Raw genomic sequence first — 57671 nt, 5'->3', positions numbered from 1 at the left:
ATATCTTCATGCAGATCGCGGTCTTTTACGTGTGCGTAATATGCAGCCGGAGTAGCATGGGTAATGCTGGTGAGACAAACCAGACCGGTCTTATAGCCTTTATCCTGAAGCTGTTCAAGAATGGTAGGGATAGACAAAGAATCTTTATCAAGCCCAATAGCCCTTTTATACGTCTTTTGCCCAGTCGACAAAGCGGTTGCACCTGCCGCAGAATCTGTTACTCTATCGCTTGTACAGGAAGTCTCCGAAAGACCCACATATTTAAAGTTTTGGAAATTTGGTTTTCCTTCCCCGAAGTAGAATGCGGAAGTCACCTGCGAAACACCCATCCCGTCTCCGATCATAAAAATGATATTAACAGGCTTTTGGGTTTGTGCATACATAAAAGATTCCATAAGAAGCATTAGCAGAACAGCAACCCCTCTTACATTAAGGCTTTTACAAATAAAATTCATAATGATTATTATTTTAATAATTGAGTATTTAAAAAAGAATGGGCAAAATTACATCAAAAACAAATTGAAAAAATTAGAGTTAAAAACACAAAATGCAATATTAACAGCAGATCCGTTCATTAGAAGTTGTTTAGCCTATTCTGCTTAACATAAAGTTTACTGAAATTTAATTTTCCGCAATAAAATTTACATTTTGTTAAATTTAAAAACCTGTTACTTAACGGTAAATTAACGGAAGCAGAGGATAACTGCAACTAATTTTGCACAAAAATATTTAAGGAATGAAGCGTATTTACCTCGTGCCAACTGTTTTAATGGGCTGTGTCAGCTTAACGTTTGCACAAAAAAAAGAATCCGACACCATTAAGAGTGACAGCAAGCTCAAAGATATTGAAGAAATCGTAATGGTTGGTTATGGATCGCAAAAGAAATCTGACGTTACAGGATCTGTAGGAACTATAAAGAGTGAAGATTTCAATAAAGGCCTTGTGGCAAACGTTGGTCAGCTCTTACAGGGAAAAATAGCCGGGGTAAACGTAGCCAATGTAAGTGGTGAACCGGGAGCCAATCAGAATATCATCATCAGAGGGGTGGGAAGTTTACGTTCGGGAACGACTCCGCTATATGTAATCGATGGTTTCGTTATTGATAACAGCAATGTAGGAGTAGCCAACAATCCTATGAACTTCATCAACCCTCAGGATATTGAGTCTATTAACGTTCTTAAAGACGCTTCCGCAGCAGCCATCTACGGAGCCAGAGGAGCCAATGGGGTTATTGTAATTACCACTAAAAAAGGTAAAAAAGGAAGAACACAGATGAATCTTTCTTCCAATCTTACCATTTCCAAGCTGGCTAATAAAATGAACGTATTCAGTGCAGATGAGTTCAGAAGACAGGTTACTGCAATGGGTGCCAAGCTTGACGATATGGGTGGAAATACCGACTGGCAGGACGAGCTTACCAGAACTGCCATTTCCAATACCGTTAATTTCTCTGCATCAGGAGCGACGGATACTTCCAATTATTATGCTGCTTTAGGCTATGAAAATCAGGAAGGTATTCTGTACAACAGTAATCTGAAAAGATATTCAGGGCGTATCAATATTTCGCAGAAAGCATTTGACGGAAGAGTAAACATCGACTTCAACCTAAACGGAAGCAGAACCGAAAACAACAGACCGAGCGTTACCAGCATGGTTTCTACAATGCTTACTTTAAATCCTACGTATCCTGCTTATACGAATGGTGAGCCAACGACGGTTTTCAGCAACGGGGCTTTCAACCCATTGATCCGTCAGGAAATATATAAGGATTTTACGGCCAACAACAGAATCTTAGCCAATATTTCGCCATCGGTTGAGATCATTAAAGGTTTAACCTATAAGCTGAATCTGGGGATAGATTACTCTAATGCTGACAGGGTAATTCAGAATACACCACACGCGGTACCATTGGAGATTGGAACTTTAAATTTAAATTATTACTCCAACAACAATACGCTTGTAGAAAATACTTTAACCTATAAATTTAAAATCAGCAATCATGATTTTAATGTAATGGCGGGACAGTCTTATCAAAGGCTTTATCTGGTGGCAAGAAGCTGGGATTATTCAGGATTTCCGAATAACGGCATAGAGCCTCAGTATCAAATCGGGGCTGCTAATAAGAATAATACAACATCTTCATCTATTGCAAATAAAAACGAACTGCAGTCATGGTTTGGAAGAATTAATTATGATTTTAATGATAAATATCTCTTCACCGCAACGTTAAGGGCAGACGGTTCATCAAAATTCGGAGAAAATAACCGTTATGGTTTTTTTCCATCATTTGCAGCTGGCTGGAATATCAGCAAAGAAAATTTTCTTAACGGTGTAAATGAAATCAACAACTTAAAGCTGAGAGTAAGCTGGGGGAAAACCGGAAATCAGGAGATCCCTAGCAAAATGACCAAAAGAAGCTATAAATCTGCTTCTGACGGTAGCGGACAGGCAACATATCCTTTGAATGACAGTTCGAATTATCCTGTAGGGGTGTACCTGGTAAGAGCAGACAATCCTGATCTTCAATGGGAAGTTACCACACAAACCAACGTAGGATTGGATTTTGGAATCTTCAATAACAGATTGACAGGTACTGTAGATTTCTTTAAAAAAGTATCCGACAATATCCTTTTGGAGATCAATCCTGTAGACCCGATCGAGCCAGCCCCTACCATGTGGAAGAATATCCCGAATATGAAGATCAACAACACCGGATGGGAACTTTCCCTGAACTATAACAGTGAGCCTACGAAAGCATTTACCTACAGCATCGGCGCAAATGCAGCATTCATTAAAAACGAAGTAAAAGATTCTCCATACAGAGTGATTTCTACGGGTGAAGCGCAGGGGCCTGGAACCACAAATGCAGTTATCAACGGATATATCAACGGACAGCCGATCGGAACATTTTATGTAAAAGAATTTTTAGGTTTGAATGATAACGGAACTAATATTTTCAGAGATGTAGACGGCGACGGAATCATTACAGATAATGACAGAATAGCCGCAGGTAGTGCTCTTCCGGATTTTACGTACAACTTTTATGTGAAAGCTGCCTACAAAAACTTCGATCTTGGATTGAATTTCAACGGGGTTGCGGGAAATATGATTTATAACAATACCGCTTCTACTTTATTTACAAGAGGTAGATTGGGACTTTCTCAGAATACAACCGATGCTGCTACACAGTTCCCTAACGAAAGCACGAACAATACCAATGTAATCTCAACGAGATACCTTGAAAAAGGAGATTTCTTAAGGCTAAACAATGCTACTCTTGGCTACAGTCTTAATCCGAAGGTTTTAGGTATTGGTGAGCATATCAGAAATATAAGATTATCTCTTACCGCACAGAACCTGTTTGTGATTACCAAATATTCAGGTTTCGATCCGGAAATCAACACTGGGCTTTCTCAGGGAGGTATTCAGTCTTTCGGGATTGATTACAGTACCTATCCAAAAGCAAGAAGCTTTGTATTTGGTGTAAACGTCGCATTTTAATTAACCCTTTAAAAAAGAAAACAATGAAAAATAAAATTTTAATCTCTATACTAAGTCTAAGTGTATTGGTCGCAGTAGGATGTACAAACCTTGATGAACAGGTGATTGATGAATCTCTGGATGCACAGTCGGATAACATCGTAGCGTCTTTTATTGCCCCCGCTTACGGTCCTCTTCCTGATGCCTTTACCCATACCAAAAATTACGGACTTCAACTTATCAGTACCGATGAGGCAATTCTTCCTCCAAGAGGAAGTGGTAACGACTGGTATGATGGCGGAAAATACATAGAACTTCATCAGCATACGATGACCACTACCAATGTTGTGGTTCAACAGACCTGGGATGCTTTCAGACTTATGCTTTCCAGAACCGTGACGGCTATTGAAAAACTAGAGCCTTTAGCAGCCACCAATAGTGATGCAGCTAAAGCTGTTGCCGAAATGAGAGCGTTGAGAGCTTATTATAATATGCTGTTTCTTGATTATTGGGGAATAGCATTTAAAAAAGATTCTTCAGGTCAGGATTCCCAGATTTTAAGAAAGCAGGAAGCCATCAGCTATATCGAAAGTGAGTTTTTAGCGGTTGTTAACAATTTAGATAACACTGCTCGCCCCGGCAGAATTTCGCAGGCTGCCGTAAACGGATTCCTTGCGCAATTGTACCTCAACGCTGCTGTGTACAGAGATCCTTACGGTACCCCTTCATTTGCAGCAGCAGATATGGATAAAGTCATTGAGTACACCAATAAAGTTATCAATTCAGGATTATTCACTTTATCCGCAGAATACTTTGCTATTTTTGATGATAACAATCACACCAACAAAGAATTGATCTTTGCCATCGATCAGCGTCAGGATCTTACCACATCCCATAACAGGTTAGGTTACTGGTCATTGTCCGGAAGCCAGTATCCTTTGGCAGCTTTTCCAAAAGCGAACGGAACCGACGGACCTGCCATTACTCCTGATTTCTACCAGACCTGGGTACAGGCTTACGGAAGTACAGATCCTGCACAGGCAGATGCCAGATTTTATAAAGAAAACTTTACGGTTCCGCAAAACCTAAAAGATCTTACCGGCGTGACCCCTGCAAATGATGCCAATCATTATTTCCTGGTAGATGGAGCTACGTATGAGATCAACAGAGGAATCCAGAGAGGAATTCAGTGGGGGCTGAGAAATTCTGCAAACGGGCAGCCTTTCAAGATGGAGAACGGACAATACAAAATCTACCCGATGATCGAGCAGAGAAACGGATACACCAATTACGTAAATCACGTACTGGAAGTAGATCTTGAAGATCCTACCCATAAAGATTACGCAGATGGTTACAGAGTGTCGAAATACCAGTTCAGCAGAACATCCGATAATGGGAGAAACAGAGGAAATGCCGATATCGTTCTTTTACGTTTAGCCGATATTTATTTAATGAGAGCCGAGGCTCAACTAAGAAAAGGAAATGCTGCCGCTGCATTATCAGACGTAAATTTTGTAAGAGCTTCAAGAACCGCAAGACCATCCGTTACTCCTCCGGCATTAACCAGTATTAATTTAAACACGCTTTATAGAGAAAGAGGTTTTGAATTCTATTGGGAATATTCAAGAAGAACAGATATGATCCGTTTCGGGCATTATGAGGATACCTACACTTCAAAAACCAATACCGATGTAAAGAAAAGGCTCTTCCCTATTCCACAGTCTGCTATTGACGGGGCATCGAGCGCACCAGGATATCTGGTACAAAACCCGGGTTACTAATTTTTTTACTTTTATAATTGATGAAAGCTGCCAAAAAGATATGGCAGCTTTCGCTTTTGTTACTGATCTATTTTCACCACCAATACAACCATCCGTAGGGTATTCGCCAGTCCGAGAAATTTAACTCAATATAGCAGCGGGGCTTTATTTAAAGAGCCAAGAACGGCTATTCATGATAAAATACTGACGGTAGCATAGGCTTTAGATCTCTATTTTCCGAGAGGTGCTTTCGTCGCCCGATACAAGGGTCTCTCATCGGTCGAGATAAGAAGGTTATCTCGAGCGTGATAAGATGTTCTCATCGGTCGATGAGAACACCTCTCGGAAACCGACAACCTTCGACTTCGCTCAGCCGCCTTTGTAGGTCTGAGAGTTTTAGGGTTTGAGAGCGTGAGTGTTTTAGTGTGTGAGCGTGAGTGGCGAATAGTTTAAAGCGTCATAAAAATCCCCCTCAGTGGAGGGGTGGCGAAAATTCTAAAGAATTTTTAAAGGGGTGGTTGAAAAAGGGTTTGAGGGTTTAAGAGTTTTAGTGTGAGATTGTGAGAGTTTTGATGTAATGATTAGGAAATTTCTATAAAACAAGAAAAAGTTAGAAAGTGACGGAGGCTACTCAAAGACCGGCGTTACACTGAAAGTCTTGGTGACTGAGCGGAGTCGAAGCCACCAGTTCTTTTTAATATCACAGTAATACAAAGAAATATTACTATCTTTAAATCAAAAATAATACAAGGAATCGTATTATAAAAGCTGACGTGATAATAGGGAAAATGTCATAACATATCAACATTTATTTTGAATGATACAAAATCCTGACAGTCTTTTACAGAATTATTTCGGCTCATTATCTCATGAAGAAGTGTCGGTTATACTATCTTATTTCAGGGAAGAAAAGCTCGAAAGAAATGATTTTTTTACAGAGTCGGGAAAGATATGCAATAAGCTTAGCATTGTAAAAAGTGGCATTTTAAGAATTTTCGCCTTATCCGATGATGGCAGAGAAGTAACCCAGTGGCTCGCTCAGGAGAATTTCCTGTTAACTGAGATTTCAGGATTTTTCTTTGACCATCCCAACCGTTGGAATATACAGGCGCTGACCGAAACAGAGCTTCTCACGATTTCTAAAGATGATTACAAAGCTCTTTGCCACGATTTCCCCCAATGGTCTGACATTGAAAAAAAGCTCATCATGAAATGCTTTTCTATGATGGAAGACCGCATTTTCACACACCTTTCGCTGACTGCCGAACAGCGCTACGATCTATACTTTGAGCAGAATAAAAGTTTATTCAATAAAGTTCCGTTACAATTCATTGCCTCTGTTCTGGGGATGTCCCCGGAAACGTTCAGCAGAATCAGAAAACGTAAAATATAAAGTTCTTGACTTTTATCAAGAGGAAATCTTCAGAAATAAAGGAACTTTGTTGTAGTAAATCAATATTATCATCATGAACGGCAAAATGAATCTTCTTCTGAAACTTGAACAGGCAGGGCAGTTTCTCCTTTCTATCCTTTTGTTTAGCCAACTAAATTTTGCATGGTGGGTATTTCCACTTTGTATATTACTTCCGGATGTATCGATGATCGGATATCTATTTGGCAATAAAACAGGAGCTTATATTTACAATTTTTTCCATCATAAATTGTTAGCTGTTATCATCTTTGCACTAGGATTATGGTTAGATAATTCAATACTTTCACTGGCGGGAGTTATCCTGTTTGGCCATTCGGCGATGGATCGGTTTTTCGGGTACGGCCTTAAATTCACTGACGGTTTTAAGCACACCCATCTTGGAGGGATCGGAAGCAAAAATGAATAGATTTAGCAATAAAAACCTTACGGAAAAATGTACCGAGCTAATACCATCATCATTATGAATGCTTAAATCTATTTCATCATACTACCCTACTCTCTTTTTTTGCCTATTTTTACCTGATAATAAATAAACTATATGAAAAAAATAATATTTGCAGGAATAATGGCTTTAGGAGGATTTGCAACGGCAAATGCACAGTGTAAACCAGTCTCTGCCCTGACGGAAAACTTTGACACCTGGAAAGAAATCGGCTCCTGCTGGACTTCTCAGCAAGGAAAGGCAATGCTTTACGCCAGCGATAAAAAGATCATATTTTATTCCATGACCAACCCCGGCGAAAATATGTATCTGGTAACCCCGAAAATAAAGGCTGGAACCTATACCTTAACACTTGATATTTCAGATAACGGTGGCGACACCACGCTGGAACTTTTCTCTATTAATAATACCTCCGACCCTAAATCTTACGTCTCCATCGCTAAACCTTCAAAAATAACCGGAGCAAAAAAAACGTTTACCATTTCGCTGAAGAAAGACGCACACCTTGGACTAAAAGTATTGCTGAACAGCATTCATCAGGCAGTGTATGTAGACAACCTTTCTTTAAAGCCTAAAAAATAAATGAATTAGAACCTTTATAATAAACCTCCAAAGTATTTCGGCTTTGGAGGTTTGTCTTTGCCCGGAGTTTATTATATTTGTGAGTGACTAATAAACATTTAAGATAAATATCTTATTTAATTGAAACAAAAATTTAAATTATGGAGAACAGCAAATTACCTGTATTTATGATGACAATCGTTGCCATCATTGTTGGCGTAGCATTATACAAACAGTTTGATTTCAGCACACAGACTTTCGCAAACCCTGCTTTATCGGTAGTGTACGGCATCACTTTTTTATTTGCCGTTTTTTTGCTGGTAAGAAATTACAGAAAGACCGCAAGAAAATAAATCAGCGCAAAAGTTGTTTGGTAATTATTCTCTAAACATTCTTTCTTCTCTAGCGCAAGCCTCTTCTGACAACTTTAAATCTCAAAGCTCAATCCATTGAGATAGAATTGTTATGGCATATTATAATCTTTAACCGGGATTGGCAATAAACTTGTATATAAACATTCCGATCAATGTCTTTAAACGCCTTCTTGTTTCATACAGCTTGACCGTTTAACTAAAAAGACAGTTTCTATAGTAACACTAAAATATTCAATATGAAAGTATTATTCGTACTTACCTCCCACGATGAGCTGGGAAACACAGGAAAAAAAACAGGTTTTTGGGTAGAGGAATTTGCAGCACCTTATTATTCATTTAAAGATGCAGGATTCGACATCGTAGTAGCTACTCCGAAAGGCGGACAGGCACCTATTGATCCTAAAAGCGAAGATCCGGATGCGCAGACTCCTGCTACAGAGCGCTATTACAAAGATGAAGAAGTTCAAAATATCATTGCTAATACCCATAGGTTAAATGATCAGAAAGCCGCAGATTTCGATGCTGTTTTCTATCCGGGAGGTCACGGACCGCTTTGGGATCTGGCTTACGACAAAGATTCTCAGCAATTGATTCTTGATTTTTACAATACTCAGAAGCCGGTCGGAGCCGTTTGCCATGCACCGGGTGTTTTTAAAGATATAAAACTTGAAAATGGCGATCCTTTTGTTAAAGGTAAAAATGTAACCGGTTTTTCCAATACCGAAGAAGAAGCGGTACAACTGACCGATGTGGTTCCTTTCCTTGTGGAAGATGAATTGCAGAAAGCAGGCGGTCATTATACCAAAACAGAAGACTGGGGTGTACATGTTGTAGAGGACGGACTTCTTATCACAGGGCAAAACCCGGCTTCATCGGAAGCTGCAGCAGAAAAACTGATCGCAATCCTGAAAAAGTAAATTTGAACGCATTAAATAATAAAAACCATCTTTAACCGGATGGTTTTGGCTTTTATTCATTCACTAAAAGATTGATTTATATCTGATATTATTATTACTACACTCCTATTTTAATTTTTAAACAATGAATACATTTACGAAAGATATTATAAAAGGAATTGCCGTCGGATTATTCGCTTCTTTCATTAAATCCCTGGCAGAACCACCATTACAAAAACTAGGTGAAAGGTTATTTCCGCCAAAACCGGATGAACTCGACTTACGAGGTGCAGATGTTACGTATCAGCCGGAAAATATGCCGCCCGCAGTATTAGCTAAAGAAATTTACTATCACGCAACTCATAAAGAACTGTCTTACAATGATACTCTAAAATCAATGAAAGTAATTCATTATACTTTAGGTGCTATGATTGGCATTCCATACGTGGTTCTGGCAAATAATAATAAATACTTTAAAGCAGGTGAAGGTTCGGTTGCAGGAACTGCCGTATGGACATTTACTCATGGTTCTTCTGTTCCTGCCTTAGGATTACAGGGAAAAGTTTCTGAAATGCCTACATCATGGTGGGTTTGGGAGTTCGGCTCACACATCATTTTCGGATTGGCTATGGAACAGAGCAGAAAGGTTTTAAATCAATTATTTTAAACAGTTTATTACCTTCAGAGTATCAAAGTATCGTGAAAATTAGATTGAAGTATTCGCTTATCCTGATTCTTTAACATAAATTTATCATCTGAGAAAAAGCTGTTTTTGATCTTGTTTTTGTATTTTTAAGCAAAATTTTAAAAGTGAAAAAAGTAATCGTTGCATTGTGCATATCAGCATCAGTATTAAGTTTTGCTCAGGATTATTCTGTACCGGCGGTGAGTCCGCGCCAGAAAGTTGAGCAGCAGTTTTCCATGTCAAAAATTACTGTTGATTACGGAAGACCGGGCGTAAAAGGAAGAAAAATATTCGGAGAGCTGGTGCCTTACGGGCAAGTCTGGAGAGCCGGAGCCAACTCTTCTACAAAAATTACTTTCGGCCAGTCTGTGAATTTCGGAGGAAAGATCGTTCAGGCAGGAACGTACGGATTGTTTATCATCCCTACCGAAAAAGAATGGAAAGTAATCTTAAACAAAGATTTTCAGCAATGGGGAGCTTATACTTATGATCCTAAGCAGGATGTTGTAGACGTTACCGTTCCTGTAAACAAACTTGCCGATAAGCAGGAATGGTTTGAAATTACCCTGAATCCTACAGACGAAAACTCTGCCAATCTCGTGCTGAAATGGGACTATGCACAGGCAGAAGTTCCTGTAAAGCCATCTAAACCCGATGCGGTAAATAAAATTGCCGACAAACTAAAGGAGATAAAGAAAATCGAAGCTGAAGCTGCGAAAACAAAAAGCTAAGTATTTACTATCTTTAAAATATTATCCGATGAATTTTTCTATTCAGACTCTGCTAGAAAATCAGGACTATCAATTAATCCCCTTACAGCAAGGGGATTTTGAGTCTTTATACGAAGTGGCTTCCGACCCTGAAGTCTGGAAACAACATCCTAATAAAGACCGTTACCAAAAGGAAGTTTTTGAAACCTTTTTTAAAGGAGCCATGGAAAGTCGAGGAGCTTTTAAGATTATTGAAAAGTCTACCGGAAAAGTCTTGGGAAGCACTCGCTTTTATGATTATAACAATGAAGAAAGCAGTATTTTCATAGGCTACACATTCTACGGAACAGAATCCTGGGGAAAAGGGATCAATCCACAAATCAAAAAACTGATGATGGATTATATTTTTCAATTTGTTGAAACGGTTTATTTCCATGTCGGCAAAGACAATATCCGTTCCCGAACTACCATGGAAAAACTAAGAGCAGAGAATAAAGGTGAGCATGAAATCGCCTATTTTGGAGAACCTTCAAGAATAAATATCCTATACCAAATCAAAAAAGAAAACTGGTTATGAAAAAATTTAAAATCCAACAATCTCCTTTTGTTGTTCCAACAACAGATGGAAAACTGATAGAAGAACACTGGGGAAATTCCACCGGAAACTCAAATATTTCCATCGCACACATGGTAGCGCCTCCGGATTGGGGCGAGTCTCACCAGACTCCTGAATTTGATGAATTTACTATAATCATTTCAGGAAAAAAACAATTTGAAATCGATGGAGAAACCGTAGTTTTAGAAAAGGGACAAAGTATTTTTATCGAAAAGGGAGCAAGAATCCGTTACAGCAATCCGTTCCCTGAAGAGTGCGAATACCTCTCCATCTGTGTTCCTGCATTTTCAATAGAATCTGTACATCGGGAAGATGAAGGAGTAGATTGAAAATTTAACAATCCGGCAATGTATTACTCCTTGAATATTGACAGATTATTCGTAAGTTCGCGCAAATTTTTAAATAGGAAATAGAAAACTAACTATGAAAAACAAACTGTCAATAGCTCTTTTAGCTGGCATTGCCTTTTCTGCAACTTCTTGCGCAACCATCCTTACAGGAACAAAAGACAAAATAACATTCAATTCAATACCGGAAGGCGCTAAGGTGTTTCATAAAGGAATTGAAAAATGTACGACTCCGTGTACTGCTGAAATCCCGAGATCTTTAAGCAAACAAACGGTGACTTTACAGAAAGAAGGGTTTAGTGATAAAGAAGTTAAACTTACGAAAAATTTTAATCCGGTAACTCTGGTCAATATCCTTTTGGGAGGTGCTATCGGTGTCGGAATCGATGCTGCCACGGGTTCTCTTACCAAATATTCTCCGAAAGCATATCAGGTAGAACTGGAAGCTAAGTAATTAAATGTCCCGATTTGCAGAAAGCATGGCGGGACATTTTATTTATAGACTTCTAATATTGATACAGTTTATTTCAGAATTTCCTTTAGGAACATTAATGTATGATTCCATGCTCTTTTTGCCATCACTTCGTTATAATCCTGTGATTTGGGATCTGTGAAGGTATGTTTTGAATGCGCATAGGTAATGATCTGCCAGTCGGCATTTCCATCGTTCATTTCTTTGACCAAATCATCATAATCTTCCGGTGAAACGCTTTTGTCATCAGCAGGGTTTTCAACCAGAATTTTTGCAGCAATCGGTTCGTTTTTTCTAGTCCGGTCTTTCCCTATACTGCCGTGAATGGAAACTACTCCTACAACAGGCAGGTTTCCCCTCGCCGACTCTAAGGCACCGGTTCCTCCGAAACAATAGCCAATCACTGCAATTTTATTAGGGATTGCTCCACTCTTCTTCAGTTGCTCCAACGCAAGCGAAATTCTTTTCTGATAGGCTTCATAGTTTTTCTTGTAATATCCTGAACTTTTTGCTGCTGTTTCCATATCCGTCGGAATATTCCCTTCTCCGTAAATATCTGCAACAAATGCAATATATCCCTGCTTTTCCAGCTCTGCAGCAGCTGTTTTTGCTTCTTCATCAATTCCTTTCCATGCAGGCAAGATTAAAACTCCGGGAAGCTTTTTTCCGGCGTTTGAGGTGACTAAACCATTAAGTTTTTGCGAACCGTCCTGATAAGCAATGGTTTTTAGCTTCTGTCCGAAATAAGTTTCTGAAGCAAGCAAAATTCCTGCAAGTAAAATAGTACGTATCATATTTTGTAATTTAATTTTTTTAAGGAGCTTTTTCCGGCTTTCGCTACTCGCTTTTTCTATTTTCGGCGGCGGCAAAGCCGCCGCCGAAAATAGAAAAGAGCTCAAACATGCCGCTCAATCCGGGCTATGAACATATCATATTTCAATCAGATATAATCCATAAATCAAACAATCTAAATTACTAAAATTGCCTTGCATTATTAGAATTAATCTTCTTAAATATAAAGTTTGTTTAATCTAATTTTAAATTTATCATTTGACACAACCTCAAGCTTAGTCCTAGTCCGGCCTATAAAACTGATATTGTCCGTTCTCATAGTACGCATTAATATGCTGTAAACCATTCGTTAAAACAATTTCTTTTGCACCTATTATAGAATTATATCTTGCAGTCTGTTCAAAAGTTTTCTCCGTTAGTTTTATCTGTGGAGCCTTACATTCAATTAAAATTACAGGTTGTGTTTTCTCAGTGATGAGAAGATCTATTCTTTTGGTTAATCCGTTCAAAACAATCTTTTTTTCAGTAATCAAAGCAGAAGCGGAATAAGATTTTACGGTGAGATAATAATGAATCCAATGCTGGCGCACCCATTCTTCAGGAGTGAGCAAAAGGTAAGTTTTACGAACCAAATCATAAATAAAAAACTTATCTTTGTCTCTCTTGAATTTAAAATCAAAAGTTTCCTGAAAATTCAGTTTTGGAAGTTCCATTTATAAGATGAAAGAATTAGATTTAATCCTCAAAAATATTAAAAATAAAGAAGTTTTACCGATTTATTTTTTTCACGGAGAAGAACCTTACTTTATAGATCTTGCTGTAAAAGCACTCGAGCACGATTTTCTGACTGAAGATGAAAAAGCATTCAATCAGACTGTTGTCTACGGAAAAGATACGTCTTATCACGAGGTTCTTTCTCTGGCACGACAGTTTCCGATGATGGGCGACAAACAGGTAATTATCGTTAAAGAAGCCCAGGATCTGAGGTTAGCAGAAAGCGAAAGTAATGCTCTGGAAGCATACGTTCAAAATCCGGTTCCTTCGACTGTGCTGGTTTTTGCCCACAAGCATAAGAAACTCGACAGCCGAAAGAAGGTTACCAAAGCTTTAGATAAAGCTAAATCCTTATTCTTAAGTGAATCTGTCAAAGAAAACAGTCTTCCGAAATGGATTGCAGATGAATGTATCTCATTAGGAATAAAAACTGCTCCGAACATCTCTCACCTGCTCGCAGAATATCTTGGAAACGATCTCTCCAGAATTGCCAATGAACTGAATAAACTAAAGATCATCCTCAAACCCGGAGATATTCTGGACGGTAAAATTGTGGAAGATCATATTGGAATCAGTAAAGAATACAATGTTTTTGAACTTCAGAAAGCTTTAGGTACGAAAAATGCCAATGCTGCTTTTAAAATTGCACATTTCATGGGTAAAAATCCTAAAAATAACCCTTTTGTAATGATGCTGGCAAGTCTTTATAATTATTTTTCCAATGTGATTATTTATAACACCATGATGGGTCAGCCACCTCAGGTTATTGCTGCGCAGATGGGTGTAAATCCTTATTTTATAAAAGATTATGCGGAATCAGCACGACTTTATCCTTTAAAGCATGCGACGAGAGTGATCTCTATTTTAAGGGAATTCGACATGAAGGGAAAAGGTCTGGGAGCAGTCAACATGACAGAAGCCGAACTTATTAAAGAGCTGGTTTACAAAATTATCAATGTTGATAAAGTTAAGATGAAAGTATAAAGAAGTGAATGGTGAATAGTCAATTCATTTCATTTGTCAATTTACCTGAAGAGAATTCAAAGTTGACAATTGACCATTCACATATTAGATATTGACAAGTATCATTAAAATAACTTTAAATAAATATTAAAAATTACGAACTTAGCGGACGTAAATTTTAAATCTTTTGAAAAGCAAATTATGGAGCAAAACATTTTAGATTGTGTGATCGTTGGATCCGGGCCTTCAGGCTTTACAGCTGCAATTTATGCAGCAAGAGCAGACTTAAAACCTGAATTATATACAGGTTTGGAGCCTGGCGGACAATTAACCACAACTACAGAGGTTGATAATTTTCCGGGATATCCGGCGGGGATTACAGGTCCTGAAATGATGATGGATTTGCAAAAACAGGCAGAAAGATTCGACACAAAAGTACATTACGAAATGATTACAAAGGTCGAGTTTTCTAAAGAAATTGGTGGTATTCACAAATTATATGCAGGCAATAAAGAGATTTTTGCCAGAACAGTAATTATTTCTACCGGTGCTACGGCGAAATATTTAGGCCTTGATGATGAAAAAAAATATGCTGGCGGAGGTGTTTCTGCGTGTGCAACCTGTGACGGATTTTTCTATAAAGGAAAAGATGTTGTGGTTGTGGGGGCAGGAGATACTGCGGCTGAGGAAGCTACTTATCTTGCCAAATTGGTAAATAAAGTAACCATGTTGGTGAGAAAAGATCAGTTCAGAGCATCCAAAGCAATGATTCACAGGGTACAGAATACTCCTAATATTGAAGTGAAATTTCATCATGAATTAATTGCCATTGAAGGAGATAATAATCTGGTTGAAAAAGCTATTGTTATCAATAATCAGACTAAGGAAACTTCTGCAATTAATGTTGAGGGGATTTTTATTGCAATCGGTCATAAGCCAAATACAGATGTTTTTGCAGGACAAATTGACTTAGATGAAAATGGATATATCTTAACCGAAAAAGGCTCTTCAAGAACCAATCTTCCGGGAGTTTTTGCAGCAGGAGATGTTCAGGATCATATTTACAGACAAGCAATTACAGCAGCAGGAAGCGGATGTATGGCCGCTATGGATGCAGAAAAATATCTTGCAGAATTACATTAATTAATAATAGAAAAATACAAAAGCGCATCTGTACTGATGCGTTTTTTTTATTTACCGAATGGCATTAAATGCAAATCAATATCAATTGATAAAAATAAATAATCTGATTTATAGAAGATTATTAAGTTTTGTTAAAATTTTATTGATAAATATTTTGGCAGTACATAAAAACATTCTATATTTGCACCACTGAAAACGACGATATCATCGGAGTTTAAGGAGAGTTGGCAGAGTGGTCGATTGCGGCAGTCTTGAAAACTGTTGACTGTAACAGGTCCGGGGGTTCGAATCCCTCACTCTCCGCCAGGTTAGAAACCAAAATAAGCTAAAACGCTGTAAACATCACTGTTTACAGCGTTTTTTGTTTTAGCGCAGTATCAAAAAAAAGCAAAATAGGTCACGATTTATATGACCTATTTCGTGTCCCATTCAAAAAATCACAAAAATAGGTCACGAAAAATCACGGAAAGCCCGGACAAATAGGCAGTCTAACAATTGTACATCTTGCAAAAAGTGGTAACAAAAAGTAAATTATTAACCCATTGAAGTTATCACACTATGAACAAAACATTCAACCTTCTATTCTTTATCAAAAAGAATAAAATCAGAACAAACGGAACCGCTCCCATCTACCTACGAATTACGATAGACGGCAAGGCAGCCGACATTGCTGCTAAAAGGTATATTGATCCGAAGAAATGGGATGTTAAAGCACACAAGGCATTGGGTAGTTCGCAAGAAGCTAAAACACTGAATCTCTATCTTAAAACTTTGGAACAGAAAGTTTACGATTTCCACTACCTGATGCTGAAAGAAGAAAACTTTGTAACTGCAGAGAGTTTAAAATCTAAACTGCTTGGAACTGATATTGAGCAAAGAATGCTCATCCCCATCTTTCAGGAGCATAATGATAAAGTGGAAGCCTTGGTCGGTCAGGATTTTGCTCCAGGAACATTGGAGCGCTATAAAACATCTTTAAAGCATACGCAGGAATTCATTAACTGGAAGTACAAAGTTCCTGATATTGACATCACACAAATTGATCACGGTTTCGTAAGTGATTATGATTTCTGGCTGCGCAGTGTAAGAAAATGTGGAAACAATACAGCTGTGAAATATCTCAAGAATTTCAAAAAGATCATCCGATTATGTATGGCACACGGCTGGATTACTAAAGATCCTTTTCTCGGCTATAAAGCAAAGATCAAAGCTGTGGAACGTCCTTATCTTACCAAAGAAGAGATTCAGATGATTTACGAAAAGAAATTTGCATCTGACCGATTGAACCAAGTTCGCGATATTTTTCTTTTCAGTTGCTATACCGGTCTGGCTTATGTGGATGTCAAGCAATTATCAAAATCCAACATCAATATTGGGATTGATGGCGATCAATGGATTTTTACCCACCGTCAAAAAACCAATATCTCAACCAGAGTTCCGTTATTGCCTGTGGCTCAAGAAATAGTTTTAAAATATGAGAATCATCCGCAGTGCGTAAATTCAGAAGTCCTCTTTCCTGTTCTAAGTAATCAGAAAATGAATTCTTATCTGAAAGAAATTGCGAATATCTGCGATATCAATAAAGATTTGACTTTCCATATCGCAAGGCATACGTTTGCAACTACTGTTACGTTGTCCAATGGTGTTCCTATTGAAAGTGTAAGTAAAATGCTGGGGCATACGAATATTAAGACTACCCAGCATTATGCGAAGATTCTAGATAAGAAAGTGAGTGATGATATGGCGGTTTTACGAAGAAAAATCGAAAAATTTAAGTGAATTAACCTGAATTCGTGATAAGGAAATTATTGATTTTACAATGCTCAATTGTTTTTATCGCAAAGAAAAACAAAGGAATATACTCTCTAAAGTGATTTTAAGTTAAACAATGCCACTTCGTTTATCAAAGTAAAACAAAATTTTTGTTTCACTTTGATAAGTTTTACGCCCTTGTCTATCTATATTATTGAAAATCAAATAATCAATTTTTTGTTTGGCTTTGCGATTTATAAATCCTTAACCCGAACTCACGTTGAATTAAAGATTAAACTAGTATATGAATCCTGTTATGTGAACTTAACGCAACCCTACTTAAATCATTTATTAGTAGATATTTACAATATTTCAAAGTTGTTAAGTGAGTTTTAAATTATTCTTATATATAAAAAGTGAAGCAAAAAAGTCAATATTTGTCTGATATATAGATATTTTTTTCTCATATTAAGACAACATTATCCAAAAAGCAGTCTTTACAGCTTTCTTTTGTAGAATTATGAATAGTTATGAAAAAAATGTTATTTATTTTTCTGGCTCTCAATAACTACTTCAGGAATAAAATTAAAGGTTTCTTCTGTATGTATATAGCAATAAATTCATCTAAGCATTACATCATACAAAAACTATACATCTGTATATTATTGTTTATGTTGTTTTTATATCAGTATTTAAGTAAATCTATATTAATTAGATGAATCTATATTATTTGAAATTAATTTATATTCTATTTTAATTATTTTACAAAAAAATCTTATCAAATAATTTTTTTCATTTTCTAGTATAGAGAGGAGATATGATAAATGATGTAGTTTGAGGGTCATCTTTTTTATTGCTAAAGAATATAAAAATTCAAGAATTGCTTCTCCTTGTTCTTGAGTTTTATATTTAAAAATGGTTGTCAAGATATCCTTGAGTTGTCCAGACAATTCCTCGTCAAAAGCATAATTAAGTTCCTCTTTACTAGCGCTTCGTAATATGCATGCCTGAATTATTCCGTCATTAAATCGATTAAGATTTTCAGGTGATATAAGGTTTCTTACAAATGCTGATTGTTTTAATGTATGCAAACTATTCTCAGAATTTCTTAATTTATTTATTACGTATGCAATATTAAAATATACATCAGATTGACTGACGTGCTCCGCATAATTTTCACGATTAAAAAAAGCAGAATTTCTTCTTATTTTTAAATTTTTGCTCCCCTTTCCAGCTTTAGTAATAGGTAAAAAAAGATTATCATGCATTCCCCTTACTTCATTTGAGTAACAATTTTCAATTGATTTTATTCTTTCTTTTAAAAATGTATTGAGTTCTAAATCATCAGATAATGTAAGGTGTTTCTTTAAAAAATTTAATTCCTCCTGCCAAGGATTATCTATGTTTTTATTAGAACAAAATATTTTCTCAACCTCAATAAAAGTACTGTTTTCAGCTCCATATCTACCATATTTAAGATTTGTTCTCAAAAAACTGTAAGATTTTTGATTATTTGGTCGGATAATTCCTATAAAATAAATAATTCTTAATTTATAGTTCCTTAAAGCTCTACTTAAATATAAAAGATTTTTTCCATTTGTTATACATGATCCTACAATGAGTATACTTCCTTCATTAGCCTTACTGATTTTTGAAAATTGATCTTGACTAATTAATGATGGAATTGAGCTAGAGCAATAGTTTGCTTTAATTTTTTCTTTAACGTATTCTGCTAGTTTTTTTGACGCATCATCATTTAAATGAAGAATATATTTTAGATTACTAGGAACATATTGATTAACATATGCATCTAATTTTTCTTTATATTTTTTAAATCGATTGTCACTTGAGATGTTATCTATTATGTAAGAATAGTCTATATAAACCTCATACTTTTTCACAAAACCTTCTCCTATTTCTTTGTAATTGGTTTTCATTATTGAGGAATTACCTTTATAAGACATAAATTGATTAATGAAGTGAGAGGAGGTTTGGATATCCATATCACTTGCATCAATTCTTACTCCATTTATTTTTGGTTTTTCTAAAAGAAAAACATCACCAGATATTTCAATCGGATAGGATCCACTAATGCATAAATCACAGCTATGTTGACTTTCATATGAAACAAATCGCTCAACACCGTTAGGATTGCCCTCATTTTTAGTCAAGTTACAAGCTACTTGTTCCAGTGCAATCTTGGATGGCTTTGTATTGTCTAGATAAAATAATGTTACAATATTATCTTTTTTTAATTCTCGATTTTTTTCAATAATATATTCCAATATGTTGCCAGAAGTTGACGCAGAAATTAGAATAAACGAATTGCTTTTAAGCTGAACTTTTCCGCTATATAAACCATCATATGATTGAAAGCTATTAATTGGGTATATCTTGAGCTCTGAACTAAATCTGTTTAATAGATCGTTAAGAGCAATCGCTACCGAATTAATTGATGATGTGTCGCAATATATTTCTTTGTAGTTTTCAGTTTTAAAAAACTGCAAAAGCCTAAATGCAATAAAATAAATTTCAGAACTGTATAGAAGAATATTAGCCACGCGTAGAAACTTGTCACTATGCTTTCTTCCTGAAGGAAACATATAATGATGGTGGCTTCCTGTTGATTCAACTAAGCCACCTCTCTCTACAAAAATTTTGGTTAGCCCCTGATTAATAAAATATTTTTTAAATGTATTTAATCCTTTAAATTCTTTTAAATCATTATGGCTTTGTTCATGGATATTTCCATTTATATCAAAGCATAATACATGTAAATTGTCAAAAAAAGTTATATCTTCAATTTTCGGAACATATTTAAATATATCTTTTCTTGCATTAGTAATCTTTTCAACAAATTTGTCAATATATTTTCCACCTATCAAAACTGTTCTATCCGTTTGAAAATGATTAGTGTAAAAAAGTTTTAATTCCAATTGTAATTGCTCAATATCTAGAAAATTACCTGGACAAAAGATAACTGTGGTCGATGTATTTTTTTTGCCATCTTTATAAAAGACGTCGTATATGTAAAAATTATTCATTTGTATAATCAGAAATTTGAGGTAGAGGGTAAAGTAAACTTATGACACTTCCTGAACTGTATTGCAATGTTGTAAAATTAGTTGTGGAATTACTATTCCAATCAAATAGTTCCATCTGTTCATAATTTCCATTCTCAACATCTTTGTAAGGTTCTTTAACCAAATTTCTGTAGAGACAATATTTATCAGTTTTAATACGTAAAAAACCATTACCAGAATCTAGAATTTGTAAAATACGATCAAGGCCTTTTCCTTTTTCTCTTTTAAATATACCCACAGATGATGTTTGATTTTTTATAAGACATTTTTTTATTATACTAACATCATCTAATATCTCATCAGTGTCATTTATGAATTTTTTCACAAAGCCAGAACCACCATCAAAAACAGAAATCTCCATAAAATAAACCTCATCGTATTTATTACTTTTGATTGTTGTTTCATTACTAAAAAAATCAACAATGGCGGATTCATCAGTATATTCCTCAATGAGCTTCTTACGTCCTCTTTTATAAAATTTCACAAATAACCCTCTAATGTTAGGTGTGATTGGTACATTAAATACATCTTCTTTTCCCCATTCTTGAGTGTTTTTTATAAGTTCATATATAATTCCTATAAAATCATCGTAAACCTTATCTAAAGAATTTTGAAAATAACTTTTTGTATACTTTAGAATGCTTTCCATAAATGGTTTTCTTAAACTATCTTTCAAATCATCTTCCTTTCCAATAAAATCTTTTGATGTTTCAAAATATGGAAGAAGACCAGTAGCGTTATCAAAATGATCAAAACTTGCAAGTAACATTTTTTCACCTTTTTTCATTGCCTCAATTCTTCGCATTTTTAAGATATAATCATTTTGAAAACGTCTAAGGTAAGGTCTAAGATTATTTTGTTTTAAATCTTCTATTGTAACATCGTTCCAAACTAAAGCAATAATGGGAAATATAAATTCTTGTTCGTATAATCTCTCCAAAGTTTCTGGATCGTAATTTTCAATATTCAATAAGAGCCTTTTTGCAAATCCACTTTGAATCCACGTAGCAGTAAATTGAATTAAACTAGAAGTAATCGAAAAAAAATTTCTAGAAAAGCTCTTTGGTATCTGTAAGCTGATAGTATTTTTCTTTTTAATTGCAGAGTACAAAGTTTGATATAGATTATCTACATCATTAAGTCTTGTGTTACTCTTTATTTTTATAATTATTTCCATTATTCGCTTTGTTAAAAGACTATTAATTAATTCTATTGTGCAGTAAATGGCAAATTAATAAATATTTTATTATAGTGATATTATAAAACAGCATTAATAATCAATTTATATTAAAATTATATATTTGAGTTCCATAGACTTCTTAAGTACAATAACCATATCTTAGAATTTTTATTTTCTATTTATTAAAGCTTCATAAATCACGTACCTCAAATATTCTGAAGCTTCTATATCTTCATTCGCTAATATTTGAATATTATTAAAAAGATTTAAAAGATCAATAATATTTTTAGTTGTAGTCGCTGTTAATTCATTCATAATAGATGCTTTAAATTTTCTGATATCCTCATTCTTAGCATTATCAATCTTTCTGCGCACAAGAAATTTTATTTGCTCTGTATTCTTAATATTTTTTATCGCTTTTATATCTTCGTATAGCTCATTATGGACTTTATCTACATTTTCAAAATCAGTCAAGCTCTTCAAGCCATTTTGAGGTTTCTGATTGTGTTTTATTGTTAAAATTTTAGATTTTATATCTTTTGGTTTAATATAAATTTCATTTATTTTCTTTTGGGTATCATAACTAATCGTACAGACTCCTGAAAAACGTAAAGCTTCTCTTTTAATTTCATCATTTGAAATTTCAACAATATTTTTCACATACCCAATTCCTTCAAGTTCTTTTTCGCCTGTTGAATCAAAAAACATTCTGATATTTGATTCATTATATTCACACAATTTAAGAGAATAAGCAACGCCGGAAGATTTAATTTCTTTATAAAGGGTTAGTAGTGCTATTACAACTGCAATTGAATTGTTGTAATCAAAATAATTATCCGTAGAAACTATTGCCCGTAAATAATAATTGTTGTCAGGTTTATAATGTATTAATCTATATTTTTTATCTTTTATTTTTTCTTCTTTTAATAATTCAAGATTTGTTTCTACAATCTTCTTAAATCCATTATCTATAAGCTTTTTTGCATATTTGTCCATGCTGAATAAATTACCGAAGAAATCACGTTGAGCGGAATATTTTGGATATGTGTTTAGCGTCGTCTTACCTCCAAAGTTCTCTTGATCATTAATGTTGTTAAAATTGATAGTGAAAGTATTATCCGAATAGAAAGTTATATTATCAAGAGTTGAAATTAAATCTTTTTTGATATAATTTTTGTTTTGAACAATTTGAGAATTTACAAGTGTTTGAGCTCCTGGTATTGGAATAAACTCATCTTGTTCAAATTGTTCGTTCAAGATTTCTTTGATTTGATTTGCAGTTTGATCCGTTGAAATTAATAATTTGAAAAGATCTGAAATTAAAATTCCAATATCTGATTTTGGAATGTCTAGTTTTAAAATAGAGCGCTTTTTTGTTTCCATGGATTGTAGTTTTTTAAAGATGTTGAATAGTTAATAGTTGGATCTAAAAACTTAACAACCAAATTTATATAATAGTATTTTAATTTTGTTACGGTTTTCCGTAAGTAACAAAAATAAAAATCGCATCGAACTTTAATATCCGTATTTTTACGGAACTTTCTATAATATGAACATTATTTTTAACAATTTCTAATAAAAAAATCCCAACAATGTTAGGATTTGAAACGATGCTATTAAAATTTTTATTTTCCTCTCGGTCTCTTTGGCGGTTTTAAAGAAGGAGTGTTGCCTGGGGTTTCTTTATTATCACGCTGTCTTTTATCGGGCTGACCGGTAGATGTTGCTTTTCTTTTGGGTCCTGGTTTTAATGCCATAATGTATATTATTTAATTGTTAGGTATTGTAATTTCCTTAATATTGTATCAGTTTAATAAAATAAAGTGTTTTTTAATTATCCACTGAATGCTGATAAAGTACTTAATTTCTTAGTTGAATTCTAACATCTTCTTTCAATCGAACATTCTGATGAACAAAATTAAAAGAATCAAGTAATTGTGTAACCTCATTGTAGATATGACTTTCATTTCTTGTGTCTTTTATCGTAATGATTAGACAGAACTCCTGACTTGGTGTTATTCTCTGCATTTCAGCTTTTGTCTCTATGAAATCTCTAAAAAGACCTTCAACTTTTAAATACCAGTTTTTAGGATTTTTCAAATATTTTTCCTTATTGGAGGGAGTGAATTCATCTAAATTAACTGACCATTTTTTCACTGGTTGAAATTTATCTCCATAAGCCACTAAGACTCTCTCCCTCGTATACGGGCTTTCAGTATTCTTAATTACTGATTTACTATATAGACTATGAGATAAAAGGTTCTTTGCGCCGTCTTTCCCTATAGGATTTATAATTCCACGTTTTGATGTATCTCTGTCAGTCTTTTCGTCATATGTTCCAAGCAAAACTTCAATATTTGACTGACAATATTCTGAGCCATTTGCTGCATCAAGAATTGGAGAGGTTACAAGGGTTACACAAATTTCTCCATGAAAGTATCCATCTTCGTCAACCATTGATTGAGGATAAGGAAAATCAAGGATTTCTATGAAGTTGCCTTTCTCCAAATTATCCTGAAGAATCAGTGTAATTTCGTTTGGCTGGTTAAAAAGAATATCCTGAATATTGGAAGGTACACCAAAACCTAAATGTTTTAATTTCTCATCGATAGCAACTTTTAACTCTGTTGGATATTTTGCGGAGTGAATTGTTAAGGCTTTTAAAAGGAGAGGATTAAATCCTTCATTTAATAAATGATCTAATCCAGCAACTATTGATGAAATCCTGGGCGTTGAAAAACTTGTTCCTGCAACTCCTTTTCTATCACCCGTTTTCGAAAATGTATAAACAGGATTTAGTACTAACCTGTTATGTTCATCCAGTCCTGCATTTCCTCCAATGTGAGAGATTTCTGGTTTAATTAAAAAAGATGGACCCGGCCCAATCCTTGAAAAGGGTGATGAATGATTTTTTTCGGATAAATCTGTGGAGTTTTTACTTTTTGCAATTGATCCAACTACTAAGCCTCTAATAGTATCAGCAGATTGAGATATTCTACTTCTCGGACTATTCTTTTTAAAGTTCCCGCAATTACCAGCAGATTTACATATTAAAACATTGTGCTGTTCTTGAATTTCATCTAAAGCCTTTCCGAAGTCCGAAAATTCAATTTCATCAGCCTCTTTGTTAGTGCCTAATGATAAGTTCCATATTTTAATGTGGTCATTTTCACTAATCGCCTCTCTTATATTTTCTATTAATTCTTCTTCCGAGACGCCTTGAGTGGTGTTATTAGGAAATACAATGGCCTCAAAAAGTTTTGCACCTTGAAAACCAGTGTAATTTTCTTCTTCAAATTCGTCGCCATAAAGTAGAACTCCTGATACAGCCGTTCCGTGACCTTTGTCAACATCGTCCTCGTGATATTTTGTAAAGTTATCTTCTAAAAGCCAGGGAGATAAGTGTGGGATTTTCGCAATACCACTATCAAGAATTCCAATGGTCGGATAGTCTATTCCTGCGTCCGGCATCTTAATCTCTATCTCACCGTCACCATCTAATTCGTCCAAAGTGACATAATATCTTGGCATCTCCGAAATAAGTTGCACACCGTCAAAATCTTTTAGTTCTGCAATAGTATCGAGGCTTGCATGGCTGACTTTGAAAATATTTAAATCCGCAGAATATACTGTTCTGCTGTAATCGATCTCTCTATCTCTACAAAATTTTTCAAAAGCTCTAATAGCTATTATGTTTAATTCTGGATCACCATAGTTGAATAATTTTACTTTAAGCTCTTCTGACTCTTCAAATGTTTCATTATCAATGCTAATTTCTGGGTAATGTTCTTCAATATCATCTATAGCAGCAATACCTAATTTTACGCCTTGCTTCGCTGATTGTTTCAAACCTTGCGCAAGCTTTTTTGTAATTTTGCTTACTTCTTCTGCACTTTCAATTTTTATTAGGACTTCATCATTCTGACTCAACCCGATCACATTCATTTTTTGAGTATTGAATATCTGGCGAATTTCTTTACGATATGTTTTTGCTAATGCGTCTTCATTAACTTTTAGCTTGATAACATTTGGGATATAATTATCCTCACGTTGTTTAGCGAGTATTTTTTGAGATACTTCACTTAATGTATCAATGAATTGCTGAGCCTTGTAGGGAACCAGTGCTTCGTCAAACCATTTTGGTGGATCTTGGTTTCCTCCACCTTCAGTATTTCTTTCGTCATTAATTCGTTTCTGAAAAAATTTTATAGGTAAATTCCTTTCCATATCTATGTTTATTTAGTTTTTAAATTGTTTCTGACTTGTCTTATTGAAATGTTCATAATCTGCGTTATGCGCTCTTGAGTAATGCCGCTTTCATTTAAGAATATAATAAGTTCTTCTACCTTATAATCTTTGTTATTGGTTTCGAAAATTTCAACAAGAACATCTTCATACGACAACATTTCTTTATTTCTAATGATTTTCTGAGCAAGGATATTGTTGAATAAAGTTTTAATAAATGATGGCGTCTTTCCCTCTAAGTTTTGTAAAATCTTGCTAAGTTTTTTTTCATCATTTAGAAAATCATTTGCTGCGCCTTGGATAAACTTTTCAATAAGTCCTTGTATTTCGTTTTGGTTAGGAAGTCCAACTTCAATGATTGTATTAAACCTTCTCCAAATTGCTTTATCTAAAAGTTCCGAATGGTTTGTAGCAGCTATAAGTAGATTAGATTTTGAAAAATTATCAATGTTCTGAAGTAAACTGTTTATAACCCTTTTGAGTTCTCCTAATTCGTATTGATCGTCTCTTGCTTTGGCGATAGCATCAAATTCATCTAAGAACAGGATGCAAGGTTTTTCATCTGCATATTCGAAAATTTTACGAATATTTTTTGAGGTGTTACCTAGTAGAGAAGATACGATAGCATCAAAACGAGCTGTAATTAATGGAAGGCCTGTTTTATAGGAAATATATTTAGCAATTGTTGTTTTTCCACCTCCAGGGATTCCGTATAGTAAGAGAGAATTTGAAATTTCAAGTCCATTCTTAATAAGTTCATTTTGGTGTTGGTATAAGTTAACATAATCTTCAACTTTACTAGCAATGCCTGGTGGAAGTATAACTTCTCCATCATTTTTTATAGGCATTGAAATATCAACTATACTCATACGACTTTCTTGATCAACCGGACTAGAAAGCAAGGAGTCCATTGATACCATTGATGAAGGTTTATTTTCCAGTGTATTAATAATTAATTTTGCTAATTTGCCATCTCCATCTTTTTCCAATTTCTCAGCAAGAATCTTCGAATAATTTGTTATTTTTTTGATATCTCTGTTTAATCCGCCTTCTATTATTCTTAAAATCTCAGTATACATTTTTTTAGTTTTAGTGTTACAAATATAATATATTTTGTAATATAAATATCAAAATTTGTAAAAATTATAACAATTTGTGTTATGATTAATCTTGTAATGAGTTTGTTTTGCGCATAGTGGCGATGTAGTGTATTTTAAGTAACTAAATAAGTAGAACATGCATATCTGCATAGTTTCTCATATCAGATAAGTTTTGATGGTTATTAGTTTTTATCCTCTATCATTGGGAATTTTATTTAGAATTGTATGTTTACTTATAGTTGAAGAAGAAAAATTCTAACTTTCGTTAGAATCCATGGTTTTTACATTTGGGCTAAAACTTATTTAACAGACTCTTTATAAAATCTCCAGACAAAGTAAGACACCTTCTGTATAAATATAACCGTATCCTAATCCATAGCTTCTACCACCAATTACTTTTTCTGTCTCAGAAAACATTCTTCGTGAACTCGATATTACTTCAGAACTATACTGATAATTATATCGGCCGGAAGAGATAGGAACGATTGAAATGATGCTACAATTGCATTTCACTGTCTAATTTGAATTACACTCTAGCTATTGTTTTCTAGGGCTGTAAATTTTTCTGCAATAATATATGGTTGATTAAGGCAATAATTATCTGGAGATACAATGTCGTTCCCGAAAATTAAGACTTTCATTTTATCATAATTACTTTCGAATTGATCTACAATCTGAAGCTGTAGATTTTCAGATTTACAAAGCACTCCGAATGGACCGACCAAAATCTCAGGCAAATTTATGTATTCTGCATTGCTTTCCACATCCATTAAACCTTTATGTCTTTCAGGAATTTCATTTTCTCCAAACAGATATTCCGTATTCCAAAAAAAGTCTTCTAAAAAGATTGTACACCTGGCAGAAGGATCATGTGTCTGCCAGTCAGGGTGCAGGCAATGATTGGTATTATACTTACAAAGCTATTTATGTTTCTAATGTTGTTCTCAATAATCTGGACACCTACGCTATTCCGGGAGCCGAAAACGTAAGAGGACAGGCATTGGCAATGAGAGCAATACGCTATCTGGATGCGGCGCAGGTCTGGTGTCCTGCCTATAGCAGCGATACGGCTTCAACAGATCTGGGACTGCCGCTTCGTTTAGATCCGGATATGAATATTCCCTCCCAGCGGTCTACTGTGAAACAAACATATGATCAGATTCTGAAAGACCTGCAGGAAGCGGTGGATCTTTTGCCGGTCAAACAGGTTGCTGCCAGCAGGCCATCTAAGATTACTGCATTAGCATACCTTGCAAGAACTTATCTCTTTATAGGCGATTACCAGAAATCCCTGACCTATGCCTTGCAGGCATTGAGCTATCAAAATACGCTCGTGGATTTTAATACACTGAATGTAACAGAATCATACCCCATCAAGGATATGAATTCTGAAGTTTTGCTGCGGACAACTATGCGGATCTCAGCACCTGTACGTTTTGCGGCAGCTAAAGTGACCGATACGCTGTATCACAGTTATCACGCTAATGATCTCAGAAAATCGGCCTATTTCAGAGTAAATGCTAACGGCGATATTTCCTTTAAGGGCAATTATACCGGAGGATCCTCAGGGAAAATGACAAGTGTTGCAGTGGATGAATTGTACCTGATCGCCGCAGAATCTTATGCTCAAACTAACGACATCACCAATGCTATGATGCTGCTAAACAATCTGCTTATGAAGAGGTGGAAAACCGGAACCTATATCCCATTTATAGCCGGCTCAAAGCAAGAAGCCTTAGCAATTATCAAAAAAGAAAGATGTAAGGAATTGTTGTTCAGGGGAATTCGCTGGGCAGATCTTAAGCGGTATAACCGGGACGGGGCCAATATTACGTTAACAAGAACGGTTAAAGGACAAACTTATAGCTTACCACCAAACGACCCTCGCTATGCGATTGCTATTCCGGAAGATATTATCAGCCTTAGCGGAATGCCGCAGAATCCGAGATAAATACGAAAGCAGTTAAACAAGACATATGAAAGAAGGCTGGCACTTGCCAGCCTTCAATTTATTCATCATTTATTACCAAACGTAATTAAGGCTTACGATTGGAACTAATAGATAGAACCTGCGCATTGCTTTTTCCATCCAAAACATCATTCAGGGTCTGTCCGTCGGGAACCACAATACTACAAGGTCTTTCTCCTTCAACTTCACACCCTGAAGTATTGGTGGTCTGCCAGTGTGAGGTATTGGCAAATGCTCCGGAGGCAATGTCCGTGCTGTTATAGAAATACGTCGTAGCCGCCTTTTTCTCTATCACTTTAAAGGACATCACAGCCCCTGAGAATATCACGGCAGCAATGGCTACCGCATTGGCTTTCAAAATTTGATTAAATTTCATAATTCCGGTCTTTTTATACATCAAAAAAGATTACCTTAAAAACTTTAGAAATCTGCCTGGGAAGTACGATTGAGTAGGTAAAGTTATTTAATTATACCCATAGATTAACAAATCTTGTCGCATCAAAATATCCTATTCTACATTTCTCAAACAAATTGTTGTTAATAAAATCATTTTAGAATCTCGGATCGTTAAACAGCTTTTGGCTGTCTAATTTTAAGGTTGAACATAAATAGCAAATTCAGTCATAATCATCCGTAAGCAACTACGGTAACATACTTAGTCAGCAGGCCCGCTGCACTTTAGATTTAAACCTAAAGCGATAACAGAAAGAATAACACAGCCAATATTAAAATACAAATGTTGGTTCCAGCTCATTTTTTCCAATATTCCTCCGCAGGAACAAGGGAGATTTTTACTTGTCCTTAGTAGCAAAGCAATATATCCAGTAAAGATGAGCATCAAAATAAAGCTTCCTATCAGTCCTATAGTTCTGGTTTTCGGGTAGCATAACAATCCTGCTATAATAACTTCGACAATGATTATCGTGTAAGGCAGGAATTGCGAAAATGCATTCAACAATGGTGATGCTGAAATCTGAACCTGGAAATTCTCAAAATCCAATATCTTACTGATAGCTGCATAGCAGAAGAGAATAACAAAGAAAATGCTTACCGCAAATGGTATTATCTTTTTTAAATATTTCATGACATTAGTTTATTGTTGAAAGTATTTTGTGTAAACTGTATGTCTATTTTTCTTACAATTACTGATCAAATGTAAAACAGAAATTCAACAAAAAAAATGATTTACGATGCCTGTTTCCTATGTCTGATGCCAGTTTATAAACTGATCCTCGGTATCAAAATCCCAGAGCGGCATAGCTGTAGGTTATAGTTTTTTCATAAAAGTGATTATAAGTTGGAATTAGACATTGTGCTCAAAAAGACAAATGATGCTTATTCATCACATCAAATGTTATTTTGTGTGAATAAGAACCGTGATTGATAGCATTTTGGTTATGTAGTTTACAAAACACTTGGAGATTCCATAAAAAATAACGTAATTTTATAAAACGTTTTAATAAAATGAAGGTAACGTGCAGATGTTCAGGTTGTTTATATTGCTTTTGGTTTCCACTGCGGAATTATGGGTTGCGCAGAGCAAAGACAATGTGGCCTATCATCAGATTAGAAAAAAGTATGATCACCACAAGGTTAATGATACTACAGCACTTTCTTACGTTGACCTTTTAATCGCCCTCGCGAAAAAAGAAAAAAATTATTCTGAATTAACATATGCATACCAAGATGCCCTGAATTTTGAGCCATCAGGATACCGCAAAAAGCTGTATGCAGACAGTGCAATAACTTCCGCTCAGCATAGTTGTAATAGCGATCTTATTGCCTCTGCTTATCTTGGAAGGGGAATTGTGTCTTACTTTATTTTTAAAGACTATCAACCTGCATTGGATGATTATATAAAGGCGTTATCCTACGCCAGATATAGCCCATATATAAAGTATAATATATTATATCACCTAGGTGTAATGAAAAGTTATCTGGGATATTACGGTGAGGCGGTCAGTCAATTTGAGGCCTGTTCTGCATTCTTTAGACAGGAAATTTTGAAAAATATTTCCCCAGATATCCTTTATAATATGCGCAAAGGCTATTATAACAGTTTACATCAGCTTATCTATTGCTACCAGCAAATGGGAGATGATGATAGCGCCGACCGCTTAATTGAAATAGGCAAGAGGGAAATACCCAAAGATTTAGATTTCGTCAAGTTAAGGAATTGTTTTTTTAAATGTGAAGGCATTTCTAAATTCCGTAAAGGAAATTACGAGCAAAGTATTGCCGATCTCAATCGTGCACTTCCGGAACTGGTCAGGGTAAATGACTTTGCCGGGGTATCAGTGATCTACTTTTATCTGGGAAAGAATAAATTGGCTCAGCACCGAGAACAAGAATCCTTTAGTTTTTTTAGAAAAGTTGATTCTCTTTATCAGAAATACCATTTTTTCTTTCCTGAGCTTACGGAAAACTATAAGATTTTACTGGAGGATGCCCGTAAAAAATCAAATATAGATGAGAGCTTATCTTTTGCCAATACCCTCCACAAAATTGAAAAAATAAACATAGAAGACACACATCATCTTTTTATACAGTTTGAGGCCGAGCGGATAAATATTGAATATTCGAGTATTACACAGCGTTACAGGAATATTCTCTTTGGAGTTGTAACATTCTCTATGTTTTTACTTATATTCACTATAAACACTTATCTGGAAAAGAAGTCCGAGAAAACATACGATGTGGTCTTAGCGGGTGTAGGTGTTGATATTGAGAGATTAAAAACTGATGTCTCACCACCAAAATCCACATTGAGTGCAGAGATTCGCAACAGAATTCGGAAGAATCTACAGAAATTTGAAGACGAAAAAGAGTTTTTAAAACAGAACCTGAGTTTGAAAAAAATTGCAATAAGAGTAGGGACAAACCCTAATTATCTGTCTGCCTACATTAACACGGAAAAAGGAATGCATTTTAACCGCTATTTAAGTGAATTGCGCATCAAGTATATCGCCGAATTGCTCGCAGAAGATCCTATAGCAGTTCATCAGAAAACAGAAGTTCTTGCCAAAATATGCGGAATTGCCTCTCGCTCCAACTTTCTAAAACTGTTTTCGGAGATCTATGGTATGTCGCTGCAAGAGTATCAGCATCAGTGCAGAGAAAAGTTTGCTGCGAATGAAGATCTTAATTAAGTTGTGTTTGGATGATGTCTACAACACTCCTCAAATCGTAGGTTTTCTGATATCTGCATTTTAAAATTGCCTAAATCAATTTCATAGATTTTCTCTGATTCAAGAGATTGAAGGAGATTGAGGAAGATTGAATTGCTGAAATCGTGTAGATATTGATTCAATGCGTATATTTGGAATGTTCAAGAATAATTAAATAAGAGATAAATATGGGATTTTTTGACTTTTTCAAGACAAAACAAAAAAAGGAAAATGAATTAAAAGAAAGTGATGACGCAATTTCACAATCGAAAAAAATCATTGAAAATTCTATTCTTGATGACGGATACCATAAACCATCAAATTGGACGTCGAATTATATTTATGGATTCATTAATGGAAATCCAATGCAAAAAATTTCTAATCATAATGATTTAATAGAAATTATTAGAAACACTATTGGTGATGGAAAAGGCTATATCGCAATAGATTCAATATTCCACCCTTATAATTTAATAAATCATAAAGGTGCTACTGCGTGGGATTTAGCTTGGTTTTGGCTATACGCTCAAGACCAAGGGAAAATCATTTCAGAAATTGCAAAAAATGAGACTGCTACAATCGTTCAATCTGAAAATTTAAACCTATTTGAAAATTTCAGAATTTGGCCAAATGACAATTTAAATCCACATAAAAATAAGCAATATGATAAATTTGTTCCTTTTGTTCTACCTTATTTAACTTACTCGATAGATGATGATAAAGATGAGAAGCATTGGGTGAAAATGATAAATACTGAATTACAATTACAAGGACACGCTCATACTTATATAGAAAACTTCAACCGTGTTTTGTCAAATAATACTGAAGGGCACATTATGACTTTAGGTTTTGGTGAATTTAATAGAGAAAATTTAGACGAGCTAATAAATAAGTTTACAGATTTTTATGACCAAAATATGAGTGGAAGATAAAAATCTTTTATTGCAAAGTTTATGATAGTTTTAAATTAAATAGAGAAACTAATTATGCGAATAGCTTTTACAGGTTCCCATAGGGTCGGAAAAACAACTTTGGCGGAAGAGATCGCTGAAAGTTTACCTGATTATGAATTTATAAATGAGCCTTACTTACAACTTGAAGAGGAAGGATATTTGTTTTCAGAAATACCGACGTTGGAAGATTATATTGAGCAATTCAATTTTTCGGTAGAACAATTACAAAATAGTGATGACAATACAATTTTTGACCGTTGCCCGTTAGACCTTTTGGCGTATGTCTATGCGGTTGGCAAAAAGAAAAATATATCTGATCTCTACGAAGAGATGGCCGCGGCAATTGCTGAAATTGACCTATTGGTTTTTGTTCCCATAGAAAAATTTGATCTAATAGTTTGCCAGGGATCGGATCTGCCGAATCTAAGACAAGAAGTAAATGATATTTTAGAAGACTGGATTGGAGATTTCAGCAATGAAGTTCTGGAAGTAAGCGGAACTTTAGAGAACAGGAAAAAGCAAATATTGGATAAGATAAGTAGTATGAAAAAATAGAAGCTTATCTACATTTTTACCTTTTCACTCTTTTCATTAGAAAGGTCTGTTTGCGTTTCTGTCCGTTTTTTGTTCCTGAAATTTCGGCTATTAATGAATCGGAATTGATTTTTGTGTAAGCGATGATCTGCGGAAAGTCGTGCTCCGGATTTTCAAAGACCAATTGATTTTCAGAGATAGTTTTGGCGGCAAAAAGAACAGGCAGACCATCATTTTGATTTTTAACAGTCGGAATGTAAAATAACTTTTTGTTTTCCTGCACGAGCCGGATATTTTCAAAAACGATCGTGTCTTTGCCTTTGATACTATAACTTTTCCCCGACAATTCATTATTGCCAGTTTTGGTCCAGGTTTCATAGATGCTGCCTTTCTGGGTTTTATTTTCCCAGGTACCGATCAGCCATTCCGCTTTTTGAATGTCATTTGCCTGCTTTATTGTCCAGGCATAAAGAATCGCCAAACTAACGACCGCAATAAAAAATTTTGCTCCTGTTTTCATAATTTTATCTGATTGAATAATTGTCATTTTATTTGATTTCCAAACACCAAATGGTTTCTTTTGTGAAAGCTGAGATGACAAAGTTGCAATGTTTTTGAAAACTAAAATTGTAAAAATGGGACAAGTCTAATCCTTTCTGTAAAGAAGGGAGGACATCTTAAGATGAGTACCATAAAATTCTTTGGGCGTAGATCCGGTAAATTCTTTAAAATCTTTGATAAAGTGCGCCTGATCGTAATACTCGTTTTCGTAAGCCAGATCTGAGAGGCTGGAAAACTGATCATTCAGTAACATTTTGAGTGCAGCCTGCAATCGGATCGTCCTAGACAGTTGTTTCGGACTTAGGCCAATGGCTGAAGAAAATTTGCGTAACAATTGTCTTCGATCGACTTTGGAGTGTCTGGACAATTCATCAACCGAGAGTTGCCCGTTGGCTGTCATAATTGTTTCAACCGTTGATTTTACAATGCGGTCAACAGTTTCAAGGTCAGTTAGCCTATCAAGTAAAAATATTTCAATAAACTTTATCCTCTCCGCAGTGGAGTTGGCACTTAAGATCTGTTGCCCTATTTCCTGTCCATCCTTTCCAAACAGCTTTTCCAATGAAACAGCAGTATTTTCCATCTCCTTTATGGGAGTAGTGGTAAAAGGCAAAAATCCTTCCGGACGAAAACGAATGGAGAAAATTCCTGTCTCGCCTGTCGGTTCGATCTCAAGTGGCCTTGTCAGTTGTCCGATGACAAAACATCTGGGCTGGATAATGTTGTTCCCATTGTCCAAGTATTGTTTGTATAGATCGCCATAATGAAAGATCATCTCCATACATCCGTCAGGAACGATGGTTTGTTTTTCAGGTTTTTCTTCTTTCGGGCTTTCCAGTGTCCAATAACATTTGATAAATGCTGTCAAGTCCTGATCCGGTTCAAATGTTTGGTAATTCATCTGGCTTCTTTAAAAAAGTCATTTATTTAAAAACTTCAAAGTAATTCAAATATAATCAATCTATGTAAAAAGAAATTTATGGATAATCTATCATAAACCTGCGTAATTTTAGTACAGGTTAACTGGAAGCCAGCGCAAAATGTGCACAGCTCAACTTAAAACCGGCTCAAAAACTAAGCAACTCCACACTGATCCTGCGTAAAAATTGAGTAGGATATTTAAATGCGTGCTCAAAATTTGAGCAACCATATTTCTGAAGTATATCTCAATAAAGTAAAGCAGCTCTTCTGCTGCTTAAAAATTGAACCACTTTTTTGAAAACCGGCTCAAAAATGTTACCACAAAGGGTTTACCTGGCTCAAAAAGTGAGCCGGTCAATTCTAACCCGGTGCAGAATTTAAGCTGGGTACTGTCGATGCGGCTCAAAAATTAAACCGCCATATTGCTAAACTGTATCAAAGAAACTATAGCAACTCATATCCCTGCGCAAAAATTGAGCACCCTTTTTGAAAACCGGCTCAAAATTGTTACCACAACACTCCGATCCGGCTCAAAAAGTAAGCCGCTCATCCCAAAGCCGGCTCAGAATTTGAGCCGGGTACTGTTAATGCGGCTCAAAAATTGAACAACCCTGATGTCATTGTCTTTTCTGCTTTTTTTCTTTTCAAAAGCAATTAATGCAACTCATTAATAATCAATCAAATGTAAGCTTTTTTTAGAACTCTGAAAAATCGGCGGTACAATTAAGCAAGATGTGTCTTTGTATATACAAACTTTTCAAGTTTTATATCCAAGACTCTCTTGCCTTTTTTGCAAAAAGGGAAAAGACTTCGGAACTCGTCTTTTTTCTTTGTACACCATCTAGTAGAATCCAATTTATTCTTTTTTAATCTCCAAAAGATTTCTGCATCGTCCAGATTGTTCTTATTTAGCCCACGCTCTTCTAACCCTATTGTTTTCAGGGTTTTATTGCTGCAACTTTGTAGAAGAAAGCTAAGTCAAAAACAAAAATGAAGTAGTTATGATCGTAAACCTAATTACCAAAGAAGACCTTCAGGAATTTAGAACCGAATTGCTGGAAGACCTACAAAACCTGTTTCAAATTAAGATTTCCCAGCAGAAATTATGGCTGCGTTCGTCAGAGGTCAAAGCGCTTCTAAAAATTTCCTCCGGAACATTGCAGAAGCTACGTATCAATGGAACTTTATCTTACACCCGTGTCGGCGGGACATTATATTACAATTACAAAGACATTGAAGAAATGCTGAAAAAGAAGTAATGATTTAACAACAGCGAACCAAATTATGAATTATATCAAACACCTCACAGCTTTCTATGAAAAGGTGGCTCAGGATAATACACTTAATCCATCACACATCAGCCTCTATTTAGCCTTATTCCAGTTCTGGAATTTCAGCCGTTTCCGAAATCCGGTCAGTATTTCCCGCGATGAGGTGATGCGCATCAGTAAAATCCGCTCAAAAGCCACCTATCATAAATGCCTGAAGAATCTCCATTCTTCGGGCTATATTGATTATCAGCCGTCTTATAATCCGTTTCAGGGAAGTCAGGTGGTGATGGTGGATTTTGCTAGGGAGCTGAAGGTTGGTGTTAAACAGCAAAATAGGAAAAAGTAATTTTTTCTTAAAATCCCCAACGAACAAATTGAATAAGTATTTTTAATCAATTCCTAAATAAATAAACTTACGTAAGAAAAGAATCATCTTCTTAGTATATGATATTGATGAAGGATAATGGAAATAATGTTAAATTTGTAAATATGCATCAATTATCATCCACTCTTTTCACATCCATTAAGCATTTGATTGAAAATGCTAAGAATAGTATCGTCCGCAATATTAACACTACTATGTTGTTAACTTATTTTGAAATAGGTAGAATAATTGTTGAGGACGAACAAAATGGCAGAGATAGAGCCGAATACGCTAAGGAGATACTTAAAAAACTCAGTAAACAATTAACGAAAGAATTTGGAAGAGGATATTCTATTTCAAATCTGGAATATTTCAGAAAATTTTATTTAACATTTCAAGACAGAATTCCCCAATCGATGACTGGGGAATTTAGAAAATCCCAATCAGTGATTGGGATTTCTTCAGAAAATTTAAATGATGAAATACCATCTCGTAATTTACCATTTACACTATCGTGGACTCACTATATACAATTACTTAAAATTGAGAATGAAGACGAAAGAAACTTTTATGAAATAGAAGCTTCTCAAAACAATTGGAGCGTAAGAGAATTGACCAGACAATATAATTCTGCAATTTATGAAAGATTAGCTCTTAGCAGGGATAAAGAAGGTGTGAAACAATTAGCTCAAAAAGGGCAAATTATAGAAAAGCCCACCGACGTTCTAAAAAGTCATTATGTTTTGGAATTTCTGGATTTGAAAGAAGATAGTCGCTATTCCGAAAGTGATTTGGAGACAGAAATCATCAATAAGCTGGAACATTTTATGTTAGAATTGGGTAAAGGTTTCCTTTTTGAAGGCAGGCAACGGCGATTTACTTTTGACGGTGACAGCTTTTTTGTGGATTTGGTTTTCTATAATCGGTTGCTAAAATGTTTTGTTCTATTAGATTTAAAAATTGGAAAACTAACCCACCAAGATATTGGACAGATGCAGATGTATGTAAATTATTATGATAGAAAGATAAGAACGAAGGATGAAAATCCTACAATAGGAATCATTCTCTGTAAAGAGGAGAACAAAACAGTGATAGAATTTACACTTCCGGAAAACAATAAGACCATTTTTGCGAAAGAATACAAAGCTATTCTTCCAAGTAAAGAAGAATTAAAAAAACAAATTGGATAACCATCAATAAAAACTAAGCCCGTGTCACAAAAAATATTAACTCCTCATAAATCTCTAAATAAATCCTTTCTGAAACTTAAACCAAACAGAAAAGATATTGAAAATTTCAAGCACAATTTTGTAACACTTTTTGAAAGGATCAATGAAAAAGAATCTGAAGAATTTCAAAAAAATCTCATTATTGACTTCCTAAAAAAAAATGGTTTTGATGCTGATTTCTATATAAATACAAAAGGAAAAAATGATTTAGTTATACATACTGATAAAACAGCTGCTAGTCCTGTAGGGGTCATTATTGAAACCAAGAGCATTAGCAATTCTGCGGAAATGATGAGTGTTAAAAAACTAAACACTAAAGCACTTCAGGAATTGTTATTATATTTTCTTAGGGAGAGAATTACACATAAAAATTTGGAGGTTAAACATCTTATTGTAACCAATCTATACGAGTGGTTCATTTTTGATGCGTATCAATTCGAATATTTTTTTGCGAAAAACAAAAAATTAGTTAAGCAATTTGAGGATTTTGAAACGAAAAGACTTTCAGGAATATCAACAGATGTATTCTATAAAGAAATTGCAAAGCCATTTTTAGATGAGGTAGCTAGTCAATTAGAGTTTACCTATTTCAATTTAAAAGATTACGCATCTATTGTAAAGAACCATTCTAAAAGGGATGACAACAAGCTGATTGCTATTTTTAAAATATTTAGTCCGGCTCATCTCCTAAAACTTCCATTCATCAATGACAGTAATACTTTAGATAAGAGTTTTTATAATGAATTGTTACATATTATTGGATTAACAGAGACAAAGGAAGCTGGAAAACGATTAATTGAGCGCAATAAGTCTGGACAAAGAAATTTAGGTTCTTTATTAGAAGATACCATTATACAATTGGATTCTTTGGATAAGGTAAATCGTATCAATAAGCCATTCTTGTATGGAGATTCATATGAAGAAAGACTTTTCAACATTGCACTAGAACTCAATATTACCTGGATTAACCGGGTTTTATTCCTAAAATTAATGGAGGGACAGCTTGTCAATTATCACAGAGGCGACAAAGCATTTCTTTTCTTAAATTTTAATAAGATAAGACAGTATGACGATCTCAATACTTTATTCTTTCAGGTTCTAGCGAGAAGGTATGAGGACAGAAATGAAGATGTTAAGAAAGCATATGAAAAGGTTCCTTACTTGAATAGTTCGCTTTTTGAACCTACCGAATTAGAGCATTCGACTCTAATTATTAGTAATCTAAAGGACGAAAAGAAAATACCCATACTTCCTACAACAGTTCTGAAAGATACAACAGGTAAAAAAAGAAGTGGAGAACTTAATACTTTAGAATATCTATTTGAATTTTTAGATGCTTATGATTTTGCAAGTGAAGGGACAGCAGATATTTTAGATGAAAATAAGACCTTGATTAATGCTTCTGTCCTAGGGTTGATTTTTGAGAAGATTAACGGATATAAAGATGGTAGTTTTTATACTCCGGGCTTTATCACAATGTATATGTGTAAAGAAACGTTACGCAAAGCAGTTTTACAAAAATTCAATGAGATAAAGAATTGGGATTGTAAATCAATTGTCGATTTACATAATAAAATAAACGATATAAAAGAGGCAAATGAGATTGTCAATTCTTTACGTGTTTGCGATCCGGCGGTTGGTTCAGGTCACTTTTTGGTATCTGCTCTTAATGAATTTATAGCGATTAAAAATGATCTTGGAATTCTGGTAGATAAATTTGGGAAGAAATTAAAAGATTATAATATCGAAGTACAGAATGACGAATTAATAATTACAGACGAAAATGGAGAACTTTTCGAATATAATCCTAAAATTAAAGAAAGCCAGAGAATTCAGGAGACTTTATTTCACGAAAAACAAACCATTATAGAAAACTGTTTGTTTGGTGTAGACATAAATCCCAATTCTGTAAAAATATGTCGTCTTCGTCTTTGGATTGAATTACTGAAGAATGCTTATTATAAATCAGAGAACGAATTGGAAACACTTCCTAATATTGATATTAATATTAAGAATGGCAATTCATTAATTAACCGGTTTGGATTGGACAGTAACTTGTCATCTGCTCTGAAAAAAACAGGAATTTCCATAGAAAAATATAAGGAAGCTGTTGATCTTTACCGCAATGCAGAAAGTAAAGCTCAAAAATGGGAATTAGAACAAGTTATTAATAACATCAAAACAGGATTCAGGACAGAAATTAGCAAAAACAGTAAGGAAATAAAATCTCTCAATTTATTGAGAGGAGAATATTATACAAAATATCAGAGTGAGCAACTTTTTGAAACTGCTTTAACAAAGGCTCAACAGAAAGATAAGAAAACTCTGGAAGCAAAAATCAAAAAGATTGAAGATTTTATTGAAGAGATTAAGAACAATAAAATCTACGAAAATGCTTTTGAGTGGCGTTTTGAATTTCCGGAAGTATTGGATAACGAAGGAAATTTTATTGGTTTTGATGCTATCATAGGGAATCCCCCATACATTCAACTACAAAAAATGGGAGCTGAAAGTGATGCGCTTCAGCAAATGGAATATGAAACTTTTGCTAAAACTGGGGATATTTATAGTTTATTTTATGAGTTAGGATATGATATTCTTAAACCTAAAGGAATATTAACCTTTATTACTTCCAATAAATGGATGAGAGCTGCCTATGGCGAGAGTCTGCGTAAATTTTTTGCAGAGAAAACAAATCCTGAAATTTTAATTGACTTCTCAGGAAATCAGATATTTGATACAGCAACAGTAGATACTAATATTTTGACATTTACTAGGGATAAAAATAGACAACAAACAGAAGCCTGTATTGTTAAAGAAAAGCTGTTAATTAATTTGAGCGATTATTTTAGACAGAATTCTTCATTGTCGTCATTTTCAAATTCTGAAAGTTGGGTAATTCTCTCTCTAATCGAACAGCAGATAAAGAAAAAAATTGAGAAGATTGGCACACCGTTGAAAGATTGGAACATAAGGATAAATTACGGAATCAAAACAGGATTTAATGATGCCTTTATCATAGACGGAGCTAAACGAAAAGAACTTATTAATCAGGATCCTAAAAGTGAAGAAATCATACGACCCTTATTAAGAGGGCGTGATATTAAGCGATACTCATACGAATTCGCTGATTTATATCTTATTACGACATTTCCAAGTTTGAAAATAGATATTGAACTGTATCCCGTTGTAAAACAGCACCTTATATCCTTCGGATATGATAGGCTAAAACAGACTGGAGATAAAGGTGCTCGTAAAAAGACTAATAATCAATGGTTTGAAACACAAGATTCGATAAGTTATTGGGAGGATTTTTCTATACAAAAAATTATGTATCCTAATATGACAAAATTTTTACCTTTTTATCTCGACGATAAAGGATTTATGCAAAATGATAAATCCTTTATGATTACAGGAAAGCATCTTTCTTACTTGACTGCATTTTTGAACTCGTCACTCTTCAAATATTGTTTTATTGATAACTTTCCTGAATTACAAGGAGGAACACGTGAATTAAGGAAAATATTCTTAGATAAAATTCCTGTATTGGAAATTGATAATGATTTAAACTCTAAATTTGAAATAATAGTTAGCAAAATTCAGGCAAACATAGATTCCTCTACTATTAACCAACTTCTATTACAATTAGATAAAATGATTTTTGACCTATATGGATTATCCGAGGAAGAGAGAACTGCAATAGGTTTTATTGAGATTCAATAAAACTGATTTCTTCATCATTTAACTCAAATAAATTGTACATCCTTTGATTCACTAAATTTTCCAAATAATCAGTGTTGATATTTTTGGACTTCTGAGTTTGAATTTCTTTTGCTAAATTAGTAAATAATTCCTCTGTTGTTGGGTCAATCCCCATCGGAACTCTTAGCTGCTCAATATATATTTTAATCCATCTTGTCGTGCCAACACCAGATGTTGCTGCAAGCTTAGTAAAATACCATTTGCAGACATTTGAATTTAAATATGATACTAAATACTCTAATCTCTCTAATCTCTCACCGCTTATAAAAAAGATAGTATTATTTAATAAATAATTGTTTTTATCTAAACAAAAATTTGGATTGTTAGTTAATTCGATCCAGACTATTTTCGGTCTATAAAAATCCTCCATATAAGCACAGTTTCTTAGATTATATGGAGTATCTCCTCTATCAGTTCTTTTCGACAATTGAGGATAATATAAATCTAAATGCTTTTTTACAATAGGATAATCATTTATATCTATTGCCTTTACGCCCTTCTCTTTGATTCCATTATGAGTATTAATCAGCCATAAATCAGTTGCTTCATAAGCATATCTTTTTATATCTCTGCCACGTAAAATAGGTCGTATGATTTCGGCAGATTTTGGATCTTCTGCAATAAGCTCATCTTTCTTTTTTTTATCTATAATAAAGGCCTCATTATACCCAGTCAAAATTCCTCTGTAGATATTAATATCCCACTCTTTAAGAGGTGTTCCTACAGCTTCAATTTTAGCTTTTATCCGTTGTTCGATATCATTTAATATCACCCAGGAGTCACTACTGGAAAAATTTGATTTTACTGAATTCTGTCTAAAATAATCGCTCATATAGATGTTATTTTAATAGTCTATGTTTATTTTAGACAGTTATAATATATTTTATACCATTATTGTATAAAATTTTAAACGAAAGAAATGATTTACGGATACATCAGAGTAAGCACAGACAAACAAACAGTAGAAAATCAAAGATTTGAAATCAATCATTTTTGTGACAAGCAACAAATTGTGGTAAACAAATGGATTGAAGAAACTATTTCAGGAGCAAAGAATGTTGATGACAGAAAATTAGGAAAACTTTTAAAAAAAATGAAAAAAGGAGATGTTTTAATTTGCTCAGAATTATCCAGGCTTGGAAGAAATCTTCTGATGATTATGGGTGTACTTAATGAATGTATGAATCGTGATATTCAAGTTTGGACCATTAAAGACAATTATCGCTTAGGAAGTGATATTAATTCTAAAGTATTAGCATTTGCATTTGGTTTATCAGCCGAAATTGAAAGAAACCTTATATCCCAAAGAACTAAAGAAGCATTAGCTCGGAAAAGAGCAGAAGGTGTAATTTTAGGCCGTCCTGTGGGTAGTAAATCTTCTAAGACAAAATTAACTGGTCAGGAAAAGAAGATTCAAGAATTGATTGAAAAAAAAGTTTCATATTCTGCAATAGGTAGGATTTTAGGTGTACATAGATTAACCGTTTCTAGTTTTGTAAAAGAAAGAATGAACTAATTACAACTACAAATTAAAATAAAAAACAGAAACCAAAGGTAATTCGCTACCAAGCCCAATAGCTAAATTCTGTCAAGGTCAAGCCCTCCGGATTTTCAGAAAAACTTTTTACATATAAAAATCTACGTAAAAACTTTTTCCAAAAAACCTTGACAGAATGCCAAGCTCATTTTCAAAAGGCTTTCTTTTTTTCTTTTTTTTAAATTTTTTTTATCTTCGTTTTCTTTTAGAAATATTTCAACTGAGAAAATTCAGGCGCTAAGAGAAGGATTAAATTCTGGCCTTAAACTTTAAAAAACCTGTTCAAAATTTGACCTTTTTACTTGCAGATTTGAGCAGAAATTTTTAGTTTTACTACGTAAAATTTAAATTAGGATTTTACCAATTTTTTGCAAATGTCCTATTTGAGGCCATTCACAGAGATGCTACAGCGAAAATCTTATCCATAAAGCGATGAGGATTGGGCACAAAATCCCTCACTCTCCGCCAGGTTAGAAACCAAAATAAGCTAAAACGCTGTAAACATAAATGTTTACAGCGTTTTTTGTTTTAGCGCAAATATCAAAACATATCACTATTTTAATAACCTTTCGAGTCACTTCTCCAAAAAATGAGAAAGATGGCAATAGAATTCCCATTGTTTATGACTTATTTATATCATATCCTCAGTGTAAAAATAACAATTCTTAAATTATATTTACTCGGCTTAAACACTGATAAAGCAAAAGCAAACAGAATCACAAAATAATTAATGAAATTATCAATACTATTAAATATCATGCAAATGATTTCAATATATTTTCAGTTTGATGATGTTTATCATTTTAATTTCCATTAAAAATCAATATTTTTAATGAAAAATTAAATGAAAATAGAACAAATTTATACCGGGTGTCTTTCTCATGCTGCTTATTTTTTAGAAAGTAATGGAGAAGTGGCTATATTTGATCCGCTTCGTGATGTAGATTCTTATATATCAATGGCTGATGCGAATCATGCCAAAATCAAGTACATTTTTGAAACCCACTTTCATGCCGATTTTGTAAGCGGACATCTTGAATTAAAAGAAAAAACAGGAGCAGAAATTATTTTAGGCCCTACAGCAAAACCTTCATATGAAGCTGTCATAGCAAAAGACGGCGATTTTTTCAAAGTAGGTAAATGCATGGTAAAAGCCATCCATACCCCGGGTCACACAATGGAAAGCACCTCTTATCTGATCTTTGACGAAAACGGAAATCAACACTCTATTATGACAGGTGACACCCTATTCATTGGAGATGTGGGACGGCCAGACCTTGCTCAGCATGTGAACAGTGACCTTACTCAGGATAAACTGGCAAGATTACTATTTCATTCATTGAGAGAAAAAATAATGCCTCTTGAAGATCATCTCATTGTATATCCTAATCATGGAGCAGGAAGTGCCTGCGGCAAGATGATGAGCAAAGAAACTACCGATACGTTGGGACATCAGAAGGAGACAAATTATGCATTGAGGAAAGATATGACTGAAGATGAATTTGTAACCGAATTGCTATCCGGATTAACTGATCCACCGAAATATTTCCCTAAAAATGTTTTACTGAATATCAATGGTTATAATACACTTGATTCTGTTTTAAAACAGGCAAGAAAACCATTTAATCCTGATGATTTTGAAAAAACTGCTGAAACGGATGTCGTAATTTTGGACACTCGGGATGCTTCTGCATTTTCAAAAGGTTTTATCCCTAACAGCATCAACGTTGGACTCGACGGCCATTTTGCAAACTGGGTTGGAGAAATTGTAACCGATATTAATCAGAAAATCATATTGGTTACTGATCCTGGAAGAGAAGAGGAAAGCATGATAAGACTTTCCAGGGTTGGCTATGACAATACAATCGGATATCTGGAAGGTGGTTTTGAGTCCTGGAAAAATTCAGGAAAAAAGTTTGAAACTGTAGACAGAATCACGGCTTTGGAATTTGAAGAAAATTATGATGTGAATTTACCTGTTTTCGATGTAAGAAAAAATAGTGAATTTGAATCTGAACACCTCGTCGATGCGATTAATATTCCATTAAATAAAATGAGCCTTCATCTGGAAACTTTCCCAAAAGACAAACCATTTTTTATACACTGTGCCGGAGGTTACAGAAGTATGATTGCTGCTTCAATCCTTAAACAAAATGGGTTCAACAATTTTAAGGAAATAGCCGGCGGCTTTTCTGAGATAAAGAAAACCAATATTCCAAAAACCAGCTATCAGGAACAAAAGACCTTTTTATAGATTCTTTTTAAATGACAAGCATTTAATTGACAACCACAAAGCCTCGCAAGAAAACTTACGAGGCTTATATATTTTAAGGCTGAAACTACATCGTTTCCATTTTGAAACTCATGCTTTCAATTACTTTTAGAATTGCTTCAACCGTATCCATTGATGTTAAACAAGGAACACCGTTTTCCACACTCATTCTTCTGATCTGGAAGCCGTCTCTTTCAGCTTGTTTTCCTTTTGTCGTCGTGTTTACAACATACTGAACTTTTCCTTTCTGAATAAGGTCGATTAAATTTACACTCTCCTCCCCTATTTTGTATCCTATTTTACAAGGAATTCCCTTTTCTCCAAAGAATTTAGCAGTACCTTCCGTTGCCCAGATTCTGAAGCCAACTTCATGGAATCTCGCTGCCAGATCTGCTGCTTCCTCCTTATGTTTATCGGCTACCGTAAACAAAATTGAGCCATGCATCGGAACTTTTCTTCCGGCTGCTACCAATCCTTTATATAACGCTTTTTCTAAGGTTGTATCTTTCCCCATTACTTCTCCTGTAGACTTCATTTCAGGGCCTAAAGAGATGTCCACTTTCGTTAGTTTTGAGAAAGAGAAGACCGGAACTTTTACGAAAACACCTTCTTTATTCGGAACCAATCCGCTTTCGTAGCCTAAGTCTTTCAGTTTCTGACCTAAAATTGCTTTTGTAGCTAAATTTGCCATCGGAACATCCGTAATTTTAGACAAGAAAGGAACAGTTCTGGATGAACGCGGATTTACCTCGATTACATACACATTTCCTTCAAAAAGAACATATTGGATGTTCATTAATCCTACAACATTTAATCCTTTTGCAAGCCTTTTCGTATAATCTACCAGGGTATCAATTTCGCTTTGTGAAACATTCTGAGGAGGATATACCGCGATAGAGTCTCCGGAGTGAACTCCCGCTCTTTCGATATGCTCCATAATTCCAGGAATAACTACCGTTTCTCCGTCGCAGATGGCATCTACTTCAACTTCTTTTCCGACCATATATTTGTCGACCAAAACCGGATGCTCAGGACTTGCTTCTACCGCAAATTCCATGTAATGTGCAAGTTCACTTTCTGTGTACACAATTTCCATGGCTCTACCTCCTAACACGTAACTCGGACGAACCAATACCGGATAACCAATTTCGTTGGCAATTTTTATTGCTTCTTCTTTTGAAGTGGAAGTTTTTCCTAAAGGCTGCGGAATCTGCATTTCCTGAAGCGCTTTTTCAAACTTATCTCTATTTTCGGCTCGGTCAAGATCTTCAAGAGATGTTCCTAAGATCTGAACTCCATGAGAAGCCAATTTATCTGCTAAGTTGATGGCTGTTTGACCTCCAAACTGTACCACAACACCTTTTGGTTTTTCCAATTCGATGATGTTCATTACATCTTCTTCCGTCAAAGGCTCGAAGTATAATTTATCTGAAATGGAGAAGTCTGTAGAAACCGTTTCAGGGTTGTTGTTGATGATGATTGCTTCGTAGCCCATTTCTTTGATCGCCCAAACTGAATGAACCGTCGCGTAATCAAATTCAACACCCTGCCCGATTCTGATCGGTCCTGAACCAAGAACAATGATTTTTTCTTTATCCGAAACTACACTTTCGTTTTCTTCTTCGTACGTTCCGTAGAAATATGGCGTTTCAGATTCGAATTCTGCGGCACAGGTATCAACCATTTTGTAAACCGGCATTATTCCGTTTTCTTTTCTGAAATTGAAAACTTCTCTTTGTGTAACATCCCAAAGCACAGCAATATTCAAATCTGCAAAGCCCAGTTTTTTAGCTTCTAAAAGAATTTCTTTGTTGAATTTATTTTCAGCAATCGTTTTTTCAAAGTCAATTAATTTTTTGATTTTCCAGATGAAGAATTTGTCGATTTTGCTCCATTCTACGATCTGTTCCCAGTCGTAACCTTTTCTTAATGCGTCACCGATGATGAATAATCGTTCGTCATCACAAACTCTGATTCTCCTTTCGATTTCTTCAGCCGTTAAAGCTGCAGCCTGTTTTGTTTTTAAGCCGATATGTCTAATTCCGGTTTCCAAAGAACGGATCGCTTTTTGTAAAGACTCTTCGAAGTTTCTTCCAATCGCCATTACCTCACCCGTCGCTTTCATCTGGGTTGATAATCTTCTGTCTGCTGTTTCGAATTTATCGAATGGGAATCTTGGGAATTTAGTAACTACATAATCCAAGGCCGGCTCGAAACAAGCGTATGTTTTCCCTGTAACCGGATTCATGATTTCGTCAAGCGTTAAACCTACCGCAATTTTTGCAGCGATTTTTGCAATTGGATAGCCTGTTGCTTTTGATGCTAAAGCTGAGGAACGGGAAACTCTCGGGTTTACCTCGATGATATAATAATTGAATGAATGCGGGTCTAATGCCAGCTGCACGTTACATCCACCTTCAATTCCTAGTGCTCTGATGATTTTTAGTGAAGCATTTCTCAACAGCTGATATTCTCTATCTGAAAGGGTTTGAGAAGGTGCCACAACGATTGAATCTCCTGTGTGAACTCCAACCGGATCTATATTTTCCATGTTACAAACCACGATCGCATTGTCGTTTGCATCACGCATTACTTCGTATTCAATTTCCTTGAAACCTGCGATTGATCTTTCAATCAAACATTGTGTAACCGGGCTGTGTTTTAATCCTAATTCTGCGATTTCTTTCAGTTCGGTTTCGTTAGAAGCGATACCTCCTCCTGTTCCACCCATGGTGAAGGCAGGACGAACAATCACAGGATAACCGATTTCATCAGCAAATTTTAAAGCACCTTCTACCGTATTTACGATGTCAGATTCCGGAACCGGCTCGTTCAATTCTCTCATCAACTCACGGAATAGATCTCTGTCTTCCGCTCTGTTGATCGCTGAAAGCTTTGTTCCCAAAACCTCAACTTTACATTCTTCAAGAATACCTGATTTTTCCAATTCTACCGCCATATTCAGTCCGGTTTGCCCACCAAGCGTTGGTAAAAGCGCATCCGGACGCTCTTTTCTGATGATATGACTTACAAACTGAAGTGAAATCGGCTCTATGTAAACTTTATCTGCGATTTCCACATCCGTCATAATCGTTGCAGGATTCGAGTTAATCAAAATTACCTTGTAGCCTTCTTCTTTCAAAGACAGGCAAGCCTGTGTTCCCGCGTAATCAAATTCCGCTGCCTGACCAATAATGATTGGTCCTGAACCGATTACTAAAATTGTTTTTATATCTGTACGTTTTGCCATTTCTAAGTTAGATGTTAGATGCTAGAAGTTAGACTTTAGCACTGTTTTTTATTTAGATTTAATTTTAAAACTTGTCATTCCGAGGAATCGAGGAACCTCTTTTTTAATTATTGAGATTCTTCACTTCGCTATCGCTTCATTCAGAATGACAAACTGAATATTTTACTTTTTAAAGTTTTCCATTAATTCAATGAAATCATCGAATAAGTAATTCGCATCTTCCGGACCTGGACTTGCTTCCGGGTGATACTGAACGGAAAAACAAGGGTGAATTTTGTGTTTAAGACCTTCGTTTGTTCTATCGTTCAATGCGATATGTGTTTCAATTAAATCTGTATTTTTTAAGCTTTCCTGGTCTACAGCGTAACCATGGTTTTGGGAAGTAATCGCTACTTTATTTTTTTCTAAATCTAACACCGGATGGTTTCCGCCTCTGTGTCCGAATTTTAATTTGAACGTTTTCGCTCCACAAGCCAAACCAATTAATTGGTGTCCTAAGCAAATTCCGAAGATTGGGACTTTTCCTAGAATTCCGCGGATCATTTCCAGTGCCTGTTGGTTATCTTCCGGATCCCCGGGACCGTTTGATAGCATTACTCCGTCAGGATCCATCAGTAAAATTTCCTCAGCCGTTACATCCTGAGAAACTACTGTGATGTCACAGTTTCTTTGAGATAACTCTCTGATAATTCCTAATTTAGAACCAAAATCCACAAGCACCACTTTGAAACCTCTTCCCGGATTTGCATACGGTGTTTTTGTTGAAACCTGCTCTACCTGGTTTGTAGGAAAAGTTGTGTTTTTTAATTCTGCAACAACTTCATTTTCATCGGCATCAGCGTTTACGATTTTTCCTTTCACAACTCCGTGGTTACGAAGAATTCTTGTCAGTCTTCTCGTGTCGATTCCTGAAATTCCTGAAAGGTTTTTCTTTTTAAATAATTCGTCTAACGTAATCTGAGTACGGAAATTGGATGGCAGATCGCAAAGTTCTTTAACGATAAGACCTTTAATTGCCGGCTCAATACTCTCATAATCATCTCTATTAATCCCATAGTTTCCGATAAGCGGATAGGTCATACACACAATCTGACCGCAATAAGACGGGTCGGAAATAAGCTCCTGATACCCTGTCATTCCGGTATTGAAAACTACTTCTCCTGCTGTTTCCAATTCTGCTCCGAAACCTTCTCCATGAAATACTTCACCGGACTCCAGTATTAATTTTTTCTTCATTTTTAACTTTTATCTCTTATTATTTATTTTCTACTTTATTTAAAAAACACCCCGTCAAAAATTCTTTGAATTTTCGCCACCCCTCCAAAGGAGGGGAATTCACCCGTGGCTATTGATAGGTCGCCCTTCTGGGGCTCATCACTAACTTTTACCTTTAACCTGGTTCCTTTACCTTGGGCTCTTATTTAAAGGTATATCCCTCTTTCTCCAAAGCTTCTTTTAAAATCGCCATTCTTGCGAAAACACCGTTCTGCATTTGTCTGAATATTCTGGAACGCTCACATTCCACCAGCTCAGAATCAATTTCAACTCCTCTGTTGATCGGAGCCGGATGCATGATAATCGCTTCTTTTTTCATCGCTTTTTCCCTTTCTTTGGTCAAACCGTATTTTCTATGGTATTCCGAAGGAGAAAAGCTCATTTTAGAGTCGTGTCTTTCGTGCTGAATCCTTAGTAGCATCAGAACATCAACTTCGTGAATCATTTCATCTACACTCAGGTATGTTCCGTTGATTAATGCACCTTCATCAAACCATTGTTCCGGACCGGAGAAATACACTTTTGCACCTAATCTTCTCAACGCTTCGGCATTGGAATTAGCGACGCGACTGTGTTTTACATCTCCTACGATTCCGACTTTTAAACCTTCAAACTTTCCGAATTCCTGATAAATTGTCATTAAATCGAGCATACATTGAGACGGATGGTTACCTGTACCGTCTCCTCCATTGATTACAGGAATTTTAATATTTTTTAATTCCTCAAAATATCTGTCTTTTTTATCTCTGATTACAACAAGGTTTATTCCCAAACTTTCAATGGTTTTTACTGTATCGTACAAACTTTCGCCTTTGTTTACTGAACTATTGGATGCATCAAAAGGAACTATCTGCAATCCCAATTTTCTTTCAGCAATATCAAAACTTGTTTTTGTTCTTGTACTGTCTTCAAAGAAAAGGTTTGAGCAAAAAACCTCGCCTTCAATTCTGGCAGTTTTACCTTCCGAAAAAGCTAATGCTTCCTGTACTATACGGTTAATTCTCTCGGTGCTTAGTTCTGTAATCGTAAACATAATATTTTAAATTTTTTACAAAAAAAAAGCGAAGAAAATATCTTCGCTTAAAATAAATAAATATCGTAAAGGGCGCTATCGCCCGGTAATTCTAATGATATAAATACTGTGTTATTCATTAGGTGCAAAGATACAACAATTCTGTAAAATGACAAAAACAAAATTCGATTTAACTAAAAAAAATTATTATTTCTTTATTTTCATTTTTAAATATTTATTTTTGTTTCAAACTCAAGTTTGTTATGGATTTAAAAGATAAAATGATTCTCAGCATTATTCAGGAAGACTCAACATATTCTGTAAAAGAAATTTCAGAAAAGATCGGTCTTACTTTTACTCCGACGTACGAACGCATCAAGCAACTGGAGAAACAGGGCATCATTGAGAAATATGTCGGACTTTTAAACCGTGAAAAACTGGGTTTAAATATTGTCGTTTACTGTAATGTAAGACTGAAAGAGCAATCCAAAAAAGTATTAGAAACTTTTGAGAAAAATATCATGCAGTATGATGAAGTGCAAGAAATTATCAGTCTTTCCGGCGAATACGATTATATGTTGAAAATCATTGCGAAAGACATTAATTCTTACAATGAGTTCACTGTTAATGTGATTTCAAACATTCCTAACATCGGGCAGTATCACAGTTCTATCGTGCTTCATGAGGTGAAGAAGTCTACAAAGTTTAAGATTGATTTGGATTAAAATTAAATTGAACCATTAAGGTTTTTATTTAAGGAGTTAAGAATATTTAAGATTCGAAAGCGAATTATAAAACAGTAATTAAAATCTATAGATTTTTCTTAATTAAGCTTAACTTCTTAATAGAAATCTTAATGGTTTAAAATAAAATCAACCCAATAATTTATTTTTCAGCTTATTAAACTGATATTCTATTTTATCCAAGCACAGATTTCCAATACTTCCCTGGTGCGTATGATCTAAGTTTCCGATTTCAAAATCAAACTCACCGTTTTCAATCTCCTGTCCTACCTTTATATATGCATCACGGAATGAACTTCCGTTTTTCACTTCTTCATTTATTTTCTCGACACTGAAAAGATATTTGTACTTTTCATCCTCCAAAATTCCGTCTTTCACCTGAATGTTTGGTAAGGTATAATTTAAAATCTCCAGACATTCTTTTAATGAATCAATTGCCGGAAAAAGAATTTCCTTCGTTAATTGCATATCACGGTGATAGCCTGACGGAAGATTATTCGTCAATAAAATAAATTCATTCGGTAACGACTGAATCCTGTTGCAACGTGCACGAACAAGCTCAAAAATATCCGGATTTTTCTTATGAGGCATAATACTGCTCCCTGTCGTAAATTCTTTAGGAAAACTGATAAAATCAAAATTCTGACTTAAATACAGACAAACATCATAAGAAAACTTGCTTAAAGTTCCCGCCAAAGTCGCCATAGCCATCGACAACATTTTCTCAGACTTTCCACGCGTCATTTGAGCATATACGGAATTATAATTCATCGATTGAAAACCTAAATTATAGGTTGTACTCTCACGATCAATCGGGAAAGATGAACCATAACCTGCCGCCGAACCTAGTGGATTTTTATTAATGATATTCTTAACGGAAAATAACATTTCGATATCGTCAAGCAACGCTTCTGCATACGCTCCAAACCATAATCCGAATGATGATGGCATTGCAATCTGTAAATGCGTATATCCGGGAAGAAGAATATTTTTATGTTGTTCCGCCAATTTGATTAATATCTGAAAAAACTCGTCCGTCAAAGCTGTAATTTCACGGATTTCATCCAATAAATACAATTTAATATCCAATAAAACCTGATCGTTTCTGGAACGCGCCGTATGAATTTTCTTTCCTGTATCACCTAATTTTTCAATCAAAACAGATTCTATCTGTGAATGAATATCTTCCGCATTTTTATCGATTTTAAAAGTTTCGTTTTCGATTTCTTCTAAAATCCCAGCTAAAACTGACAACATCTGTTCAGATTCTTCATTGGAAATAATACCGACTTCTGCCAGCATTTTACAGTGCGCCATGGAACCTTTGACATCGTATTTTGCCAGGCGTTCATCAAAGTCAAGATCTTTTCCGACTGTGAATGTATTGACTAATATATTGGTGGCATTATCGTCTTTTTGCCATATTTTTTTCATAAAATTCTTTTTTTTATTGGAAGATGGAAGCTGGGTGATCGAAGTTTGCTACCAACCGCTTTATCTGCCTTTTTTATTTAATTTTAAAATCTAACTTTGTCATTTCGACAAAGGAGGAATCTCTTTTTAAATTACTAGAGATTCTTCAATCCACTTCGTTTCTTTCAGAATGACAATACCAAAACTTTTATTATGAAAATCAGTTTCTAATGAAAAACTTCATAAATTTCCATCATCCCTCATCCCTCATCCATCTTCCAGCCTATTATAAAACCTTCTCCAAAATTTTGATATAAATCTCAATTCCTTCAGCGATTTCTTCGATGAAAATAAATTCATCGGCCGTATGAGAGCGCCTGCTGTCTCCCGGACCGAGCTTCACAGAGGTACAAGGAATTATTGCCTGATCGGATGACGTTGGTGAACCATACGTTGTCCTTCCGATTTCAAGACCTGCCTGTACAAATGGATGATCCATTTCAATTTTTGAAGAATTTAATCTGAAAGATCTCGCTGTCAAGGTTGATTTCATCTGCGATTGGATGATTTCAAATGCTTCTTTATTGGAATATTCATCGGTAACTCTTACGTCTAATGTAAAACTGCAAGATTCCGGAACGACATTGTGCTGAACTCCTGCGTGAATTCCCGAAAGCGTAACTTTAACCTCACCCAAATAATTCGAAACTTTTGGAAATTTAAAGCTTAAAATATGCTGTAAATCTTCCATACATTTCACAATAGAATTATCGTTGTTCGGATGAGCAGCGTGGGAAGGCGTTCCTTTCATTTCGCCGTCGATTACCAACAATCCTTTTTCAGCAATTGCTAAATTCATTTTCGTGGGTTCTCCTACAATGGCAAGTTCTATATTGGGAAGCTGCGGAAACAGAGCTTCAATTCCGTCAAAACCTGAAATTTCCTCTTCTGCCGTTAATGCAATAATTAAATTATATTTTAAATCTTCTTTCTCAAAAAAATGTAAAAAAACCTGCGCCATCGAAACCAGAGAAGCTCCCGCATCATTGCTTCCCAATCCGAATAATTTTCCGTCTTTTTCGATGGGTAAAAACGGGTCTAAAGTGTACGCTTTATTCGGTTTTACGGTATCATGATGCGTATTCAGCAAAATTGACGGTTTGAAAACATCAAAATTTTTATTCACCGCCCAAATGTTATTTTTAAAACGTTTTGTCGGAATCTGATGTTTTTTAAAAAAAATTTCAATTTCCACCGACGTATTAAATTCATCTTTGCTGAATGAAGGAATTTCAATCAGTTTTTTCAAAAGCTCAACAGCATTACCCAATAATTCTTCTTTACTATAAACAGATTTCAGTTCCTTCATGATGGTTTTTGATATGTTTTTTCAGTTCGGTTTCTTTGATTAAGAATACCTTATTTACGTTGTTTTTCACTGCTCCAAGAGCATTTTCCAGTTTGGGAAGAATTCCTTTGTGAAGTTTTCCTTCATTTTTCAAAGTCGAAAATTCTTCTTCAGAAATATTTTTAATAACAGATTTGGGATCATCAACATCTTCCAACACCCCTTCTTTATCGAAGCAATACAATAATTCCACATCATATTTTACCGATAAAGCCTGGGCGATTACTGAGGCAATCGTGTCTGCATTTGTATTGAATAAATGTCCTTTTTTATCGTGGGTAATCGCAGAAAATACAGGAACAAGTTCCAGTTTAAGCAATTTTGAAATCAGTTTTTTATTCACGCTTTTTTCAGTAATATCACCTACAAAACCAAAATCTATTTCTGCATCTTCTCGTTTTGTTGCTTTAATTAAATTGGCATCGGCTCCCGAAAAACCTATTGCTTTACACTTCTTCTGCTGAAGTTTCGCTACAATATTTTTATTGATTCCTCCCGCATAGACCATTGCTACAATATCCAGCGTATCTTTATCCGTAATTCTCCGTCCGTTAATCAGTTTTTGCTCAATTCCAAGTTTATCCGCCAGAGTTGTCGCCAATTTTCCACCGCCATGTACAAGAATTTTCTTTTCCTGAATTTCAGAAAACTGCTCCAGAAATTGTTCTAATAATTCTTCATCATCAATTAATGCTCCGCCAATTTTTATGATGTATAATTTATTTTTCATTTTTATACATTTTTGATTGTTAAACCTCATAGGTTTTTGAAACCTATGAGGTTTGATTTATTTAGAATTCAATTCATCCAAAATCTCCGAAAAAACTGCCTGCGCAGAGAAAATCCGGTTTTTTGCCTGTTGGTAAATGATTGAGTTTTCGCCATCCATCACCTCATCGCTCAATTCAACATTTCTACGAACCGGAAGACAGTGCATTACTTTTGCCTGATTGGTATTTTCCAATTTTTCGTTCGTCAACATCCAATTTTCTTTTACTTCCGGCATTGCTGCATAGTCATCAAAAGACGACCAGTTTTTGACATAAATAAAATCAGCATCTTTCAACGCTTCATCCTGATTATGAATTACTTTTACATCTTTTGTAAAGTTTTTATCCAAATCATAACCTTCCGGATTTGTAATGACAAAATCGACATCCATTTCCTGCATCCATTCTGCAAAAGAATTTCCTACCGCATGAGCAATCGGTTTGATGTGAGGAGCCCAGGTTAAAACAACTTTGGGTTTACGTTCTTCGTGGCAGTTTTCAGTAATTGTAATACAATCGGCCAAACTTTGCAAAGGGTGACGTGTCGCAGATTCTAATGAAATTACCGGAACTTTTGCGTGCTGTTCAAACTGGCTTAAAATGCTTTCATTCACATCTTCTTCTTTACTTTTCATTCCTGCAAAACAACGGACCGCAATGATATCACAATATTGATTTAATACTTCAATGGCATCTTTGATATGTTCAACCGTATCGCCGTTCATTACTGCACCGTCTGCAAATTCCAGATTCCAGGCTTCCTGAGCGGCATTTAATGTCAAAACATTTAAACCTAAATTTTGCGCTGCGATCTGGCTGCTTAAACGTGTTCTTAAACTTGAATTTAAAAATACCAGTCCTATTGTTTTTCCTTTTCCTTTACTTGATTCCGAAAGAGGATTTTCTTTAATTCGTAACGCTTTTTTTATAATTTCCTGTAAATTTTTAATGTCATTTACAGTGGTGAATTTTTTCATTTTTTGAATTGATTTTAAAGATTTTTTATCTTACATATTATTGTCATTCTGACGAAGGAAGAATCTCAACTTTCCCTTAGAAATTCTTCATTACACTTCTGAACTTCGTTCGTAAACTTTTCGTTTATGTTAGGAATGACAGAATGCAGAATTTTTACATTTTAAATATTCTCCAATACTTTTTTCAAAGCATTAATAAAAATATCAGTTTCTTCTTTTTTAATGGTAAGTGCAGGAAGAATCCTCAACACCGCCTTATCATTAGAGTTTCCTGTGAAAATATGATGATCGTACAACAGGCTGCTCCTGACTTCCGCGCAATCCCTGTCAAGTTCAATTCCAATCATCAGCCCTTTCCTTCGGATCGTTTTAATATGTGGAAAATCTTTAATTTCATTTTCAATATAAGCACCCATTTCCTGAGCATTTTTGATAAGATTTTCATCTTTCATCACATCCAATACTGCAATTGCCGCAACACAAGCCAGGTGATTTCCTCCAAAAGTGGTTCCCAACAGACCGTTGCTTGCCTGAAACTTCGGATGAATCAAAACGCCACCAATCGGAAAACCATTTCCCATTCCTTTTGCCGTGGTGATGATATCTGCTTCAATTCCAAATTCCTGATGCGCAAAGAAATAACCGCTCCTTCCGTATCCTGACTGAACTTCATCCAAAATCAAAACAGTATTATACTTTTCGCATAGTTCTTTGATTTTAGTTAAAAACTCAACGGTTGGAATCATAATTCCGCCAACGCCTTGAATTCCTTCGATAATAACAGATGAAATTTCACTTCCCTGCTTTTCAAAAATTGCTTCAAGCTGTTCGATATTATTCCATTTAGATTTAATAAATCTTTCGTCATAGTTTACCGGAGCAACGATTTTCGGATTATCCGTTACCGCAACTACCGCCGAAGTTCTTCCATGAAACGAACCTGAAAAATAAAGTACTTTGCTTTTTCCGTTGTGAAAAGAAGCCAGTTTCAAAGCATTTTCGTTCGCTTCAGCTCCTGAATTACATAGAAACAAATTATAATCTTCCAAACCTGAAAGTGTTCCCAGTTTTTCAGCCAGTTCAGTTTGCAATTCATTCTGAACCGAGTTTGAATAGAAAGAAATTTTATCTAACTGTTCTTTTAATTTGTTTTGATAATGCGGATGATTGTGTCCGATGGAAATCACGGCGTGACCTCCGTAAAAATCAAGGTATTTTTCTCCTTTGTCATCCCAAAGAAATGATCCCTGAGCTTTTATTGGATTTATGTTGAATAATGGATATACGTTGAATAAATTCATCTTAGTTGATTGTTTTTTTGTTGATAGTTGCTTGTTTTAAATAACTATCTTCTTTAATTAATTTCTTTTGTCTTGAAATAAAAGGTACTGTGTTAATATGCAAATTATTTTTTAAATTTGTTTAAACTATTTTAGGGGAAAGCTATTATTTATCCCGTTCAGACAGGCGAAACC

General features: G+C 35.0%; 49 protein-coding genes and 1 tRNA gene (1 of these 50 running past the window's edge). 27 read left to right on the top strand and 23 right to left on the bottom strand.

Translation table 11 applies throughout. The features are described 5' to 3' along the window. On the bottom strand, positions 1-455 hold the beginning of the coding sequence (locus tag BLR30_RS03405; protein WP_089854786.1) for an alkaline phosphatase. It extends 673 nt beyond the left edge of the window; only the first 455 of its 1128 coding nucleotides appear in the window; it begins with the start codon at positions 453-455; its stop codon lies beyond the left edge, outside the window. 281 nt (positions 456-736) lie between these two features. On the opposite strand from BLR30_RS03405, the gene BLR30_RS03400 reads away from it, so the two are divergent. The 12 genes from BLR30_RS03400 to BLR30_RS03345 all read left to right on the top strand — a co-directional run bounded on the left by BLR30_RS03400 (position 737) and on the right by BLR30_RS03345 (position 11758). Then, positions 737-3502 carry a SusC/RagA family TonB-linked outer membrane protein gene (locus tag BLR30_RS03400; protein ID WP_089854783.1) on the top strand — a complete coding sequence of 922 codons (2766 nt, stop codon included), beginning with the start codon at positions 737-739 and terminating at the stop codon, positions 3500-3502. Between the two features lie 23 nt (positions 3503-3525). Beyond that, positions 3526-5262, top strand: coding sequence for a RagB/SusD family nutrient uptake outer membrane protein (locus BLR30_RS03395; RefSeq protein ID WP_089854780.1), 1737 nt, complete (start codon positions 3526-3528; stop codon positions 5260-5262). A 796-nt stretch (positions 5263-6058) separates the two neighbouring features. Continuing rightward, positions 6059-6634, top strand: coding sequence for a Crp/Fnr family transcriptional regulator (locus tag BLR30_RS03390; protein WP_228400693.1), 576 nt, complete (start codon positions 6059-6061; stop codon positions 6632-6634). A gap of 73 nt (positions 6635-6707) precedes the next feature. Then, a complete protein-coding gene (locus tag BLR30_RS03385; RefSeq protein WP_228400692.1) occupies positions 6708-7079 on the top strand; it encodes a DUF4260 domain-containing protein in 372 nt (123 codons plus the stop codon). Between the two features lie 132 nt (positions 7080-7211). Continuing rightward, positions 7212-7697 (top strand): hypothetical protein, encoded by a 486-nt coding sequence (locus BLR30_RS03380; RefSeq protein WP_089854777.1) that lies wholly within the window; start codon positions 7212-7214, stop codon positions 7695-7697. Between the two features lie 140 nt (positions 7698-7837). Then, positions 7838-8029, top strand: a complete 192-nt coding sequence (locus tag BLR30_RS03375; RefSeq protein WP_089854775.1) for a hypothetical protein — start codon at positions 7838-7840, stop codon at positions 8027-8029. Between the two features lie 257 nt (positions 8030-8286). After that, the gene (locus BLR30_RS03370; RefSeq protein ID WP_089854772.1) at positions 8287-8967 is read left to right on the top strand and encodes a type 1 glutamine amidotransferase domain-containing protein; all 681 of its coding nucleotides are present in this window, start codon (positions 8287-8289) and stop codon (positions 8965-8967) included. A gap of 124 nt (positions 8968-9091) precedes the next feature. Then, positions 9092-9613 (top strand): DUF1440 domain-containing protein, encoded by a 522-nt coding sequence (locus tag BLR30_RS03365; protein WP_089854769.1) that lies wholly within the window; start codon positions 9092-9094, stop codon positions 9611-9613. A gap of 143 nt (positions 9614-9756) precedes the next feature. After that, entirely contained in the window at positions 9757-10362 is a 606-nt protein-coding gene (locus BLR30_RS03360) for a DUF2911 domain-containing protein (protein WP_089854765.1), read from the top strand. 28 nt (positions 10363-10390) lie between these two features. Beyond that, the gene (locus BLR30_RS03355) at positions 10391-10918 is read left to right on the top strand and encodes a GNAT family N-acetyltransferase (protein ID WP_089854762.1); all 528 of its coding nucleotides are present in this window, start codon (positions 10391-10393) and stop codon (positions 10916-10918) included. Continuing rightward, positions 10915-11286: a cupin domain-containing protein gene (locus tag BLR30_RS03350; RefSeq protein WP_089854759.1), complete on the top strand. Its 372-nt coding sequence runs from the start codon at positions 10915-10917 to the stop codon at positions 11284-11286. Before BLR30_RS03355 ends, BLR30_RS03350 begins: the two co-directional genes overlap by 4 nt. A 94-nt stretch (positions 11287-11380) precedes the next feature. Continuing rightward, the gene (locus tag BLR30_RS03345; RefSeq protein WP_089854756.1) at positions 11381-11758 is read left to right on the top strand and encodes a PEGA domain-containing protein; all 378 of its coding nucleotides are present in this window, start codon (positions 11381-11383) and stop codon (positions 11756-11758) included. A gap of 68 nt (positions 11759-11826) precedes the next feature. Here BLR30_RS03345 and BLR30_RS03340 read toward each other — a convergent pair whose 3' ends face one another. Continuing rightward, positions 11827-12570, bottom strand: coding sequence for a dienelactone hydrolase family protein (locus tag BLR30_RS03340; RefSeq protein ID WP_089855878.1), 744 nt, complete (start codon positions 12568-12570; stop codon positions 11827-11829). A 279-nt stretch (positions 12571-12849) separates the two neighbouring features. Continuing rightward, on the bottom strand, positions 12850-13281 hold the full coding sequence (locus BLR30_RS03335) for a type I restriction enzyme HsdR N-terminal domain-containing protein (protein WP_089854753.1): 432 nt from the start codon (positions 13279-13281) through the stop codon (positions 12850-12852). Between the two features lie 7 nt (positions 13282-13288). Between BLR30_RS03335 and holA the strand changes: the two genes are divergently transcribed. From holA to BLR30_RS03315, 4 genes are all read left to right on the top strand, one after another. Further along, the gene (gene holA, locus BLR30_RS03330; protein WP_089854750.1) at positions 13289-14326 is read left to right on the top strand and encodes a DNA polymerase III subunit delta; all 1038 of its coding nucleotides are present in this window, start codon (positions 13289-13291) and stop codon (positions 14324-14326) included. Positions 14327-14506: 180 nt separating this feature from the next. Then, positions 14507-15448, top strand: coding sequence for a thioredoxin-disulfide reductase (trxB, locus tag BLR30_RS03325; RefSeq protein ID WP_089854746.1), 942 nt, complete (start codon positions 14507-14509; stop codon positions 15446-15448). Between the two features lie 218 nt (positions 15449-15666). Further along, positions 15667-15754 (top strand) — tRNA-Ser (locus BLR30_RS03320). A gap of 252 nt (positions 15755-16006) precedes the next feature. After that, positions 16007-17227 (top strand): site-specific integrase, encoded by a 1221-nt coding sequence (locus BLR30_RS03315; RefSeq protein WP_089854743.1) that lies wholly within the window; start codon positions 16007-16009, stop codon positions 17225-17227. A 680-nt stretch (positions 17228-17907) separates the two neighbouring features. On the opposite strand, the gene BLR30_RS03310 is transcribed toward BLR30_RS03315, so the two are convergent. From BLR30_RS03310 to BLR30_RS03285, 7 genes are all read right to left on the bottom strand, one after another. Continuing rightward, positions 17908-20244 carry a hypothetical protein gene (locus tag BLR30_RS03310; protein WP_089854741.1) on the bottom strand — a complete coding sequence of 779 codons (2337 nt, stop codon included), beginning with the start codon at positions 20242-20244 and terminating at the stop codon, positions 17908-17910. Then, positions 20237-21460, bottom strand: a complete 1224-nt coding sequence (locus BLR30_RS03305; RefSeq protein ID WP_089854737.1) for a hypothetical protein — start codon at positions 21458-21460, stop codon at positions 20237-20239. Before BLR30_RS03305 ends, BLR30_RS03310 begins: the two co-directional genes overlap by 8 nt. 171 nt (positions 21461-21631) lie before the next feature. Beyond that, entirely contained in the window at positions 21632-22846 is a 1215-nt protein-coding gene (locus tag BLR30_RS03300; RefSeq protein ID WP_089854734.1) for a hypothetical protein, read from the bottom strand. 242 nt (positions 22847-23088) lie between these two features. Then, entirely contained in the window at positions 23089-23220 is a 132-nt protein-coding gene (locus BLR30_RS17975; protein ID WP_262484100.1) for a hypothetical protein, read from the bottom strand. 103 nt (positions 23221-23323) lie between these two features. Continuing rightward, positions 23324-25690, bottom strand: a complete 2367-nt coding sequence (locus tag BLR30_RS03295) for a S8 family peptidase (protein ID WP_228400691.1) — start codon at positions 25688-25690, stop codon at positions 23324-23326. An 8-nt stretch (positions 25691-25698) separates the two neighbouring features. Beyond that, the gene (locus tag BLR30_RS03290) at positions 25699-26787 is read right to left on the bottom strand and encodes an AAA family ATPase (protein ID WP_089854728.1); all 1089 of its coding nucleotides are present in this window, start codon (positions 26785-26787) and stop codon (positions 25699-25701) included. Positions 26788-27123: 336 nt separating this feature from the next. Further along, positions 27124-27321: a hypothetical protein gene (locus BLR30_RS03285; RefSeq protein WP_175443594.1), complete on the bottom strand. Its 198-nt coding sequence runs from the start codon at positions 27319-27321 to the stop codon at positions 27124-27126. 199 nt (positions 27322-27520) lie between these two features. Here BLR30_RS03285 and BLR30_RS03275 point away from each other — a divergent pair, with 199 nt between their 5' ends. Next, complete coding sequence (locus BLR30_RS03275) at positions 27521-28759, top strand: RagB/SusD family nutrient uptake outer membrane protein (protein WP_089854722.1); 1239 nt, start codon at positions 27521-27523, stop codon at positions 28757-28759. An 85-nt stretch (positions 28760-28844) separates the two neighbouring features. On the opposite strand, the gene BLR30_RS03270 is transcribed toward BLR30_RS03275, so the two are convergent. Continuing rightward, positions 28845-29153, bottom strand: a complete 309-nt coding sequence (locus BLR30_RS03270; protein ID WP_139164578.1) for a hypothetical protein — start codon at positions 29151-29153, stop codon at positions 28845-28847. Positions 29154-29432: 279 nt separating this feature from the next. After that, positions 29433-29861: a MauE/DoxX family redox-associated membrane protein gene (locus tag BLR30_RS03265; protein ID WP_089854716.1), complete on the bottom strand. Its 429-nt coding sequence runs from the start codon at positions 29859-29861 to the stop codon at positions 29433-29435. A gap of 397 nt (positions 29862-30258) precedes the next feature. Here BLR30_RS03265 and BLR30_RS03260 point away from each other — a divergent pair, with 397 nt between their 5' ends. The 3 genes from BLR30_RS03260 to BLR30_RS03250 all read left to right on the top strand — a co-directional run bounded on the left by BLR30_RS03260 (position 30259) and on the right by BLR30_RS03250 (position 33452). Then, the gene (locus BLR30_RS03260; RefSeq protein WP_089854713.1) at positions 30259-31926 is read left to right on the top strand and encodes a helix-turn-helix domain-containing protein; all 1668 of its coding nucleotides are present in this window, start codon (positions 30259-30261) and stop codon (positions 31924-31926) included. Between the two features lie 206 nt (positions 31927-32132). Continuing rightward, positions 32133-32876 carry a hypothetical protein gene (locus BLR30_RS03255; RefSeq protein WP_089854710.1) on the top strand — a complete coding sequence of 248 codons (744 nt, stop codon included), beginning with the start codon at positions 32133-32135 and terminating at the stop codon, positions 32874-32876. A gap of 54 nt (positions 32877-32930) precedes the next feature. After that, on the top strand, positions 32931-33452 hold the full coding sequence (locus BLR30_RS03250; RefSeq protein ID WP_089854707.1) for an AAA family ATPase: 522 nt from the start codon (positions 32931-32933) through the stop codon (positions 33450-33452). Positions 33453-33468: 16 nt separating this feature from the next. On the opposite strand, the gene BLR30_RS03245 is transcribed toward BLR30_RS03250, so the two are convergent. Both BLR30_RS03245 and BLR30_RS03240 read right to left on the bottom strand, forming a co-directional pair. Beyond that, positions 33469-33978 (bottom strand): DUF6265 family protein, encoded by a 510-nt coding sequence (locus tag BLR30_RS03245; protein WP_228400690.1) that lies wholly within the window; start codon positions 33976-33978, stop codon positions 33469-33471. Between the two features lie 99 nt (positions 33979-34077). Beyond that, a complete protein-coding gene (locus BLR30_RS03240; RefSeq protein WP_068942915.1) occupies positions 34078-34893 on the bottom strand; it encodes a helix-turn-helix transcriptional regulator in 816 nt (271 codons plus the stop codon). 1021 nt (positions 34894-35914) lie between these two features. On the opposite strand from BLR30_RS03240, the gene BLR30_RS03235 reads away from it, so the two are divergent. The 4 genes from BLR30_RS03235 (at position 35915) to BLR30_RS03220 (ending at position 41500) form a co-directional block, all read left to right on the top strand. Beyond that, complete coding sequence (locus tag BLR30_RS03235) at positions 35915-36172, top strand: helix-turn-helix domain-containing protein (protein ID WP_089854704.1); 258 nt, start codon at positions 35915-35917, stop codon at positions 36170-36172. Between the two features lie 25 nt (positions 36173-36197). After that, positions 36198-36530, top strand: a complete 333-nt coding sequence (locus BLR30_RS03230; RefSeq protein WP_082811166.1) for a hypothetical protein — start codon at positions 36198-36200, stop codon at positions 36528-36530. Positions 36531-36673: 143 nt separating this feature from the next. Continuing rightward, on the top strand, positions 36674-37738 hold the full coding sequence (locus BLR30_RS03225; RefSeq protein ID WP_089855876.1) for a PDDEXK nuclease domain-containing protein: 1065 nt from the start codon (positions 36674-36676) through the stop codon (positions 37736-37738). A 21-nt stretch (positions 37739-37759) separates the two neighbouring features. Then, on the top strand, positions 37760-41500 hold the full coding sequence (locus BLR30_RS03220) for a type IIG restriction enzyme/methyltransferase (protein ID WP_089854701.1): 3741 nt from the start codon (positions 37760-37762) through the stop codon (positions 41498-41500). Here the strand turns inward: BLR30_RS03220 and BLR30_RS03215 are convergent. After that, a complete protein-coding gene (locus BLR30_RS03215; RefSeq protein WP_089854698.1) occupies positions 41484-42371 on the bottom strand; it encodes a TaqI-like C-terminal specificity domain-containing protein in 888 nt (295 codons plus the stop codon). The genes BLR30_RS03220 and BLR30_RS03215 overlap by 17 nt on opposite strands. Positions 42372-42458: 87 nt before the next feature. Between BLR30_RS03215 and BLR30_RS03210 the strand changes: the two genes are divergently transcribed. Together BLR30_RS03210 and BLR30_RS03205 are read left to right on the top strand one after the other, a co-directional pair. Beyond that, a complete protein-coding gene (locus BLR30_RS03210; protein ID WP_027383975.1) occupies positions 42459-43055 on the top strand; it encodes a master DNA invertase Mpi family serine-type recombinase in 597 nt (198 codons plus the stop codon). Positions 43056-43920: 865 nt separating this feature from the next. Further along, positions 43921-45330, top strand: coding sequence for an MBL fold metallo-hydrolase (locus tag BLR30_RS03205; protein WP_089854694.1), 1410 nt, complete (start codon positions 43921-43923; stop codon positions 45328-45330). An 85-nt stretch (positions 45331-45415) separates the two neighbouring features. On the opposite strand, the gene carB is transcribed toward BLR30_RS03205, so the two are convergent. From carB to BLR30_RS03190, 3 genes are all read right to left on the bottom strand, one after another. Beyond that, the gene (gene carB, locus BLR30_RS03200) at positions 45416-48598 is read right to left on the bottom strand and encodes a carbamoyl-phosphate synthase large subunit (RefSeq protein WP_089854691.1); all 3183 of its coding nucleotides are present in this window, start codon (positions 48596-48598) and stop codon (positions 45416-45418) included. Between the two features lie 162 nt (positions 48599-48760). Continuing rightward, positions 48761-49834 (bottom strand): carbamoyl phosphate synthase small subunit, encoded by a 1074-nt coding sequence (locus tag BLR30_RS03195; RefSeq protein WP_089854688.1) that lies wholly within the window; start codon positions 49832-49834, stop codon positions 48761-48763. Positions 49835-50015: 181 nt separating this feature from the next. Beyond that, positions 50016-50906 (bottom strand): aspartate carbamoyltransferase catalytic subunit, encoded by an 891-nt coding sequence (locus BLR30_RS03190; RefSeq protein WP_089854685.1) that lies wholly within the window; start codon positions 50904-50906, stop codon positions 50016-50018. Between the two features lie 242 nt (positions 50907-51148). On the opposite strand from BLR30_RS03190, the gene BLR30_RS03185 reads away from it, so the two are divergent. Continuing rightward, positions 51149-51610 carry an Lrp/AsnC family transcriptional regulator gene (locus BLR30_RS03185; protein WP_089854681.1) on the top strand — a complete coding sequence of 154 codons (462 nt, stop codon included), beginning with the start codon at positions 51149-51151 and terminating at the stop codon, positions 51608-51610. A 147-nt stretch (positions 51611-51757) separates the two neighbouring features. Here BLR30_RS03185 and argH read toward each other — a convergent pair whose 3' ends face one another. From argH to BLR30_RS03160, 5 genes are all read right to left on the bottom strand, one after another. Beyond that, entirely contained in the window at positions 51758-53062 is a 1305-nt protein-coding gene (gene argH, locus BLR30_RS03180) for an argininosuccinate lyase (RefSeq protein WP_089854678.1), read from the bottom strand. A 265-nt stretch (positions 53063-53327) separates the two neighbouring features. After that, positions 53328-54410: a M20 family metallo-hydrolase gene (locus tag BLR30_RS03175; protein WP_089854675.1), complete on the bottom strand. Its 1083-nt coding sequence runs from the start codon at positions 54408-54410 to the stop codon at positions 53328-53330. Then, positions 54385-55179 (bottom strand): acetylglutamate kinase, encoded by a 795-nt coding sequence (gene argB, locus BLR30_RS03170; protein WP_089854672.1) that lies wholly within the window; start codon positions 55177-55179, stop codon positions 54385-54387. The genes BLR30_RS03175 and argB overlap by 26 nt, the downstream gene beginning before the upstream one ends. Positions 55180-55236: 57 nt before the next feature. Continuing rightward, complete coding sequence (locus BLR30_RS03165) at positions 55237-56196, bottom strand: N-acetylornithine carbamoyltransferase (protein WP_089854669.1); 960 nt, start codon at positions 56194-56196, stop codon at positions 55237-55239. 161 nt (positions 56197-56357) lie between these two features. Then, positions 56358-57497 carry an aspartate aminotransferase family protein gene (locus tag BLR30_RS03160; protein WP_089854666.1) on the bottom strand — a complete coding sequence of 380 codons (1140 nt, stop codon included), beginning with the start codon at positions 57495-57497 and terminating at the stop codon, positions 56358-56360. Positions 57498-57671: the final 174 nt, after the last annotated feature.

The sequence above is a fragment of the Chryseobacterium taeanense genome (assembly GCF_900099685.1).
Taxonomy (GTDB): Bacteria; Bacteroidota; Bacteroidia; order Flavobacteriales; family Weeksellaceae; genus Chryseobacterium; species Chryseobacterium taeanense.
The sequence above is the reverse complement of the archived record's forward strand: the minus strand, read 5'-3'. Positions and strand labels throughout refer to the sequence as shown.

What these genes read in the sequence shown, in the direction of transcription:
- BLR30_RS03270 (WP_139164578.1), bottom strand. Translation starts at nt 29,153, where the DNA reads ATGAAATTTAATCAAATTTTGAAAGCCAATGCGGTAGCCATTGCTGCC.
- BLR30_RS03245 (WP_228400690.1), bottom strand. Translation starts at nt 33,978, where the DNA reads ATGACAATTATTCAATCAGATAAAATTATGAAAACAGGAGCAAAATTT.
- BLR30_RS03215 (WP_089854698.1), bottom strand. Translation starts at nt 42,371, where the DNA reads ATGAGCGATTATTTTAGACAGAATTCAGTAAAATCAAATTTTTCCAGT.
- BLR30_RS03335 (WP_089854753.1), bottom strand. Translation starts at nt 13,281, where the DNA reads ATGGAACTTCCAAAACTGAATTTTCAGGAAACTTTTGATTTTAAATTC.
- BLR30_RS03225 (WP_089855876.1), top strand. Translation starts at nt 36,674, where the DNA reads ATGCATCAATTATCATCCACTCTTTTCACATCCATTAAGCATTTGATT.
- BLR30_RS03350 (WP_089854759.1), top strand. Translation starts at nt 10,915, where the DNA reads ATGAAAAAATTTAAAATCCAACAATCTCCTTTTGTTGTTCCAACAACA.
- BLR30_RS03395 (WP_089854780.1), top strand. Translation starts at nt 3,526, where the DNA reads ATGAAAAATAAAATTTTAATCTCTATACTAAGTCTAAGTGTATTGGTC.
- BLR30_RS03400 (WP_089854783.1), top strand. Translation starts at nt 737, where the DNA reads ATGAAGCGTATTTACCTCGTGCCAACTGTTTTAATGGGCTGTGTCAGC.
- BLR30_RS03195 (WP_089854688.1), bottom strand. Translation starts at nt 49,834, where the DNA reads ATGAAGAAAAAATTAATACTGGAGTCCGGTGAAGTATTTCATGGAGAA.
- BLR30_RS03300 (WP_089854734.1), bottom strand. Translation starts at nt 22,846, where the DNA reads ATGGAAACAAAAAAGCGCTCTATTTTAAAACTAGACATTCCAAAATCA.
- BLR30_RS03315 (WP_089854743.1), top strand. Translation starts at nt 16,007, where the DNA reads ATGAACAAAACATTCAACCTTCTATTCTTTATCAAAAAGAATAAAATC.
- BLR30_RS03165 (WP_089854669.1), bottom strand. Translation starts at nt 56,196, where the DNA reads ATGAAAAAATTCACCACTGTAAATGACATTAAAAATTTACAGGAAATT.
- BLR30_RS03365 (WP_089854769.1), top strand. Translation starts at nt 9,092, where the DNA reads ATGAATACATTTACGAAAGATATTATAAAAGGAATTGCCGTCGGATTA.
- BLR30_RS03190 (WP_089854685.1), bottom strand. Translation starts at nt 50,906, where the DNA reads ATGTTTACGATTACAGAACTAAGCACCGAGAGAATTAACCGTATAGTA.
- BLR30_RS03380 (WP_089854777.1), top strand. Translation starts at nt 7,212, where the DNA reads ATGAAAAAAATAATATTTGCAGGAATAATGGCTTTAGGAGGATTTGCA.
- BLR30_RS03235 (WP_089854704.1), top strand. Translation starts at nt 35,915, where the DNA reads ATGATCGTAAACCTAATTACCAAAGAAGACCTTCAGGAATTTAGAACC.
- BLR30_RS03340 (WP_089855878.1), bottom strand. Translation starts at nt 12,570, where the DNA reads ATGATACGTACTATTTTACTTGCAGGAATTTTGCTTGCTTCAGAAACT.
- carB (WP_089854691.1), bottom strand. Translation starts at nt 48,598, where the DNA reads ATGGCAAAACGTACAGATATAAAAACAATTTTAGTAATCGGTTCAGGA.
- BLR30_RS03240 (WP_068942915.1), bottom strand. Translation starts at nt 34,893, where the DNA reads ATGAATTACCAAACATTTGAACCGGATCAGGACTTGACAGCATTTATC.
- BLR30_RS03175 (WP_089854675.1), bottom strand. Translation starts at nt 54,410, where the DNA reads ATGAAGGAACTGAAATCTGTTTATAGTAAAGAAGAATTATTGGGTAAT.
- BLR30_RS03260 (WP_089854713.1), top strand. Translation starts at nt 30,259, where the DNA reads ATGTTCAGGTTGTTTATATTGCTTTTGGTTTCCACTGCGGAATTATGG.
- BLR30_RS03390 (WP_228400693.1), top strand. Translation starts at nt 6,059, where the DNA reads ATGATACAAAATCCTGACAGTCTTTTACAGAATTATTTCGGCTCATTA.
- BLR30_RS03385 (WP_228400692.1), top strand. Translation starts at nt 6,708, where the DNA reads ATGAACGGCAAAATGAATCTTCTTCTGAAACTTGAACAGGCAGGGCAG.
- BLR30_RS17975 (WP_262484100.1), bottom strand. Translation starts at nt 23,220, where the DNA reads ATGGCATTAAAACCAGGACCCAAAAGAAAAGCAACATCTACCGGTCAG.
- BLR30_RS03185 (WP_089854681.1), top strand. Translation starts at nt 51,149, where the DNA reads ATGGATTTAAAAGATAAAATGATTCTCAGCATTATTCAGGAAGACTCA.
- BLR30_RS03255 (WP_089854710.1), top strand. Translation starts at nt 32,133, where the DNA reads ATGGGATTTTTTGACTTTTTCAAGACAAAACAAAAAAAGGAAAATGAA.
- BLR30_RS03345 (WP_089854756.1), top strand. Translation starts at nt 11,381, where the DNA reads ATGAAAAACAAACTGTCAATAGCTCTTTTAGCTGGCATTGCCTTTTCT.
- BLR30_RS03230 (WP_082811166.1), top strand. Translation starts at nt 36,198, where the DNA reads ATGAATTATATCAAACACCTCACAGCTTTCTATGAAAAGGTGGCTCAG.
- BLR30_RS03205 (WP_089854694.1), top strand. Translation starts at nt 43,921, where the DNA reads ATGAAAATAGAACAAATTTATACCGGGTGTCTTTCTCATGCTGCTTAT.
- argB (WP_089854672.1), bottom strand. Translation starts at nt 55,179, where the DNA reads ATGAAAAATAAATTATACATCATAAAAATTGGCGGAGCATTAATTGAT.
- BLR30_RS03160 (WP_089854666.1), bottom strand. Translation starts at nt 57,497, where the DNA reads ATGAATTTATTCAACGTATATCCATTATTCAACATAAATCCAATAAAA.
- BLR30_RS03310 (WP_089854741.1), bottom strand. Translation starts at nt 20,244, where the DNA reads ATGAATAATTTTTACATATACGACGTCTTTTATAAAGATGGCAAAAAA.
- BLR30_RS03305 (WP_089854737.1), bottom strand. Translation starts at nt 21,460, where the DNA reads ATGGAAATAATTATAAAAATAAAGAGTAACACAAGACTTAATGATGTA.
- BLR30_RS03370 (WP_089854772.1), top strand. Translation starts at nt 8,287, where the DNA reads ATGAAAGTATTATTCGTACTTACCTCCCACGATGAGCTGGGAAACACA.
- BLR30_RS03250 (WP_089854707.1), top strand. Translation starts at nt 32,931, where the DNA reads ATGCGAATAGCTTTTACAGGTTCCCATAGGGTCGGAAAAACAACTTTG.
- BLR30_RS03265 (WP_089854716.1), bottom strand. Translation starts at nt 29,861, where the DNA reads ATGAAATATTTAAAAAAGATAATACCATTTGCGGTAAGCATTTTCTTT.
- BLR30_RS03355 (WP_089854762.1), top strand. Translation starts at nt 10,391, where the DNA reads ATGAATTTTTCTATTCAGACTCTGCTAGAAAATCAGGACTATCAATTA.
- BLR30_RS03375 (WP_089854775.1), top strand. Translation starts at nt 7,838, where the DNA reads ATGGAGAACAGCAAATTACCTGTATTTATGATGACAATCGTTGCCATC.
- argH (WP_089854678.1), bottom strand. Translation starts at nt 53,062, where the DNA reads ATGAAAAAAATATGGCAAAAAGACGATAATGCCACCAATATATTAGTC.
- holA (WP_089854750.1), top strand. Translation starts at nt 13,289, where the DNA reads ATGAAAGAATTAGATTTAATCCTCAAAAATATTAAAAATAAAGAAGTT.
- trxB (WP_089854746.1), top strand. Translation starts at nt 14,507, where the DNA reads ATGGAGCAAAACATTTTAGATTGTGTGATCGTTGGATCCGGGCCTTCA.
- BLR30_RS03290 (WP_089854728.1), bottom strand. Translation starts at nt 26,787, where the DNA reads ATGTATACTGAGATTTTAAGAATAATAGAAGGCGGATTAAACAGAGAT.
- BLR30_RS03275 (WP_089854722.1), top strand. Translation starts at nt 27,521, where the DNA reads ATGGACCGACCAAAATCTCAGGCAAATTTATGTATTCTGCATTGCTTT.
- BLR30_RS03295 (WP_228400691.1), bottom strand. Translation starts at nt 25,690, where the DNA reads ATGGAAAGGAATTTACCTATAAAATTTTTTCAGAAACGAATTAATGAC.
- BLR30_RS03210 (WP_027383975.1), top strand. Translation starts at nt 42,459, where the DNA reads ATGATTTACGGATACATCAGAGTAAGCACAGACAAACAAACAGTAGAA.